This is a genomic window from Xanthomonas campestris pv. asclepiadis (assembly GCF_020784175.1).
In the GTDB taxonomy this organism is placed as follows: domain Bacteria; phylum Pseudomonadota; class Gammaproteobacteria; order Xanthomonadales; family Xanthomonadaceae; genus Xanthomonas; species Xanthomonas campestris_D.
Map to the genome: position 1 here is coordinate 1 of NZ_JAJGQM010000010.1, position 57,671 is coordinate 57,671.

Below are 57,671 nucleotides of genomic sequence, written 5' to 3' on the forward strand. Positions count from 1 at the left end.
AAGCCATGCGAGAGTAGGTCATCGCCAGGGGCTTTACCCGAAACCCTCCATCCAACAGGATGGGGGGTTTCTTTTTGCTCGCTATTTGGGTGCGATTGGCCAAAGCAGACAGCAGAAACCCACGAGCCACAAGCCACAAGCCAATGTGATGATGATGGCCCATGTCGGTCGCGGATCAAGGCAGGCAGTGCCGGTAGCCGGCTAGTGCGGCGGCGGATCGATCTTGGTTGCACTCCAACGCAGGCGCCGAGCCCTGCGACTATCAGGGCCTTGCGACGCATCAAGATCGAGGTGACTCGCTGACTGGGCTATTCTTCGCCGCGAAGCTGCTCATCGATACTGCGACTGCGTTCGACAAGCGTGTGCTTGACCACATCACTTATCGCCGTTGCATGAGGCATTAGCAGGGCACAAGCCAACAAAAACCCCGCGTGAGCGGGGTTTTTGTTGGTCCAATCGACTGCACTATGACGTTTGCATTGTGGCGAGGATCAGTCGCCCAAGGTCAGGAGGGAGGCATTGCCGCCCGCGGCGGTCGTGTTGACGGTGACGACCTTCTCGGTGGCGAAGCGCAGCAGGTAATGCGGGCCGCCGGCTTTCGGGCCGGTGCCGGACAGGCCTTGGCCGCCAAAGGGTTGTACGCCGACGACTGCACCGATCTGATTGCGGTTGACGTAAACGTTACCGACCGCAACGCGTGCGGTGATGCGATCGATGGTCTCGTTGATGCGCGAGTGCACGCCCAGGGTCAGGCCATAGCCAGTGGCGTTGATCTGGTCGATGACGGCGTCGAGTTGGTCGGCTTTCCAACGAATGACGTGCAGCACAGGTCCGAAAATTTCGCGCTGCAGCTGCGCCAGCGAGGTCAGCTCGTACGCACGTGGGGCGAAAAAACTCCCGTTAGCGGCGGCCGGATCCAGGGTGGTGGAGCCGATCAGGCGGGCTTCGCGATCCATGCGCGCCGCATGATCGTCGAGGATCTTGAGTGCATCTGCGTCGATGACGGGACCAACGTCGGTGGACAGGAGCGCAGGATCGCCGATCTTCAATTCCCCCATGGCGCCGGCCAGCATGGTCATGACCTTGTCGGCGATGTCGTCCTGCACGAACAGCACGCGGGCCGCCGAGCAGCGTTGGCCGGCGGACATGAAGGCGCTGGAGATCGCGTCCTTGACGACGGCTTCCGGCAACGAGGACGAGTCGGCGATGAAGGCGTTCTGGCCACCGGTTTCGGCAATCAGCACACCGATTGCGGCGTCGCGCGCAGCCAGGGTCCGGTTGATGACGCGTGCGGTCTCGGTGGAGCCGGTGAAGGCAACGCCCGCCACGCGCGGGTCATTGGTCAGCGCGGCGCCGACGGTGGCGCCGTCGCCAGGCAGGAACTGCACGACCGCCTCGGGGATGCCTGCTTCGTGCAAGAGCTTCACTGCGGCGTAGCCGATCAGGTTGGTCTGCTCTGCGGGCTTGGCAATGACGCTGTTGCCGGCGGCCAATGCGGCGGCGACCTGGCCGAGGAAGATGGCGAGCGGGAAGTTCCAGGGACTGATACAGACGAATACGCCGCGACCATGCAACTGCAGCTCGTTGGATTCGCCAGTCGGCCCGGGCAGGCGCTCGGGCGCACCGAACTGGGCGCGTGCCTGGCTGGCGTAGTAACGCAAGAAGTCGACCGCCTCGCGCACTTCGGCCACCGCGTCGGGCAAGGTCTTGCCGGCCTCCTTGACGCAGATGGCCATGAACTCGGGCATGCGCGCTTCGAGCAGGTCGGCGGCATGCTCCAGGATGGTGGCGCGGCTGGCGGCAGGCGTGCGGTTCCAGGCCGGCTGCGCGGCAGCAGCGGTTGCCAACGACGTCTGCACGGTTGCCGGATCTGCCGGCTGCCACTGCCCGACCGTTTCGCGACGGTCCGCCGGGTTGAGCACCGCCTGGGTGGGCGTGCTGATCACCGCGCCGGGCACCAGGGGGGCAGCCTTCCAAGGCTTGATTGCGGCGTTGAGTTGCTCGGCCAGCTGCCGCAAATCGTTGTCGTTGGCGAGGTTGGCGCCCATGGAGTTCTTCCTGTGTTGGTTCTGGCTGCGCAACAGATCGGTCGGCAGCGGAATCTTGGGATGCGGAATGGAGCCGAACGAGGACACTGCTTCGACCGGATCACGGATCAGGTCTTCGATGGCGACGTCCTCGTCGGTGATGCGATTGACGAAGCTGGAATTGGCGCCGTTTTCGAGCAGGCGTCGCACCAGGTACGGCAGTAGATCTTCGTGCGAGCCGACCGGTGCGTACACGCGGCAGGGCAGCCCCAGGCGATCGGCCGGAATCACTTCGGCATACAGGTCATCGCCCATGCCATGCAGTTTCTGGTGTTCGTAATGCTTGCTCGTGGCGATCGCGCGTACCGCCGCGATGGTCTGTGCGTTGTGCGTGGCAAACATCGGATACAGCGCATCGCTATGCGCGAACATGCGACGCGCACAGGCCAGATACGACACGTCGGTGTTCTGCTTGCGGGTAAAGACCGGATAGCCGGGATGACCTTCGATCTGTGCGCGCTTGATCTCCGCGTCCCAGTACGCGCCCTTGACCAGACGCACCGGAATCCGACGGCCGACGCGACGTGCCAGGTCGGCCAGGAAATCGATCGTATACGGCGTGCGCTTCTGGTAGGCCTGCACCGCCAGGCCATAGCCTTCCCATCCATCCAGCGACGGGTCGGAGAACGTGGCCTCGATGATGTCCAGCGACAGTTCCAGACGGTCGGCTTCTTCGGCATCGACGGTGTAGCCGATGCCGTAGGACTTGGCCAGTTGCGCCAGCTCGAGCACGACTGGTACCAGCTCGGCCATCACGCGCGCACGCTTGGCATGTTCGTAGCGCGGATACAGTGCGGACAATTTGATGGAGATGCTGGGCGCTGCGAATACATCGGTGCCGACGAAACTGCCGCTGCGGCCGATCGCATGGATGGCATCGCGGTACGCCTGCAGATAACGCTGCGCATCTTTCATGGTCAATGCGCCTTCGCCGAGCATGTCGAACGAATAGCGGTAATCGGCCTTGTCTCCCTTGCGCGAGCGCGAGAGTGCTTCGCCGATGGTGCGGCCCATGACGAACTGGTGGCCCATGATCTTCATCGCCTGGCGCACGGCCAGGCGAATCACCGGCTCGCCGACGCGGCCGATCAGGCGCTTGAACGCGCCCGGCACGTCGGCGCGGGTGAGGTCGTTGAGTTGCACCAGCTTGCCGGTGAGCATCAGGCCCCAGGTCGATGCGTTGACGAGCACCGAGTCGCTGCCGCCGACGTGCTTTTTCCAGTCCGCATCGCCGAGCTTGTCGCGGATCAGCTTGTCTGCGGTGTCCTGGTCGGGAATGCGCAACAGCGCTTCGGCCACGCACATCAGCAGGACGCCTTCTTCGCTGCCCAGGTCGTACTGGCGCATGAAGGCTTCGATCGCGCCCTGGTCCTGCGCACGTGCGCGCACGCGGGTGACCAGGTCGGCGGCCACCGCCTGCACCTTGGCCTGTTCGGCGGCTGGCAGACGCGCCTGGTCGAGTAACTCGCGGACGTGCTCGGTTTCGTCCTTGAGCCAGGCGGCGGTGATCGCCGCACGCAATGCGCCGGGTGCGGCAGGCAGCTCGGGCGCCAGCAGCGGGCGCGCAACTGAGGGAGAGGCAAGCGGGTCGAGCTGAGCGTTCATGCGAAGGGTGCCTGGGAATCCGTGCTCATTCTAGAGAGCCGCAGCCCCTGAGCACTTGTGTGGAAGCGGCAACTTTTCCGCCGTTTTGTGCACGTGGCCGGTGCAGGCCCGAAACAGACTCGATCCTTGCCGGCCGCAGCCGCGGGCATCGGCACATGCACCGGGAAGTGGTTGATTTACGCGTGTTTTTAGCTGCACTGCAGCAATCGAATGATTGCCGGAAACGCTTGCCGCATGCGTTCGTGCGGGTCTACCATCGGGCAATTCCCGCAGTGCGCTGCGTGTTGCCAATGATCGAAGTACTGCCGTTGATGTCCGAAGGGGTCGGGACGCAGTTGCGGTTGCGGCCTCCGCGGGCATTGTCGGCCAGGCAGTTCGTGCAGCTGTTCGCAGTCTTGGCGGGAACGATGTGGGTATTTGCGGGCCTGGGGTGGTGGACCGGCAATGCATTCGCGCCGGTGTTCGCCCTGTTGCACAGTGGTGTGGTGGCGCTGGCGCTACGGCAGTTGTGGCGAAGTGGCGAGCGCGAAGAAGCGATCCGGGTAGGGGAGACCGTTGTCGAGGTGTTTCCATCCGGACATGCGCCACCAGCGTTTCAGGCACATCCGCATTGGGTGCGGTTATGCATGGAACGCGACGACAGGGTGGTGCTGGTCAGCAGCGGCAAGCAGATCGAGATCGGAAGTTTTCTCGGGCCGGCCGAACGTGTGGAACTGGCAACTACGCTGAAACGCTTGCTCGTGGCCGCCAATGGCCGTCACCGATGACGTAAGGGTCTAGGCAATGACGCAACGCAGCAGCTGGAAGGCGACGTATTCGAAATTGGCTTTGGCGATGCTGGCGCTGTCGAGCGCTTCAGTCGCCTGGGCGCAATCGGCCGACCCGAAGGAATGGCAGCTCAACATGGGCCGCGGGGTCACCCAGACCGCGCGCATGGCCTACGAGGCGCACATGGTGGCGCTGTGGGTCTGCGTGGTGATCGGCGCGCTGGTGTTCGGTGCCATGGGCTATGCGATCTTCAAGTTCCGCAAGTCCAAGGGCGCGGTGGCTGCGCAGTTCAGTCACAACACCACGGCCGAGGTGTTGTGGACGGTGATTCCGGTGCTGGTGCTGATTGCGATGGCTTGGCCGGCGACGGCCAAGCTGATCGCGATGTACGACACCCGCGAGTCGGAAATGACCGTCAAGGTCACCGGCTACCAGTGGATGTGGAAATACGAGTATCTGGGCCAGGGCGTGGAGTTCACCAGCCGGCTGGCGCGCGAGTCCGACCGCATCCGCCAGAGTGGCGAGCGTCCGACCGCTGCCTCGCAACCGCATTACCTGTTGGATGTGGACAACCGCCTGGTGCTGCCGGTCGGGACCAAGATCCGTTTCGTGATCACCGCCGACGACGTGATCCATGCGTGGTGGGTGCCGGCCCTGGGCTGGAAGCAGGACGCCATCCCCGGCATCGTCAACGAGGCATGGACCAACATCGAGCAGCCCGGCGTGTATCGGGGCCAGTGCGCCGAGTTGTGCGGCAAGGACCATGGCTTCATGCCGATCGTGGTGGAAGCGCTGCCCAAGGCCGAATTCCAGCGCTGGCTCGCAGCGCGTCGCAGTGCCGGCGCAGCGCCTGCCGCAGCGCCCGGCACGCCGGCACCGGCGTCCATACCTGCAGCAGCGCCTGCCGGCGAGGCCGCTCCAGCCGCTGCGCCTGCTCCGGCCGCCGCGCCGACTGCCGCTCTTTAATCGCCCGCAACCGCATCGCTTCGTAGAGGTCGTTCCGTCATGGCGCATACCGCAGTCGATCACCACGGACACCACCAGCCCGGTTTCGTCGAGCGCTGGTTTTTCTCGACCAATCACAAGGACATCGGCACGCTGTACCTGCTGTTTTCCTTCGTGATGTTCATCGTCGGCGCGGCGATGAGCGTGGTGATCCGCGCTGAACTGATGCAGCCCGGGCTGCAGTTCGTCAAGCCGGAATTCTTCAACCAGATGACCACCGTGCATGCACTGGTGATGATCTTCGGCGGTGTGATGCCGGCCTTCGTCGGCTTGGCCAACTGGATGATTCCGCTGCAGATCGGCGCGCCGGACATGGCGTTGCCGCGCATGAACAACTGGTCGTTCTGGTTGCTGCCGGTGGCCTTCACCCTGCTGCTGCTGACGTTGTTCCTGCCGGGCGGCGCGCCGGCCGGTGGCTGGACGCTGTATCCGCCGCTATCGCTGCAGGGCGGCTACAACGTGGCTTTCAGCGTGTTTGCGATCCATGTCGCCGGCGTCAGTTCGATCATGGGTGCGATCAACATCATCGCCACCGTGCTCAACATGCGCGCGCCCGGCATCGACCTGCTGAAGATGCCGATCTTCTGCTGGGCCTGGCTGATCACCGCCTTCCTGCTGATCGCGGTGATGCCGGTGCTGGCCGGTGCGGTGACCATGCTGCTGACCGACAAGTTCTTCGGCACCAGCTTCTTTAACGCGGCCGGCGGCGGCGACCCGGTGATGTACCAGCACATCTTCTGGTTCTTCGGGCACCCGGAGGTCTACATCATGATCCTGCCGGCGTTCGGCGTGGTCAGCGAGATCATTCCGACCTTCAGCCGCAAGCCGCTGTTCGGCTATCAGGCGATGGTGTATGCGATCGCGGCGATCGCGTTCCTGAGCTTCATCGTGTGGGCGCACCACATGTTCACCGTGGGCATGCCGCTCGGTGGCGAAATATACTTCATGTTCGCCACGATGCTGATCTCCATCCCGACCGGGGTGAAGGTGTTCAACTGGGTCAGCACGATGTGGAAGGGCTCGCTGACGTTCGAATCGCCGATGCTGTGGGCGGTGGCCTTCGTGATCCTTTTCAGCATCGGTGGGTTTTCAGGCCTGATGCTGGCGATCGTGCCGGCAGACTTCCAGTACCACGACACCTATTTTGTGGTCGCGCATTTCCATTATGTGCTGGTCACCGGTGCGGTCTTCGCGCTGATTGCGGCGGTGTATTACTGGTGGCCGAAGTGGACCGGGCGGATGTACAACGAGGCCTGGGCCAAGTTCCATTTCTGGTGGACGATGGTGTTCGTCAACCTGCTGTTCTTCCCGCAGCATTTCCTCGGCCTGGCCGGCATGCCGCGGCGTATTCCCGATTACAACGTGGTATTTGCCGACTGGAACCTGATCAGCTCGATCGGCGCGTTCGGCATGTTCGCCACGCCGTTCCTGATGGCCGGCATCCTGCTGGCCTCGTTGCGCAGTGGCGCCAAGGCTGACGCACGTGCCTGGGAAGGCGCCAGGGGATTGGAGTGGACGGTGCCGTCGCCGGCACCGGCGCATACCTTCACCGTGCCGCCGGTGATCAAGCCTGGAGATCTTGCGCATGAAGACATCGGTCACTGAGTCCGCGCCGGCAGCGGTGACACGCCTGCTCTCGGCTGCCGAACGGCAGGCGCAACAGCGTCGCGCGGTGCGCCGTACGGCGATCACCGTCGGCATCATCGCGTTGCTGATCTACGCGGGTTTCATCATGTCGGGAATCGTGGGGCGGTGAACGCGCGGGCGCCCGCACCTGCACCGACTGCCGGCTTGTTCAAGCTGCTTGGCGTGGTGCTGGGCGTGTTTGTGCTGACCTTTTCGCTGGTGCCGCTGTATCGCATCGCGTGTGAAAAAGTCTTCGGCATCCGCATGGAGCGCGCACCCGGCAGCACGCGTGCCAATGCTGCGGCGACTGCAGGGCCTGGCAAACGCACGGTACGGGTGGAGTTCGATGCCGGGGTCAATTCCAAACTGCCGTGGACCTTCCATCCCGAGCAGATGACGATGGATGTGGTGCCGGGCGAACTCAACGAGGCGCTGTACTTTGCGCGCAACGATAGCGCGCGTGCGGTGGTCGGCAGTGCGGTGCCATCGGTTGCACCGGCGCGTGCGTCCGGATACTTCAACAAGACCGAATGTTTCTGTTTTACCGCGCAGACCTTGCAGGCCGGCGAAACGCGCGACATGCCGCTGCGTTTCATCGTCGACCCTGCGTTGCCGCCGGAAGTCACCACGATCACCTTGTCCTACACGTTCTATCGCAACGACACCCTGACCTCGGAGTTGCAAGGCGGTGGCGCATCCAGCGCGCCGCGCGCCGCGCCGTAATCCCTCATCCACACGCAGCACCGACACGGAAGCAACGCCATGGCCGACCACAGTCCCAACGCCGATGCGTATTTCGTCCCGAGCCAGAGCAAGTGGCCCTTTGTCGGGTCGATTGCGATGTTCGTGATGATGATCGGCGTGGCCAGCTGGCTCAACGATGCGGCATGGGGACGCTGGACGTTTTTCGTCGGCATGGCGATGCTGCTGGCGACCTTGTTCATGTGGTTTGGCGATGTCATCCGCGAATCCAATGCCGGGCACTACAACCGCCAGGTGGACGGCTCCTTCCGCATGGGGATGGTGTGGTTCATCTTTTCCGAGGTGATGTTCTTCGGCGCCTTCTTCGGTGCGCTGTTCTACACGCGCGTGCTGACGCTGCCCTGGCTGGGCGGCGAAGGCGATGGCGTGATGACCAACGAACTGTTGTGGAACGGCTACTCCGCTGCGTGGCCGACCAATGGCCCCGGCACGATCGGTGGGCAATTCCAGACCATTCCGGCCTGGGGCCTGCCGCTGATCAATACGCTGATCCTGCTCAGCTCCGGCGTGACCCTGACCATCGCCCACCACGCACTCAAGGGCGGTCGTCGCGGCGCGCTATTGCTGTGGCTGGGGCTGACCGTGCTGCTGGGCTGCGTGTTCCTGTTTCTGCAGGCGGAGGAATACATCCACGCCTACACCGAGCTCAATCTGACGCTGGGATCTGGCATCTACGGCTCGACCTTCTTCATGCTCACCGGCTTCCACGGCATGCACGTGCTGCTGGGCACGATCATGCTGGCGGTGATGTGGCTGCGTGTCGCGCGTGGGCACTTCACCCGCGACAACCACTTCGCCTTCGAAGCGGCCGCGTGGTACTGGCACTTCGTCGACGTGGTGTGGCTGGCGCTGTTCCTGTTCGTGTATGTACTTTGAGGGCGGGGAGTGGGGAGTCGGGATTGGGGATTGGCAAGAGCGATCCGCGTTTGCTGTTACCAATCCCCAATGCCGACTCCCCAATCCCGTCGGCCGCATCAGCGGCCGAGCCCATGCGGCTTGATCCAGCCGGTATAGATGCCCAGGATCACCACGGCGATCAGTGCGACTGAGAGGCCGATGCGCCAGGTCAGTGCGTTGACGGTACGCTTGGTTTCGCCACGGTCGGTGAGCAGGTAGTACAGGCCTGCGCCCAGGTTCCACAGGATCACGATCAGGAAGGCGACAATCAGCAACGTCTTGAGCGAATCGTTCACAACAGCCCCGGTGGTCGTCGGCGTGGTAGCGGCATTGCACGCCTTTTTGCGTCGCTTGTCATGATGCGCAAGCACACGGCGGTGCTGGGATGGTGCCTGGCCGTGCTGGTCAGCGCGGGTTTTGTGGCGCTTGGACAGTGGCAGCTGCAGCGCATGCACGACAAACAGGCGTTGCTGGAACGCGCGGCGCAGGTGCGGCAGACGCCGTTGACCCTGGTGCAGGCCCTGGCCACGCCGCATGCGCTGGCCTGGGTGAGCGGGGACGTGTGGTTCCTGCCGCAGCAGGTGCTGCTGGACAACCAACTGCATGCGGGGCGCGCCGGTGTGCGGATCTATCAACTTGCCGCGCCGCAAGGCAGCCCGGTCACGCTGCTGGTCGATCTGGGCTGGCTGCCGTTGCCGGCCAATCGGCAGTTGCCGACGATCACGCCGCTGCAAGGGACCCATGCACTGCGGGGGTTGCTGGGTGCGCCGCCCTCGGCCGGGCTTGCGATGGGGCCGGCGTTGTCGGCTGCCGATGCGCCGCAGACCTGGCTGGCTACGCGTCTGGAGACCACCGCCCTGCGCAGTGCGCTTGGCAGGCGCGACATTTCGTCGCAGGTCCTGCGCCTGGATCCGGCCCTGCCGGTCGGTTACGCACGCGACCTGGAGATGCTGCCGAATACGCTGCCACCCGCGCGGCACTTGGGTTATGCGGTGCAATGGTTCGGTCTGGCCGCAGCCGTGCTGGTCACCGCGACGCTGCTGACGTGGCGTGCGCGTCGCCGCCGTCGACGCGGGCACTGACGCCTGCGGCATGAGAAAATCGCCGGCATGACCTCCTCCCCATCGGCCACGCCGCATTCGGTCAAACGCGGCCGCAGGATGCTGATTGCCCTGGCGGTGCTGTTCTTCGGCTCGATGTTGCTGGCCGGCGTGCTGCGCTTCTCCGGATGGCAGCCGGCATCGATGCGCAATCACGGCGAATTGCTCAAGCCGCCCGCCGACCTGCGCGGGTTGGTGCCGGTGCGCGCGGACGGGCAGCCGTATGCATGGACGCCTGCCGAACGCGTGTGGCGGGTTGCGCTCGCACCGCCTGCCAGTTGCACGCAGCAGTGCGTGACGCTGGCGGCCGAACTGGACAAGGTGTGGCAGCTGCTCGGGCATCGCGCCGACAAGGTGGAGGTGTTGTGGATCGGCACCCCGCCGGCCGGGTTGCCGCCGATGCCGGCCCTGCGTGTGCTGCGCGACGACGCGCGGCTGCGGCAGGGCCTGCCGCGTGCCGACGATGCCGCCGGCGTGCCGGTGTATGTGATCGACCCGAATGGCTTCGTGATCCTGCGGTATGCCCCGGGGTTCGACCCGGCCGGCCTGCGTGCCGATCTGGTCAAGCTGCTGAAACTGATGTGAGCCCGTTTCGATGAATCTGTTTGCGCCACCGGCATTGTTCCGCCACTTCCATCGCATGGCCTGGCTGGCTGCGTTGTTCACTGCGAGCACGATCCTGTTCGGGTCGTTCGTGCGGCTGTCCGATGCCGGCATGAGCTGCCCGGACTGGCCGACCTGCTACGGCCGCGTCACCTGGCCGCAGACCAGTGACGAAGCCAATACGCATGTGGCCAGCAAGATCCGGCCGCTGGAATCGCACAAGGCCTGGCGCGAGCAGGTGCACCGCTTCCTGGCCGGCGCGCTCGGGGTGGAGGTGCTGGTGCTGTCGTTGCTGGCGGTGCGCCGCCGCCGCATGGGCATCGCCCAGGTGGTTTCTGCCGCGGTGCTGGTGGCGTTGTCGATTCCGCTGTACATGTCCGGCTGGCACACCCTGGCGTTCGGCGTGGCGATCGCGGGCGAGGCGATCCTGCTGCTGGCGGCGCTGCGCTGGAGCAATATCGATCTGGCACGTGCGGCGGTGCTGACGCTGGCGGTGGTGATTTTCCAGGCGCTGCTGGGCATGTGGACGGTGACGTTGCTGCTCAAGCCCATCGTGGTGATGGGCCATCTGCTCGGCGGCATGCTGATGTTTTCGCTGCTGGTGTGGATGGCCTGGCGCGCGACCCACTTGCCGATCACGCTGGCGGACGCATCGCGGCTCAAGTGGCTGTTGCGCGCGGGCGTGGCGGTGCTGGGCCTGCAGATCGCGCTTGGCGGCTGGGTCAGTGCCAATTACGCGGCGCTGGCCTGTGGCGGCGGCAGCTGGTCGGCCGACAATTTCCCGCGTTGCGTCAGCCAGTGGTGGCCGCCGCACGACTTCCGCGAAGGCTTCACGCTGTGGCGCGGGATCGGTGTGGATTACGAAGGCGGTGTGCTCGATGGTGCTGCGCGTATCGCCATCCAGATGGCGCACCGGTTGTGGGCAATTGCGACGGCGCTGTATCTGTGGTGGCTGGCCTGGCGTCTGTCGCGCTCGCCGGGCATGCGCGTGTGGGCCGGTGCGCTGGCGGTGCTGGTGGCGGTGCAGGTGACGCTGGGCATGCTCAACGTCAAGTTGGCCCTGCCGCTGGAAGTGTCGGTGCTGCATAACGGCGGCGCGGTCGCACTGTTGTTCGTGCTGGTCTCGCTGCTGGCGCGGCTGCGCGCGCCGGAGTGAGCATGGCTGTCAGCGCGCGCGATTACTGGGACCTGACCAAACCCAAGGTGGTGGCACTGATCGTGTTCACCGCGTTGGTGGGCATGTTCCTGGCCATCCCTGATATGCCGACTTGGGTGCAGGTACGCACCGGTGCGTTGGGCTTTCTGGGCATCTGGCTGGCGGCATCGGCCGCGGCGGCGATCAACCAGTTGCTGGATGCCAAGATCGACGCGCAGATGGCACGCACCTCATGGCGGCCACTGGTGGTGGGCAAGGTACGGCCGTGGCAGGTGCTGCTGTTTGCCAGCGTGCTGATCGTGATCTCCATGACCCTTCTGGTGGTCTGGGTGAATGTGATCACCGCGGTGCTGACGTTTGCGTCGCTGATCGGTTACGCGGTGATCTACACCGTGTACCTGAAGCGGGCGACCTCGCAGAACATCGTGATCGGCGGCCTGGCCGGCGCCACGCCGCCGATGCTGGGCTGGGCCGCAGTGACCGGCTTGCCGACCAGCGCCGACTGGATCAATGCCTCGCTGCTGGTGCTGATCATCTTCATCTGGACGCCGCCGCATTTCTGGGCGCTGGCGATCTTCCGGCGTGCCGATTACGCCAAGGCGGCGATCCCGATGTTGCCGGTCACCCACGGTGTGCCGCATACGCGCAAGCAGATCCTGGTCTACACGGTGCTGCTGGCGATCGTGACCTTGCTGCCGGTGGCGGTGGGCATGAGCGGGCTGTTCTACCTGGGTGGCGCGGTGGTGCTCAACGTGGTGTTCCTCTGGTACGCCTGGCGCATGCTCGACCCGCCGGACGAGCTGTTCTCGATGAAGATGTTCGGTTACTCCATCGTGTATCTGATGGCGCTGTTCGCGTTCCTGATGGTGGATCACCTGCTGTTGCCGTGGGTGCGCTAGCGGCAGCGCAGTGAAGCCCGCCACCGCCAACAGCCATCGGTAGACCTGCCAGGCCGTTGTCGGAGTGAGCTGGCCGGCGGCTGGAACCGGCCCATCTCGCTGGTACCCGCCGGGTGCGCGCGTGGTCGGGCATCCGGCGGCCAACCGCCAAACCGCCGCTGCGATGGTGTCAGCGTGGCCACACTCGCGGTGCGGATGGCTGCGCCGGCATGCCGGCTCAGCTCAACCAGTTGGCGCATTCGCTGGTGTTCTTGCTGCCGCAGCTGCTCTGCATCTTCTGCTGCAGGCGCGTCAGCACCGCATTGCCTTCCTGGCGATGCTGCCTGCTCCAGGTCTTCAAGGTGGCGCCCAGCGTGGCGAAGCGCTGCCGGGTGCGTTGGCGGTAGCCATCGGGTTGCCCGGCCAGCTCGCCGATCACCTGCGTGGCAGCGGCTTCGATGCCGGCGGTGTCGTCCGGGCTGAGCCTGACCAGGCCATCCACATACATCACGCCCCATTGCACGCGGGTGGCCGGTCCTTGCGCGCTTTCGTACGCCTTCCTGAGCCAGGACAGCGCGGTCTTCTTATCGCCGCGTTGTTCGGCCAGATCGGCCAGTTCGGGCATGTAGTAGTACGGCGTCTTGCTGCGCGTCAACTCGGCCAGCAGCAACTGTTCGGCGCCGCTGTTGTCGCCCACCTCGCCGAGCAACGCTGCGGCGGTGCTGATGGTGGACTGGCGCTCCTCATGGGTCCTGGCGGTGTCGGTTGCCCATTGCACGCGTTGCTGCACGGTGTCGACCACGGCCTTGGGCAGCGGCGGTTGCGGGCCTTTGGCCTCGGTTTCGGTGGGCTGGCCTTGCGCCAGGCGGGCCAGCTGGATCCGTGCGTACGCGGTGCCGAGCCGGTCGGCGATCGGCAGGGCGGTGTCGGCATAGACCTTGTCCAATGCCAGATTCAGCGCATTGGACAGGGTGGTGCGCTCGCCAGCATCGCCGCTGGCAGCGGCAACCAGCCGTGCGGGCATGTAGCTCAGCGTGCCGAGATTGGCGCGGACCTCTGCCGGATCGGCTAGCACCGCTTCCAGCAACGCGCGCGACGCCGCGCTGGCGGCGGGCGGCTCCTTGGCTGCGGTAATCGCTGCCAGGGCGAAGCTGCGCTGCAGGGCCGGCTGTGGCGCCGACCTCGACAGGCGCGTGAGCACATCGACGGCCTGCTCCGGCTTGACCAGCCGGTCGTCGGTGCCCCAGGCGTAGTTGCCGAGCACGGCCCAGTCGTCCGCGCTGAGTTGCTGCGGACTCTTCAATGCGGTGTCGAGCAGTTGCTTGACGGTGCTGGTGCTCTTGGCCGCCACGCGCAAGACATCGGCCAGACGCGCGTTGTCGGCATCGCCGGCCAGGCGGGTGATCTCGCTGCGATCCGGACGCAGCACGATGATGGTCGGGTAGCCCTTGATGCCGAAGCGCTCGCCCCAGGCCTGCGCGCCCTCCGAATCGCCGTCCAGATGCACCGCCACGAATAGCTGGGTGCGGGCGATGAAGGCCGGGTCCTTGAACAAGGTGGACTTCAGGCGATTGCAGGGCGGGCACCAGGCCGCCCCCCAGTACAACAGGATCGGCTTGCCGCTCTCCCTGGCCTCGGCGAAGGCGTCGTCGACATCGCCCTCGCGCCAGGCGATGCTGGACGCGGGGGCAGGCGTGGCCGTCGTCTTGGTCTGTGCCGGGGCTGATGGCGTGGCGGGCTTGTTGCAGGCAGTGAGTGTGGCCAGCACCGCCAGCAGCGCGATCAGGGACGGGGCAGGGCGTCGGAACGACAGCGTCATGGCAATCACCGATGGGGGACGGCAGAAGGTGGATCGAACACTCTAGCGAGCGGCACTGTGCCAGCGTCGGAGTGCGTCATAACCGTTGTATATCTGCTTACAACTGGCACCGACACCCAACGCGAACCGGTGTCGCGCCGGGCGTAGCGGCCTGGCGATGGCGGCGCAGGCAACGCGCCGGCGGCAAGCAGGCCTTTGCCTGACACGCAGCGCGGGCGGCGCCGGCTGTCATCGATCAGACCAGCGTTGTGCAATGGCCGTCAGGTTCAATGACCACCGGCATCGGCCTGCGTCTCGCCCGGTGCGGTGCGCGCATAACGCGCGGCCACGAAGGCGCAGACAATCAGCTGCAGCTGGTGATACAGCATGATCGGCAACACGATCGCGCCCAGGCCACCGCCGGCAAACATCACCTTGGCCATCGGCACGCCAGTGGCCAGGCTCTTCTTCGAGCCGCAGAAGACGATCGCGATCTCGTCGGCGCGGTTGAAGCGCAGGCGCCGCGCGATGAAGGTGATCGAGAGCATCGCCACCGCCAGCAACAGCGCGGCCGCACCGAGCACCGCGAGCAGGGCCGGCAACGGCGTCTTCTGCCACAGGCCTTCGTTTACCGACGCGCTGAAGGCGGTGTAGACCACCAGCAGGATGGTGCCCTGGTCGGTGTAACGCAGCACGGCGCGATGCCGTTCGACCCAGCCGCCGATCCACGGGCGCATGAAATGGCCAGCCAGGAACGGCACCAGCAACTGCAGCAGGATCTTGCCGATCGCTTCGGCCGGGTGCGCCATGGCGCCCTGACTGCCGACCAGGGCACCCATCAGCAACGGTGTGAAAAACACCCCCAGCAGGCTGGAAAGCGAGGCGGCGCACACGGCTGCCGGCACATTGCCGCGCGCCATCGAGGTGAAGGCGATCGACGATTGCACCGTGGACGGCAACGCGCACAGGAACAGCACGCCGATATAGAGCTCCGGTGTCAGCGCAAGATGCGCGAGCGGTTTGAACAACAGCCCGAGCAGCGGGAACAGCACGAAAGTGCAGGCCAAAATCAGCAGATGCAGGCGCCAATGCAGCGCGCCGGCCTTGACCGCCTCGCGCGATAGGCGCGCGCCATGCAGGAAGAACAGCGCGGCGATCGCCACGTCGGTGACATCGTCCATGATCGCGGCGGCGGTGCCCGAGACCGGCAGGAACGAGGCGAGCGTGACCGTGCACAGCAGCGCGAGGGTGAATGGATCGATGCGCAACCGCGCCAGCCAGTGTTTGATCATCGTGCGTATTGGGGGGAGAGACGTCTGCAGAGTGCCATTGTAGGGGCCAGTGTGCAGCGTGCGAGTCAGTTGCGCAGCGCAAGGCGGGGACGGATGCATTCTTGCCCTGGCTCTGGCCCGAGTGTGCGGTTGCGCCTGCCTGCAGCGGTGCAGACGGCGCCGCGTGGGGTGATGAGCGATTCGTGCGATGCGTCGAGATTCCGCTGCGCGAGCGCTTCTGGCACGCACATCCTTTGTTAGATTCCGGTTGCACATGTCGCGCGCATCCGTGCCCGAACGGTGCCCGCATGCCGCGTCCGTGTTCGATCGTGTTTCCACGCAAGGCCTAAGGAAAGGAGCCGGTCCATGCGCTACGACCAATATCAACAGACCTTTGCGCTTTCCGCCCTGGCCAACTGGGTAGGTGATCGCAGGGGCAGCCAGCCGGCGTTGCAGGCGGACTACCAGGCCACGTTGCTGCAGACGCTGGCATCGGCCGACACTCAGGACAGGATCGGCGACTGGCAACTGGTGTGGGGGCCGCAGGTCTGGCAGGCGGCCGATTCGTCGCTGTCGGGCAATGCCATGTACGTGGCCCATACCGACGCCATGCCGGGCATCGGCGAGGCGTATGTGGTCGCGCTGAGCGCCACCAACCCGGAGTCGCTCTACGACTGGTTCACCGAAGACTTCGATGTGTCCTCGGTGGTGGATTTTGCGACCTACACGCCGTTGCTCGGCACCGCGCCGGTTGCGGCGAAGAAACCCGTCAAGCCAGGTTCGGCGGTCATCTCGATGGGCGCCGCTACCGGTGTGTGGCATCTGCTCAACATGGTCAGCCCCTCCACCGCACTGGCGCCGAACACGACGCTGGCGGATTTCCTGCAAGGGCTGGATGGCAGCAAGGCGACGGTTATCTTTGCCGGGCATAGCCTGGGCGGTGCGCTGTCGCCGACCTTGGCGACCTGGTTGAAGACCAACGGCAAGCTGGACAATTTCAGCGCCGTGCACTGCTATCCCACCGCCGGCGCCACGCCGGGCAACGGCGGGTTCGCCGCGCTGTATGCACAGGCATTGCCCTCTCCAGCACCGGGCGCGGCGCCATATCAGATCTGGAATGCCGACTTGTGGAACACGCTCGATTGCGTGCCGCATGCGTGGACCGTGCCGATGCTCAGCCAGATCAAGACGCTGTACGGGAATGCGCCGATCAAGGAGATCGATGTGCTGGTCGATGTGGCCATCGCCAATGCGGTGGCGTCCACGGTGAGCTACCGGCAGATCGGCAACCAGCCGCTGACCGGGATGCTCACCGGCACCCCCACCACGGTCGTGCAATTCCTCGAGCAGATGGCCTACCAGCACACCACCGCCTATCAGGCGCTGATTGCTCCGGGGCTCACGCCCGTGCCTGGCACGCCGCAGACGCAGAGTGCCGACGGCGCGCCCGCGCGCGATGCGCTGGTCGAGCGGCTGACCGCGCATGCCGGCCAGGCCGCACTGGCCGATGCCGACAAAATCGAAGCGGTCAGCGCGGCGCTCGGCTCGATGGCCAGGACCTTGTTCAAGCAGCTCTGAGCGCGCGCCTGCATGCACCTGCCAAGGCTGGCCGGGTGGGTCGGCAACAGGTGGTCTGACAACGTGCGCCGGGTGTTCAGCGCACGCCTGGACGCAGACGCAGCAGTGCGCGCAGCCCGTGCAAGGTCGGCCTCGTCGAGTCCGTGTGCGCGTTGCTGTGTCTGCAGTTCTTCCTTGCGCTGTTGCAGCAGTTGCCGGTCCAGTTGGGCCATGGCGTCGTGCAGCATGCGCGCCTGGCCCGTACACGACAGCGTAAGCCGATCCCCTCGCGCTACCCGCACTACAACGCGGCGAGCGCCTTGAACAGCTCGCGCAGCTCGTATTTGTCGGTGTCGTCCAGGCCCTGCGCGCGCTGCTTGTCCTGCAGTTCGTCCAGGCGCTGACGCAGCAATTGCTTGTCCAGTTGCGCAACGACGTCATGCAGCTCCATCGCCCAGCTGTGTTCGTCGCCGGGCAGTGCCTGTGCGGCCAGTTTCTGCAGGGCGGCTTGTTCTTCGCGTTCGGCGAAGTGTTCCAGCAATGCGCCGGTGCTGATTTCCGGGCGTTGCCGCACCAGTGCCAGCAGTTCCATCAACAGGTCGATGCCGGGCAGGCGCAGGCCGGAAAAATCGTGGTCGCCCTCCAGGCTCATCGCCAGCGACGGCCGCTGCAGCAGGATCGCGATCGACGCGCGCACCAGGCTGCGCTTTTGCGTGGGCGCGCCCATGCGTGCAGGTGGTCGTGCCTGCGGTGCGGACGCCTGCGTCGCCTGACTGACGCCCACGCCGGTCAGGCGCGACAGCTCCTGCTTCATCAGATCGCCGAATGCGCCTTCGGGAATCTGCGCCAGCATCGGCTTTGCGCGTTCGGCAAGACGCGCCTTGCCATCGAGCGTGTGCAGGTTGATCTCGCGCGACATCTCGTCGAAGAAGAACTGCGACAGCGGCGTGGCCTGCTTCAGGCGCTGATCGAAGGCCTGCGCGCCTTCCTTGCGCACGATGGTGTCCGGGTCCTCGCCATCGGGCAGGAACAGGAAGAACGCCTGGCGGCCGTCCTTCATGCGTGGCAGCACCGATTCCAGCGCACGCCAGCCGGCCTTGCGGCCGGCGTTGTCGCCGTCGAAACAGAAGTACACATCCGGCGCGTTACGGAACAGCAACTCGGCATGTTCTGGAGTGGTCGCCGTGCCCAGCGTGGCCACCGCCTGCGTGACGCCAAACTGGAACAGCGAGACCACGTCCATGTAGCCTTCCACCACGATCAGCCGCTCGATCTTCTGATTGGCCTGGCGCACCTGCCACAGGCCGTACAACTCGCGGCCCTTGTGGAATAGCGCGGTTTCCGGCGAATTGAGGTATTTCGGTCCCGGGTCGCGGCCATCTGCCGGCGCGCCCATGATGCGTCCGCCGAACGCGATCACGCGGCCGCGGCGGTCGAAGATCGGGAACATCACCCGGTCGCGGAACTTGTCGTAGACATGGCCGCGATCGTTCTTGGAAAACAGCCCGGCGCGTTCGAGCACGCTCATGCGGCGGGCATCGGTGCCCAGCGTGTCCTTCAGTGCGCTGTAGCCATCGGGCGCGTAACCGATCTGGAAACGCGCGCGGTTGTCGGCATCCACGCCGCGGCCGTCCAGATAGTCGCGGGCGCGTTCGCTGCCCTCGAGCTGGCGCTGGAAGAACTTGGTCGCCGCCTCCAGCGCCGAATACAGCTCGCGGCTGTCGTCCTGCTGTTGCGGGCTGCGCTGCTGGGTCTCGCGCGGGATGTCCATGCCGGCGCGCTTGGCCAACTCGTCGACCGCATCGAGGAATTCCAGGCGGTCGTAATTCATCAGAAAGCTGATCGCGGTGCCGTGCGCGCCGCAGCCGAAGCAGTGATAGAACTGTTTGGTCGGCGAGACCGTGAACGAGGCCGAGCGCTCGTCATGGAACGGACAGCGCGCCGAGTATTCCTTGCCCTGACGCTTGAGCGGCACCCGGCCGCCCACCACCTCGACGATGTCGGTACGTGCAAGCAGTTCGTCGATGAATGCGTCGGGGATGCGGGCCATCCCGCTAGGATATCCCAGCCACCGGCGCTGGCCGCTGTCAGTGAGCGACGGCCCTCGACGACGCGGTGCGTGCCGCCCGGGCATGCGCGGTACCAGGCGCACCAGACACGATCAACTGCGTGGCGGTGCCGGCGGCGGCTGCAGCGTGGCGTCTGGTTCGGCGGCGACCGGCGGCAGGTTGTCCGTATCCACGCCGGCCTCGCGCAGCTTGCGATGCGAGCGCACGCGCTCGTCGATTACCGCGGTCAGCAGGGCGCCGACAAAGAACACCACTGAGGCGTAGTACATCCACACCAGCAGGATCACCAGGGTACCCATCGAGCCGTATGCGCTGCCAGGCGCGGCCTTTGCGATGTACAGGCCGATGCCGTAGCGACCCAGTGCGAACAACAGCGCGGTGATCACGCCGCCGACAAAGGCCTGCCGCCAGTTGACGGTGCGATCGGGCAGATAGCGATACAGAAAGGCGAAGGCGAGCGAATACAGTGCCAGGGTGGTGATGTAGCCGATCGCCGGCAGTACCGACGGCAAGCGTGCGAACACCACCTGCAACGCGGTGGTGGCAATCATCGACACGATCAGCAAAAAGCCCAGTGCCAGAATCACGCCGAAGGAAAACACGCGCTTCTTCAGCCACGCCATCAGCCCTTCCAAGCGCTGCTTGTCGGTGCGAAAGATCAGGTTCAGGGCGTTCTGCAATTGCGCGAACACCGCCGTGGCGCCGATGAACAGCAGCAACGTGCTCCACAGTCCGGCCAACGAGCCCACGCCGGGTTGATCGGTGGCGTTGCGGATCACCGTATCGGCCACTTCCGCCGCGCTGCCGCCGGCCAGTTGCGCGATCTGCTGCACCAGCGCTTCCTGCGCAGGCGGATACAGCGAGGCGGTCAGCCACAGCAGCAGCACCAGCAGCGGTGCCAGCGACAGCAAGGCGTAGAACGACAGCGACGCGGCCTGCGTCATCACGTCGATCTCGAGAAAGCGATTGAGCAGTGCCATCGGCAGGCTGCGCTGCAGGCGGCTCAGATGTTTCTGCAGGTGTTCGGTTGAGAGCTTCGTCACCGGCGGGGGAATCCTTGGGCATACCGTTGTGTGCGCAGGCGTCGTGAGGTGAAGCCGGCATGCGGAATGCTTCACCCGGACCTGTGCTGGCGAAGGTGTTCTAACAGGGCGTGTTCAAAGATCGGGTGAAAGCGGGCGCTGGATGTTGCGCCTTTGCTGCGGTTGAGACGGCACTGCAAGCAGCGGCACGTATGCGGCTCGCCGCAGCGCCCTGGCCATCAGGCACAGGGCGCTACGCAGGCGAAGACTCAACCTGCCAGATGCTGCTTGACCAGCGTCGAGACCAGGCCCATGTCGGCCTGACCAGCCAGCTTGGGCTTGAGTGCGCCCATCAGCTTGCCGATGTCGGCCGGGCAGCTGGCACCGGTCTGCGCGATGGCTGCCTGGATGGCGGCGACGATCTCGGCTTCGCCCATCTTGGCCGGCAGGTAACGCTCGATCACTACGATCTCCTCGCGCTCGATCTGCGCCAGGTCGTCGCGTGCAGCGGCTTCGTACTGGGTGACCGAGTCCTTGCGCTGCTTGACCATCTTGTCGAGTACGGCGATCACGGCGGCATCGTCCATCTCGACGCGCTCGTCCACTTCCTTCTGCTTGATCGCGGCATTGATCAGCCGGATCACGCCCAGGCTGTGCTTGTCGCCGGACTTCATGGCGGCTTTCATGTCATCGGTGAGCTGTTGCTTGAGGGGCATGGTGTAACTCCTGGGAGTGCGTGTTGCTGATGTGCCGATGCGCCATGACGGGCGCAATGCATCGGCAGGAAGTCGGGCCGGGCAGGCGCGGATGGCGGCAGCGATGCCGGTCGGCTCTGCAGCTGCGCAGAACGCAGCGGTCGCCTGGCAGCGGACCAATACAAAAAGCCGGCGACGCTTGCGCGTGCCGGCTCTTGGGTTCCACTCCGATGGGCCGCGCCTTCAGCGCATGCCCGTCGGCAAGGAACCGCGTTCGATCAGTACAAGCGCTGGCGCTTGGTGACGTCGCGCGAGGAACGACGCAACTGACGCTTCACAGCAGCGGCAGCCTTACGCTTGCGCTCCTGGGTCGGCTTTTCATAGAACTCGCGCTTGCGGGTTTCGGCCAGCACGCCGGCCTTTTCGCAGGTGCGCTTGAAACGGCGGAGCGCAAATTCGAAGGGCTCGTTCTCGCGGACTTTAACGCTGGGCATGGGTTCTCCAGATAATGGGATTTCCGTCCGGGAGCCCCGGGCGGGTGCGAGCGGACTCGCGTGACGGAATTTCCGGGTTGCCCCGGCGAGCCGCGCATTATAACGACTTGCCAACGACCTGCAAGCCCCCTGCAGCATCTGCGTGAGCAAGCCTGATAAAGCCTGCGCTTGCGGGTGATCCGGTGGCGATGACACGGCCGCGCAGCAGATCGCCCCTGGTCGATCTGCGCAGGGCAAAAGCTGCGAAAATAGCCCGCATGTCACTGCCTGCCGAGTTGCCGTGAAAGTTCTTGGGATCGAATCATCATGCGATGAGACCGGCGTGGCGGTCTACGACACCGCGCTGTCCGGGGTGCCGGCGCTGCGGGCCCACGCGGTCTACAGCCAGATCGCGCTGCATGCCGAATACGGCGGGGTGGTGCCGGAGCTGGCCAGTCGCGACCATGTGCGCAAGCTGCTGCCGCTGATCCGCCAGACCCTGGACGAGGCCGGATTGCGTATCGACGAACTCGACGGGGTGGCCTATACCGCCGGCCCGGGCCTGGTCGGCGCACTCCTTGTCGGCGCGGGCGTGGCGCGATCGCTGGCCTGGGCGCTGGATGTGCCGGCGATCGGCGTGCATCACATGGAAGGCCATCTGCTGGCGCCATTGATGGAAGACGACCCGCCGCAGCCACCGTTCGTGGCGCTGCTGGTCTCCGGCGGACACACCCAGCTGGTGTCGGTGAAGGCCCTGGGCCAGTACGCCGTGCTCGGCGAGACCCTGGACGATGCGGCCGGCGAGGCCTTCGACAAGACCGCCAAGATGATGGGCCTGCCGTATCCGGGCGGACCGCAGCTGGCCGCCCTGGCAGAAACCGGCACCCCTGGGCGCTACAAGTTCGCGCGGCCGATGACCGACCGGCCCGGGCTGGATTTCAGTTTCAGCGGGCTCAAGACCCAGGTGCTGCTGGCCTGGCGCGCCAGCGACCAGTCCGACACCACGCGGGCGGATATCGCGCGCGGGTTCGAGGATGCGGTGGTGGAGACGCTGGCGATCAAATGCCTGCGCGCGCTGGATGCGGCCGATTGCAACACCCTGGTGGTGGCCGGCGGTGTCGGTGCCAACAAGCGCCTGCGTGCACGCCTGCAGGACGCGGCGCAGCGGCGCGGTGGCCGGGTGTGCTTTCCGCGGCCGGCCTTGTGCACCGATAACGGCGCGATGATCGCCTTCGCCGGCGCACTGCGGCTGCAAGCCGGCGAACGCGCCGACGCGGCGGTGCATGTGACGCCGCGTTGGGATATGGCCGCGCTGCCGCCGCTGGCGGCGGCGCGGGATTCGGGAGTGGGGATTGGAGATTCGTAGAAGCTAGTCCCTCTACCTGCTGTCTGTCGCGCTCTTGCCAATCCCCCAATCCCGAATCCCCAATCACGGCTCCCAATGGACAAAGTTTTTATCGAAGGCCTGGAAATCGATGCGCTGATCGGCATCTACGACTGGGAGCGGCGCATCCGCCAGACGCTGCGGTTCGATCTGGAAATGGGCTTCGACAACCGCATTCCGGCCGCCAGCGACGATATCGCCGATACCTTGAACTACAAGGCGGTGAGCAAGCGCTTGATCGAATTCGTGCAGGCCTCGGACTTCGGGCTGGTCGAGACCCTGGCCGAGCGCTGCGCGGCGATCGTGCTGGACGAATTCGGCGTGCACTGGCTGCGGTTGAAGCTGAGCAAGCCAGGTGCGGTGCGCGGCGCGCAGGCGGTGGGGGTGATCATCGAGCGCGAGCGGGCCCGCTGACGGCCACGAGTGCTGCATCGGGCGGCGACTTCGAGCCATGGCCGAGCCCCGGCGATCCAACTGGCACCGGACCGCCGATCCACCACCACGCGACCGATCCACAACACCAACGCGCGGTTCAACCGGGCCCTACAAATCCCGAATCCCGAATTCCAAATCCCGACACTTGCCCCCTCGCGGTCGCGTCAGGCTAGAATTGACGGCCATGTAAACGTTTTCTCAAGGATCTCATGGCTGCTGATCGTATCGAAACCCTGATTGCCCAGATGACCGTCGAAGAGAAGGTCGGACAGTTGGGTGTGTTCGCCGACATGGTGCGGCCGTTCGCACCGGACGTGAATCCCGAAGCCAACGTGCTCAACGCCGACGAGGTGCTGCAGCAGGTGCGCGCGGGCCGGGTCGGCTCGCTGTTCAATGGCGTCGGCGCCGCGCTGGGCGCACAGATCCAGAAGGTGGCGGTGGAAGAAAGCCGCCTGGGCATCCCGGTGATCCTGGCGGCGGATGTGATCCACGGCATGCGCACGGTGTTCCCGATTCCGCTGGGCGAAGCGGCCAGCTTCGAACCCGACCTGGCCGAGCGCACCGCGCGCGCCACTGCGATCGAAGCGACCGCCGCCGGCCTGCACTGGACCTACGCACCGGCCGTGGACATCGCGCGCGACCAGCGCTGGGGCCGTGGCGCGGAAGGCGCTGGCGAAGACGTGGTGCTGGGCGCGGCGTTTGCCGCCGCGCGCGTGCGCGGCTTCCAGGGTGGCAATCTGAAGGCCGACGACTGCCTGCTGGCCACGCCCAAGCACTTCGCCGCCTACGGCGCGGTGGCCGCGGGCATGGAATACAACACCGTGGACATCGCGCCGCAGACCCTGCGCGATGTCCACCTGCCGCCGTTCAAGGCCGCCTTCGATGCCGGTGCATTGAGCGTGATGTCCTCGTTCAACGACATCAACGGCGTGCCGGCCAGCGCCAACCACGAATTGCTGACCGAGATCCTGCGCGGTGAATGGCAGTTCCCCGGTGTGGTGATTTCCGATTACACCGCCGACATGGAACTGATTGCGCACGGCTATGCGGCCGATGAGCGCGATGCGACCAAGAAGGCGTTCCTGGCCGGCCTGGATCTGAGCATGCAGAGCGGCTTCTATGCCGCGCATCTGCCGTCGCTGGTGGAAAGCGGCGAGGTGCCGATGGCCACGCTGGATGCCAGCGTGCGGCGCATGCTGCAGCTGAAGGAAGCGATCGGGCTGTTCGACAACCCGTACCGCTCGCTGGATCCGGCACGCGAAGCCGATACCACGCATCTGCCTGCACACGATGCGCTGTCGCGCGATGCGGCGCGGCGTTCGATCGTGTTGCTGAAGAACGACGGCGACGTGTTGCCGCTGAAGAAAAGCGGCCAGCGCATCGCGCTGATCGGGCCGTTTGTGCAGGACCGCGAGAACATCGAGGGTTGCTGGACGCTGTTCGGCGACAAGGACCGCTATGTGACCCTGGAGCAGGGCGTGCGTGCGGTGGTCGGCAGCGAGCATTTGACGGTGGTGCCGGGCTGCGGCCTGGAAGAGGCGCTGCCGGGCGGTATTTCCGCCGCCATCGATGCGGCGCAGGCTGCCGACGTGGTGGTGCTGGCGCTGGGCGAGCCGCAGCGCTTCAGTGGCGAGGCGCAGTCGCGCACCGAGATCGTGTTGCCGCCGGCGCAGCAGGCATTGGCCGAAGCCATCGCCGCCACCGGCACGCCGATGGTGGTGCTGCTGCGCAATGGCCGCGCGCTGGCCCTGAGCGGTGCGGTGCGCGATGCCGATGCGATTGCAGTGACCTGGTACCTGGGCACGCAGACCGGTACCGGCGTGGCCGACGTGTTGTTCGGCGACTACAACCCGTCCGCGCGTCTGCCGATCAGCTTTCCGCAGGTGACCGGGCAACAGCCGTATTTCTACAACCATCTGCGCACCGGTCGCCCGGAACTGCCGACACTGTCCGAGTACAAGGCGCGCTGGCGCGAGATGCCCAACGAGCCGTTGTACCCGTTCGGCCATGGCCTGAGTTACACCACCTTTGCCTATGCGCAGCCGCAGTTGAGTAGCGCGCAGCTCGGCTGGGAGCAGACGCTGACCATCACTACACGCGTCACCAATACCGGCCGCGTGGCCGGCGAGGAAGTAGTGCAGCTGTATGTGCACGATCGCGTGGCCAGCCGGGTGCGCCCGGTCCGCGAACTCAAGGGCTTCCGCAAGGTGTTGTTGCAGCCTGGCGAAAGCGCGGACGTGACCTTCACCCTGGCGCGCGACGCGCTGGCCTTCACCAATCACAGGAACGTGTTTGGTGCCGAGCCGGGCATGTTCGATGTATGGGTGTGCGCGTCGGCCAAGAGTGGCGAGGCGGTGACGTTCGAGTTGCTGGACGCCTGAGTACACGCAGGCGCGGTGTGGCGCACTCGCAGGATGGGCAGCGGCGTGCGGCGGCAGCGGCTGCTCCAGATTGAACGATGACGGACGTGACCGAAGGGCACACCGTCATCGTCACAAAGGATGTAGGTGCGTCGCTTGCCTGTGGTGCCACGGGTTCGCGGAGTTGTACAGGTATCGCGACAGGCGCCGCGCCTGGTTGAAGGCGGCTTCGCGCTGAAAATCGTGGCCACCGCCAGCACGCGGTTGACGTGTGGCGGTGGCACGATCCCCTGGACGCACTTCCGCGCAATTACGCGTCGTTCTCGACCGCCGCCTTGCTCTTGGGCGTCAGTTTCAGCAGGCGCCCGGTGCTGCCGCTGGCTTCGTCTTCCAGCAACCACAGCGCGCCATCCGGCCCCTGCTCCACTTCGCGGATGCGCGCGCCCATGTCGTAGCGGGCCAGCTCGCGTGGCTGATCGCCAAGGGACACCTGCACCAGCGCCATCGACGACAAGCCGCCGATAAAGCCGTTGCCGCGCCATGCCGGGAACTGCTTGCCGCTGTAGATCACAAAGCCGGCTGGCGAGATCACCGGGGTCCAGCTGATCTTGGGCGCGGCAAATTCCGGGCGGGTGTTGTGATCCGGGATCGGGGTGCCGTCGTAGTTATCGCCGTTGGAGACGATCGGGTAGCCGTAGTTGGCGCCGCGCTGGATCAGGTTCAATTCATCGCCGCCAAGCGGGCCCATCTCGTGCTCCCATAGGCGCCCCTTGCCGTCGAAGGCCAGGCCGAGAATATTGCGGTGACCTAGCGACCACACCTGCGCGGCAACGCCGCCCTGCGCAGCGAACGGGTTGTCGGCCGGCACGCTGCCGTCATCGTTGAGACGGATCAGCTTGCCAAGATTGGCTTGCATGTCCTGGGCGGGAGTGAACTTCTGGCGTTCGCTGGAGCTGATCCACAGCTTGCCATCCGGGCCAAAGGCGAGTCGGTGGCCGAAGTGGCCGTTGCCGGTGACCTTGGGATCCTGGCGCCAGATCACCGTCAAGTCCGACAGCGTGCCGCCGCCGCTGGCATCCAGCGTGAGCTTGGCGCGTGCCACTGCTGCGCCGCGGGTATCGCCCTGCCCAGGCTCGGCGTAACTGACATAGACCAGGCCATTCTTGGCAAAGCGCGGATGCGCCAGTACATCGCCAAAGCCACCCTGGCCACCGTAGGCCACTGCCGGAATGCCGGTGATGGCGCTTTTGCGCTTGGTCTTGGGGTCCAGCCGCATCAACGCACCGCGTTTTTCGCTGACCAGCAGACTGCCATCGGGCAGAAAGGTCATCGCCCAGGGTTCGTCGAAATCGGCAACGGTGGTGGCCTGGAACGGCCACTGCGCCTTGGGAATGGCCGCGGCCGGCGCGACCGCAGGCGCAGCACATGCGGCAGTGGTGGTGAATAACGTGGCCGAGCAGGCCAGGGCAAGTAGACGTCGGACAGACATGTGGTCCTCCAGGGGATGAGGCGCGGTCACGCTGCAGCCCTCCCGCAACGTGTCCCGCGTCGGGTTTTCAAGTACCTTACACGACGCCTTCAAGGCCGCCTTGTCGTAGATCACTTTCTCTGTGAGACGTATGCGTCCCACTTTACTGCCCACCATGAAAAGGAGTTTCCATGGCTGCCACGCAAAAAACCTCGCCTGCTTTTATCGCCGCATCCTGGGCTGCGTTACTACTGGGCAGCGCTGCCTACCTGATCGGGTTGTGGAATGCGCAGATGATGCTCAACGAAAAAGGCTACTACTTCACGCTGCTGTTATTTGGCCTGTTCGCATCGGTGTCGTTGCAAAAGAGCGTGCGTGACCGTGCGGATGGCATTCCGGTAACGGGACTGTACTACGCGATCTGCTGGTTCTCGCTGATCATCGCGCTTTTGCTGTTGGCAATCGGCTTGATCAACGCAACGCTGTTGTTGAGCGAAAAAGGCTTCTATGCGATGGCCTATGCCTTGAGTCTGTTTGGCGCAGTTGCGGTACAGAAAAATACCCGTGATGCGATGGATGTCGACAACGCGTCGCATCCGGTGCGCGCGGTACCGCCGCCACTGGACTGACACTGACACACATGCGGATACAACAACGCCACCTCGACGGTGGCGTTGTTGTCTTCAGGGCTTGGACTTGTTGTCGCCGGTGACGAAGTCTGCCGCATTTTCCCAGGCACGCTTGACCGCGTGACGCGCCTTGCTCCAACTCAGGCCGTCGGTGCCGCGGTTGGCCTCCCATTCGCGGTGCAACTCGGCTTCCACCTGATCATAGGCACGTGCGTTTTCGCGGATACGTGCCTCGTGTCCTGCGAGATAAGCGCCTTCGTAATCCTCGTAGCGGTCACCTTCGGTGTAATACGATTCTTCGGTGAAGCGCTCGCGCCAATAATTGGATACGTTCTGGCTGCGGTCTTCGTCCGGCGCGCGGCCCGGAATCTGATACGGCACGTTCATGCTCGTCTCCGTGGTGAATGTGCGACCTAACCTAGGCGGGAAGGTGTTAAATCCGTTGCCAGGGCGGGTGAGGAGGGCATCAAGACATGCTGCGACTGGCAGCGCTGTCTGGCGCGCCGCGCTGCAGTTGCCGCACGCTGCGCCCCTGACAACGTCAGCCCGCCTTTGCGCGTATCACGTCGCTACCGATGCGGCCTCATACGGCAACGGTGTGGCGCCGGCTGCACTCAGGCTGGCCTCGGCATGCTGCAGCGATGGCTCGTCGGCGTCGATGATGACCAGCACGCGCCCTGCCTGGATTTCGTCCTCGAACTGGCGGCGGACCGGATCGGGCACGGTGGCGCCGATCAGTGCAGACGACCAGGTGCCAACCAGCGCGCCTGCCAGCGCCATGACGCCCGCCCCGGCAATGGTGAGCCCGATTGGAGGCACGGCGATGGCAACCAGCCCGGCAACCAGACCCGCAGCACCACCCGTCGCCGCGCCGCGCGCTGCAGCAGGGAGAAAATCCGTCTTGGCGTCCTTGCGCTCATCGGGAATGCCTTCCAGTTCAATATCCGAGCGGGCAATCAATGACAGCGCATCGTTGTCGATGCCGGCGCTGCGTGCGGCCTGCATGACGCGTTGCGCACTCTCGATATCGGGCGTGCTGTAGACACGGCGCAGTTTCATCGCAAGCTCCCATGCAGGTGAGAGCTGCAGCCTTGGACGGGCACGGTTAGTCGTGCGTGATCGCTGTGCGAGCGTCCTGCGAAAACCGCTACGCAGACTTGCGCGGGAACAGGTAAATCAACCATCCCACCAGCAATGCCACACCGGCGGCCGCCAAGTTCTGCCAGCTGGCGCTGGCGAGCAGGCCCAGCGACAGCAGCAGCGCTGCAATGGGAATGGCCGGCCCGCCGGGCAGGCGCAAGGTATCGGTGCGTTGCCGGTAGCGACGCGCCAGCACGATCACTGCTGCGGCCGTGCCGATATAGGCAAACAGCCGGGTGACCATCGACAGCAATGCCAGCTGCGTAAACGAGCCCGACACCGCCAGTGCCAGCGACAGCACCCCCTGGGTCAGCACCGCCGCTGCCGGGGTGTGGAAGCGTGGATGCACACGTGCCAGGAATGCGGGGCCGTAGCCATCCTGTGCCAGCGCGAACAGAAAACGCGGCCCGAGCATGACCGTGTTGCTGGTGGTGCCGAGGATGGAAATGGTGGCGCCCACGGTGAGGATCAGTGCCAGCGCTTCGCCGCCGAAACGGCTTGCGGCATCGGCCAAGGGCATGGGCGAGTCGGCGAGATTGGGCAGCGTGCCTTGTGCGACGACCTGGACCGCCGCATAGATCAAGGTGACGGTGACGATCATGGTGATCAGCGCAAACGGCACGTCGCGACGCGGGTTGCGGTATTCGCCAGCGGCCGCAGGGATGTTTTCGAAGCCGGCATAGGCGAACAGCAGCAGCAAGGCCGCTTCGCCGAGATTGCCCAGATCGCGCAGGTCCGGTGTGGTGCCGGCAAAGGCCCACGACCAGTCCACGTAGAACACGCCGATTGCCACGAACAGCAGCAACGGCACCAGCTTGCCGATCACCAGCGCGATGCCGGTACGCGCAGCCGATTTCACGCCGATCACGTTGATGGCAGTGAGCACACCCAGGGAACCAACGACCACCAGCAAGCGCGCCCAGTGATCGGTCGCCACGGTTGGCCAGAACCGCGCCACCGCATCGGCCAGGCCGTTGCTCAATGCCGCTGCCGAACTGATGCGGGTGAGCCAGATCATCCAGCCGATCTGAAAGCCGACAAACGGGCCGAACGCCTCACGCGTGTATAGATAACTGCCGCCCGGGGTGTCGAAATAGCTCGCCGCCTGCGCGTAGCACAACACCAGCAACGCCACCGCCAGACCCGCCAGCATCACCGCCCACAGGCTCATTGGCCCCAGCAGTGCAGCGGTGGCTGCCGGCAGCAGGTAGATGCCGCTGCCGATGACATCGTTGATCGACAAGCCGACGATCTGCCAGCGGCTGACCACGCGAACCAGGCCAGTGGAATCGGGTGCGGGAGCCGGGGTGCTCATCGTCCAGCCCCCTTCAATTCGGGCAACTGCCACCGGGCCTGCAGACGTGCGTATTCGGCACGTGGCAACAGCACGAACAGTGGTTTGTCGTCGGGCTTCAACCAAGCCAGCAGGCGTTGCATATCGGCCGGTGCCATCGCGGTGCAGCCGGCGGTGAACTGGCCCGGCGTGCGCCACAGGTGCGCGAAGATGCAGCTGCCGCGTCCGGGAACCGCATCGGGATTGTGGGCGATCACAAAACCCTCGCTGTAACGTGCATCGCCGGGATGTTGCAGGTCCAGGCGCATCGGTTCGGTCGACCCGGCCACTGCTTCCTTACCGACCTGCGCGGCGTCGACAATGCGGTTGTACAGCGGCGAATTCGGCACATCCATGCAGTAGTGGGTGGCGCGCATCGCCTGGTACGGCATGGCGCTGTCGATGTCTTTGGCGTAACCGAAGGCCGGGCCGATCGCGAACACGCCGGCCGGGCTGCGGCCGTCGCCTTCGCGCTTCTGCGGGCCTTGCGTCTGTGCGGGATGCAGGCCATCGCCCCAGGCGCTGCCATGCCGCCCGAGCGCGACCGCGAAGCCCGGTGCGGCCGGTTGCCAGTGGCCGTCCACACGGGCGAATGTCTGCAGGCGTGCCTGGGTACTGTCCCAATCCGGCGTGGTCACCACGATCAATGCGCGCGCTTGATTCAGGGCATCGATTGGACTGGCAGCGACGGCAAGGCTGCTGCAGCTTGCCAGTGCCAACAGCGCAACGGATCGAAACAAGGTGGCAAGGCGCATGCAGGCTCCGGGAGAATGGGTCTGGCAGGGTGAGCTGCGTTGAGTCGATCGGCTGTTGGCGGCGACCGTGCGGTGCCTCGACACTGCATTGCTGACCAACACCTTATCGCTACTGTACCCAGCAACGCAGCTGTGTAGTGCATGCGTGCGCGATGTTCCTGTGCGTGCTTGGCGGGCCTTGGAGCGGCTGAGACCATTCGAGAGTGTGGGTATGCATGGTTTCAGTAGAGCAACCGACGAACTCTCTGGTGCGGTGCCCTCGCCGTTTGCGGGACCGTGTGGCGGCATGGATGCCGCCACCGAGCCTCAAGGGACGGATTCACGGCGTGTCCCGAGAGCGGCGAGGGCACTGCGCGCTCGACAGACCGACCGACGCGGCTTGGGAATATCCAAATGGCGCGTTAGCCCGGCAACAGCTCCAGCCCGTGGATGCGGCGGATGCCCAGGCCTGGCGAGTCGTCGATATGGATCTGGGCATCGTCGAAATGCACGCCGCCCTCGGTGGGATCGAACTGCCCGAGTGCGGGCGCATCCAGGTCCGCCAGGGTGATGCTGTCGGCCTTGGCCACCGCCAGATGCACTGCCGCGGCTACGCTGATGCTGGATTCGATCATGCAGCCGATCATGCACGGCACGCCGTACAAGGCCGCGATATCGGCAATGCGGATCGCGCTGGACAACCCGCCGGTCTTCATCAGTTTGATGTTGACGATATCGGCGGCGCGGCGCTGGATGAGATCGATCACCTGGACAGGTGAGAACACGCTTTCGTCGGCCATCACCGGTGTGTCGATCCGTGTGGTGACAAACGCCAGTCCGTCGATGTCCGCGGCCTTGACGGGCTGTTCCACCAGTTCCATCACGATGCCCGCGTGTTCCAGCGTGCGCATGGTGCGCACCGCCTGCTTGGGCGTCCAGCCCTGGTTGGCATCCAGGCGCAGCGATGCGCGACCAGCGACAGCGGCATATATCGCCCTGATCCGCTCGACGTCCGAGCCGCTGTCCTTGCCGACCTTGATCTTCAGCGACTGATAGCCGCGTGCGAGCGCCGATTGCGCCTGCGCCACCATCACGTCGATGCTATCGACGCTGATGGTGATGTCGGTGGTGATGCGCGGCGTGCCACCGCCAAGCGCCCGGTAGAGCGGGGTGCCGAAGGCCTGCGCCCACAGATCGTAGAGCGCGATCTCCACCGCCGCCTTGGCGCTGGTATTGCGCTCCAGCGCATGTTGCACCAGTGCGCATAGCCGGTTGAGATCGGCCACGTCCTGGCCGATCAACACCGGGCCGATGCAATGGCTGATGGCGGCGATAATGGAGCCGTGGGTATCGCCGGTGATTGGAGCGGTGGCCGGCGCAGCGCCATAGCCGATGTGGCCGCTATCGGTCTGCAGCAGTACCACCACGTCCTCGATCGCCTGCACGGTGCGTACTGCAGTCTTGAACGGGGTCTTCAATGGCACGCGCAGCATGCCGAGGCGAAAGCCGGTGATCTTCATGGGGAGCCAATCGGTGCGATGCGTTGGATGCGGGTGATGTGATCGACGAACGGCGTGCCGTCGCTGGCGAGCAAGGGCAGCAGCGGCGTCACCGACACGCCGTTCAAACGCGCGCGCTGCACGTTGCCGGCCGCGTCGCGGTAATAGGCTCCAGCAACATCATGGATCACCCATGGCAGACCGCGCTCGTGTCCGATTACCAGCATCACATGACCGGGGATGTAGATCAGATCGCCGACCTGCAGCTGTGCAAGTTGCTGCAGGCGCTGCGCCAGTGTTGCCTGCGTCTGAAACGGAACGCCGAGCAGTGCCGGACTGCGTGCCTGGTCGCCGGTATTGCGCGGCAATGCGATGCCCAGGCTGCGATACACATCCAGCACGAAACCACTGCAGTCGCGCGCATCGTAATCGTTGCCCCAGCCATAGCGTTCGCCGAGGAATTTGAACGCCTGCCGCAGTAACGCTGCGGGCGTGGCCGGCAGCGGACCGATGCGCACGTCGGCGCCTCGCGGAATCAGTGCCGGCACCAACTGCAAACGCCCGTCGCTGCCGCGCAGCGGCAACTGCACGACATAGGCAGCCTGCGGCAGCTGCCCGTTGACCGGCTGTTGCGGCGCCCAGTCGCCGAGCAGCGGCACGCTGGTACCCATGTCCAATGTCAGTGCGGAGATGGCCGGCACGTCCGGGGTGTAGGCGCTCTGCACGCGTGCGCCGGTGACCATCAGTCGCGGGCGGCGTTGTGCGTAGTCCAGCACCTCGCTCCGTGTGCCCAGGGCAATCCGGTCGGCGGCGATCCAGGCCGCGTAGTTGGCCGCCAGCACAAAGTGCCATGCGCCATCGGCGCTGGTATGCAGCACCGCCACCGGGGTGCCGGGATAGAGCGCCGATTCCTGGAAGCGGTCGATATCGTGGTCGTCGGTGGTGGTGAACACGCGCTGCGCGGTGGGGAATGTACGCAGTGCCGCACGCCGCACCACCAGGGCAAACCGTGGCGTGACCTGTGCGGGCAGCGCCTCCAGCGCCAGGGCGTGGCGCAGCGTCGCAAGGCGCGAGGTATCGATGCTGCGACCATCGCTGTCGTACAGCGCACGCGTGGGTGTGGCCGATAGTGATTCGATGCGCGCACGTATCTCGGCGGCCGGTAGTACCTCGGCCAGCTGCGACAGGTCGTGCATGGAGCCATCGTCACGCAGCAAGCGCGCATTGAAGCTGGCGATCTGCGCGGCCGTCATGCGCAGCGTTTGCGCGTTGCGACTGCGCTGGATCCAGTCATCGGCCGCCAACTGTGCATCGCTGGCCGCAAATGGTGCCGTTTGCGGCATTGGGGTGGCAGGGGTTGCCGCATCGGCACCGCAGGGCGGGCCGATGACCAGCAGCAACAACGTCAGCAGGCAGCGCGACAATGGCATGAAGAAGACTCTTGAGGGGTGCAGCGACTGACGAGAAATCTGTGCGAGGAACCACGACCGCAAGCGCCGTGTGGAGGTGCGACAGCTGCGCCGGCTTGTAGTGTACGCATGCGCACCTATCCCCGGTGCGTGTCGCATGGTGCAGAGGGCTAAGCCGGTTCGGAAGTACCTGCGCCCGTGCAGTCTGCCTGCCGTCGGCCGCAGTGGCGTGACGCACGCCATCGCCCGCCCGGCAGATAATGGGCGTGTCGCATGTATGGCCCATCGGGGGCGCAGGCACAGCGCACGCCCCTTGTCGTTTCGCCAGGAGAATTTGATGTCATCTGCTTCCACGCCATCGCCATTGCCCTGGCTACGCGCCGCGCTGTGTCTGGTGGTGCTGTCATTGGGTGCGTGTGCGCATGCGCCGCAGCGCAATCCACTGGCCCGGTGGGTGCCCTCGTCCAATTACGACGCGCGGCGGCCGATCCTGATCGTATTGCACTTCACCGACCAGCAATCGGTGCCGCAGAGCCTGGGCACGCTGCGCGGGCGCAATAGCGGCGGTCGGGTCAGTGCGCACTATCTGATTGGCGAAGATGGCACACGCTATCAACTGGTCAGCGACGACCAGCGCGCCTGGCACGGCGGTGCCGGGCGCTGGGGCACCATCACCGACATCAACTCCGCCTCGATCGGCATCGAGCTGGACAACGACGGCAGCGAGCCGTTCGCGCCCGCCCAGATCGACAGCCTGCTGGTGTTGCTGGACGACCTGTGTACCCGCCTGCGCATCCCGCGCACCCAGATCGTCGGCCACGAAGACGTGGCCCCGACCCGCAAGAACGACCCCGGCCCATTGTTTCCGTGGAAGCGCCTGGCCGACGCCGGCTTCGGCCGCTGGCCTGCCGCCGACGCCCCCGCCGCGCCGGCAGGCTTCGATCCCTGGCAGGCGCTGGCCCTGCTCGGCTACAGCCTCGACGATCCCGCTGCGACGCTGCAGGCATTTCATCATCACTACCGCGGCAGCGACGCCCGCACGCTGGATGCCGAGGATGTGCGCATCCTGCATGCGTTGACCCGACCAGCGCGGCAATTGCAGCTTCCGTCGGTGCCCATCGAACCGGATGCGCCGTAGCAATCCAGTCTGATCGTTTTCCGTCGCCCTTACGAACGCTGTGTGGACTGGATCCCGACCACATTCTTGGTAGCATCCGCTCGCCCAAACTCTTGAAGGACGTCGTGTGATGAGGCTAGGAAAGACTGCCCTGTGGGCCGCTACGATCCTGATAGTCGGCGGCTGCACCAAGACACCCGACGCAACGCCCGGAGACGTGCAGACACCGCCCTCGCAGAGCGCTCCTGCTGCTGCACTAGCGGCGGCGAGTCCTGCAATGGTCGATGCCGAGGTGCCAGCGCCCGGGCATGTGCTTGCCGATATCTATGGGATGAAGGGCGATGGATCGGAGTCGTACACCATCGACAACGGCGCCTTGGCCAGCTTCTGGTACGGCTACCGCTTCGACCTTGGCGGCAAGCAGTACTACACAGGCTTCGCCAACGCGGGCCCCGGCAAGTACGGCAAATCCGAGGAAGAGGACTCTCCGGACCCTACCGTCGGCGTCAGCGTCAGCCAAGCGACCTATGTGCTGGACGATGCCGGTGGCAAACCGGCATGGGTGCTGTTCTATGCGCAGCAATGGGCCGGCGATTTCGGCGGCAACGAGAAGGCCGACACGCTGGACCAGACGCGCAAGCCGCAGCGCACCGAGACCAAGGATGGCCACCTGCTGCTGGCGCTGCCGACCACGCGCTTCGCCAACGGCATCAGTAGCTTGGGTTTTGCGCTGTTTTCCTTCGATCCGAACAAGAATGACATGGGCGACTACAAGGGCTGGGTTTACCTGGGCACCGTGGCCACCGGCGAAGACAACAGCGCGGCCTGCGACGATGAGGGCAACATGAAGTGCGCGTCCAGCACCGGCACGCTGAGCTTCGAACCCGGCAGTGGATCGATGCCGGCCCTGAGTGTGGCCATGAGTGGCACCGCCATTGCAGGCCCCGGCAAGGTCCGCAGCCTCGGCGCCGCCGACGTGGTCACCTATACCTACGACGCCGCCAAGCACCAGTACACGCCGCCGCTGGATCGCTGAGCCTGCCCGCGTGCCGGTCTGTTGTGGTCCGGCACGGAACGCGGACTTGCCGGCAGAGCCGGCTGGTTTCGGGCGCAGGAACTGGATAAGATTCGTCCACGGGGCCTGATGATCAGGCGAGTCATTCGCGAGCGGCAATGGATGCTGCACTCGCCCGAAATGCCGGAGTGGATCGCCGGCTTGCGGCTTGCCATGCGCGAATCGCCATCACCGCCCCTGCCTTGGGGCCGGATCGCAACTCACCGTTTTCTGTCCGAAGCCGCGTCTGCGACAGCTGCGTCTCTGCGGGTCGGGCTATGTCCGCTATGCGTAGCAGGGCGGCTTGCCGGATAACGCGGCATGGCGTGTCGGGATTGCGGTTGTGTTTCCGGCTTCTTCAATACATACAGGATGTTCTGCACATGTCCAACGACACTAAAGTTGCCGTCACTGTGGCACCGCCCTACCCGGGCAGCGTGCTGTACCTGATTTACGGCATGGATGGGGACGGCGCGCTCTCGTACGAGATCGATAACGGTGCTGTTGCCAGTTTCTGGCACGGCCAGCACTTCGATCTGGACGGCAAGCACTACTACACCGGTTTCGCCTACGCCACGCCCAACAAGTACGGCAATGACGAAGCCGAGACCTTTCCGGATCCGGGCGAAGGCGTGTCGATCAGGCAGGCCACGTTTCTGCTGACCGCGCCGGACAGCGAGCGGCCGTGGATGCTGTTCCACGCGCAACAGTACGTAGGCCGCTTCGGCGGCGACGAGCGCGCCGACGCGGTCGACGAAACGCGCAAGGCGCAGCGGCATATCCTGGACAACGGTCACTTGCTGTTGGCAGTGCCGACCTCCAGTTTCGGCAATGGCGTCACCAGCTTCGGCTTTGCGCTATTTACCTTCGATCCGGACAAGAACGACCTGGGCGACTACCAGGGCTGGGTCTACCGGGGAACGCTTGCAGCCGGCGAAGACAACGAGCTCAGTAGCGACGAAGAGGGTAGCGTTCCGCACGTCTCCAGCCGCGGCACGCTGAGCTTCCAGCCGGTGCCCGGCGAGCGGATGCCGGCCATGCACGTGACGTTGCAGGGCACGGTTATTTCCGGCCCTGGCCAGGTGCGCATGCTCGATGCATCCGATGCGGTGATTTACGTATACGACCAGGCGAGCGGGCAGTACCTGCCGAAAGAAGTGAAGTGAATCGGTCGGTGCGCCGCTCCACGGAGCGACGCCTCGGCAGCAGCAAGAACCCGCGACTTGCAACACCGAACAGTCTTGTTGACCGCACACCAATTAGCTCATGGACGAGCTCGGTTGACCTTGTCGGCGCCCAGCGCCGTATATCAACCTCAAGGAGTAACACGAGATGGCACGCGACTACACGAAGGCCGAGAACCTCGACATCATCGAGCGTGAGGCCAGGGAACGCCATATTCCAGTCGACGATTTCATGCGTTTCGCCTATGTCGAAACCGGCGGCAGGTTCGACGAGCAGGCCAGCCGTGGCCCGAACAGCGCCAAGGGCTTGTTCCAGTTCACTCCTGGTACCGCCGCAGCCTACGGCATCAGCGGCCGTGAACTGGATGCGGTGGCCAATACCGATGCCGCGGCGCGGTTATATCAGGACAATGCGAGGTCACTGACCCGCCAGCACGATAAAGACAATCGTCCGTACCTGTCCGGCAAACCGCAGCCCGATGGGCTGGATATGTACATGGCGCACCAGCAGGGCGCTGCCGGCTATCGGTCGATCCAGAAGGCGGTTGCCGACGGCAGCTTCGCGCGCGGAGACACGCGCGCGAACATCATCAACAATGTGCCGCGCGAAAAGGATGCGGCCGGTGCCAAACAGTTTGAGGCTTACACCGGCAGCTCGCTGGCCGAGTTCAAGAAGATGTCCGATCAGGACATGGCCAAGACCTTTCTGAAGTACTGGGACACCAAGTTCGACCATATCGCCATCCCGGAAAAGGGCATCAAGCCGGTTGCCGAGGGCCAGTCCCAACAGCCGGTGGCGCCGGCCCGCGTGCAGTCGCATCCGGCTGCAGCGGCCGGGCAGGATGGTCAAGACGCAATCAAGCTCACCGCCGCGTATGAGATGGGCGTCAAGTACGACGATGTGAAGTACGCGATCAATATCAAGGGCCACAGGCTCTACCATCCCGGCGTGGACGGCAAGCACCTGGAACAGGGCTACATCGACTGCTCCGGCTGGGTCTCTGAGTTGCAGAACGCCACCATGCGGGAAATCAATCAAAAGGCCGGCCGCGACGTCTTCGGCCGCCAGGACATGCTGGTGCAAGGAATGACTGGCTCCGGTGGCATCGTCAAGAAAGCATTCGACAATTCCGGCGTGCTGCTACAAGGCCAGGACGTGTTCAAGCCCGGTGCGCTGAAGGAAGGCATGGTCATTGGCGTGGATGCCAGCCGGAATTCGGGGCACGACCACTGGAAGGGCATCGATCACATCCTGATGGTGGTGCGCGACCCCAAGAGCGGCGAGCTGCAGGTCAGCCAGTCCAGCGGCACAAAGGGTGTCAATACGATGCCTTTGGACAAGTATCTGGCCGACAACCAGAACGCCAGGTTGTTTGCGTCCGATCCATTCGCCAAGGCGCGCGACCTGCTGCAGGACAGGCAACAGACACAGTCGCAGAATCAGGACCATCCAACGCGTACATCGTTGCGACCGGGTGAGCAAGGTGCGGATGTAAAGGCAATGCAGCAGGCCCTGATCGAACTCGGGATAAAGGACAACAGCGGCAAGTTGCTGTCCGGTACCGGCTATTACGGCGACAAGACCAAGGAAGTGGTGGCAAACCTGCAGCGTGAGAAGGGCATGGATCCGACGGGCATTGCCGATAAGGCCACGCTCGAAGCACTCGGCAAGCAACAGGGCCAGGCCAAGAATAGTGGCGAGGCCAAGCTCCCCGCTTCCGCCGCTGTCGAAGCGCAACGTCCAGTAGATCCGTTGCTCAAGCAGGCAGTGGAACATCTTCAGAAGCATGGGCCGAACGGCGGCTTCAATAGTCGCGACGAAATGCAGCGTGCCGCTGGCCAAATCGCATTCGAAGCCAAGGTCAGTGGGATGTCACGTATCGACGAGTTGGTGCCAAGCACCAATGGCAAGGGGTTGATTGCGGTGGAGCGCAATCCCAACAACCCGCTCGATGTGAATCGTGCCTACGTGGACAAGCAGCAGGCCGCATCGGTGCCGCTGGAGCAGAGTCAGCAACAGCTCACAGCCGAGACGCAGCGGCAGAATCAGGAGGATCAGCAGCGCACGCAGGCCGCGCAGACGCAGTCGGGTCCTGCACGCTAGGCACCTCTCATCAGGTTGCGAATCTGCGCGACAGCAATCGCTAGTCCGGCATTCGACCGGACTGGCGATCGCGCAGGAGGGGGGATAGTGCGTCGATGTGTAGATGGCGAGCGCCGCGATCCGGTCTGTCCGTCCCGAGCCGTTGTTCGTCAAGCGAGCCACGTGCTTTGCCTGTTCTAGCGCTTCTGTGCAGGCAGCCTGCTTGTGGTGGCTTATGCTTGGTGCATGACGCAAGCACGATCCCCGGTAAATCTCGTATCGCACCACGTCGCATGCACACTGCAGCGCATCGGGTGGCAGGTGTCTGCGCTGGTTCTTCTGTGCGCAGGCCTTAACGTGCAAGCGGCTCCCATCCTCTCGCCGGCAACAACCGCCGCACAAGCCGGTCTGGTCAATGTGCAGGGCCTTGCGCCGGAGATTGCGGTGGACATGCGTTATGCGGGCAGCAACAACTTCACCGGGCGCGTGGTGCCGGGGTATGAGGCGCCCACGTGCTATCTGTTGCGTCCGGCGGCGGAGGCGCTGGCGCGGGTGGCGCGGTCGCTCAAGGCCCAGGGATATCGACTGCAGGTGTTCGATTGCTACCGGCCGGTGCGGGCGGTGCAGGCATTCGTGGCCTGGGCTGCGGATCTGCAGGACCAGTCGACCAAGGCGCAGTACTACCCGCGCGTGGACAAACGCGCGCTGCTGGGCGACTACATCGCCGAGACTTCGGGGCATAGCCGCGGCGCAACGCTGGATCTGGGGCTGCTGGACTGCCGGCACGGCCCATGCCAGCCGGTGGAGATGGGCACCGACTTCGATTTCTTCGATGCGCGTGCGCATACCGATGCGCGCGACATCAGCCCGACACAGCGTGCACACCGCCAGCAGTTGTTGCGTGCAATGGCGGCTGAAGGATTTGCCAACTATCCGATGGAATGGTGGCACTTCACGTTTCGCCCCGAGCCGATGCCGGAGACCGCGTTCGATGTGCCGGTCAACTGAGCAGCCGCGCCGCAGGCGGTGACGCGGCTACCGCACTGTCCATGTTGTTCATCACCCCAAGCCGCTGCAAGGAATTGCCATGTCCGACCCGGAACGCTTTGTCGATATCGCCTGCCCGTATTGCGGGGAGTGGATCACCCTGACGCTGGACCTGACCGGCGGCGACCAGCATTACATCGAAGATTGCCAGGTGTGCTGCAAGCCGATCTCGGTCAGCGTGCAATGGGACGAAGAAGGCGAGGCGCAGGTGAGTGCGCGTGGGCAGGACGATGCATGAGCGCGGCGTATCGCAGGATCGGGCAATACGACCCTCCGGCCAAGCCTCGTTCGCGTCACCGCTCGCGCCTGCGGCTCCGGCCGGGATCCATCGCCCGCAACCGCTAGACTGATGCGCCTGCTGCCTGGATCGTCACGATGAATCTGCCCTTGCACTTCGGCCTGCTCGGTTCGCTGGAGGCTGGCCTGATCGCGTTGGTGCTGGGCGTGCTGGTCTTCGCTGCGGTCGAGCACATTGGCCGGCGTCTTCACTTCACCCACGGGCACACGCTGGGCATCGCCTGTCTGCTCGCGGTCGCCATTGGCGGCGGCTACGACATCTGGAATCTCGTCTATACCAGTATCGTGCGGCTGGAGTCGCCGCTCTACGCGCGCCTGGCACTGGCCAGGATCCACGATCCCAACGAACTGGGGTCGCGCGTGGTGCTGGAAGTGGCCGGGGCGATCGCCGGTGTGGTGGTGGGTTGGAAACTGTTCAGTTCCGGGAGCTGGGATGACGAGACGCCGAATGCCTGAATCCACAAGCTGAAATGCGGCATGGTTCGCATATTTCCACGCATTGAATGAGGTGCTTCTGTTTGGCTCACCGATGTCTAACAGATGGCTAGGCGCAAAAATCCGGCAGGTGGTTAAGAGGATGTTTTGCACGAAATTGCAGCGGGTTTTACGTTCATTCGGGCCGGGTAAGGTGGGGTCATGTGCGGCGTCACCGCGCATTCCCAAGCCAAGGAGACCACCCTAATGAAGAATCGCAACCGCACCTCGCTGCTCGCCGCCACCGCCGCCCTTGCCGCCGCCCTGGCGCTGCCGGCCATGGCGCAGAGTACGCAGCAGGATGCCGCCGCGACGTCGGCCCAGTCGGGAAGTTCTGCCACCACCGCAGCACAGCCTGCACAGTCCGGCGGCGGCCAGACCTGGGCGAGCGTCGACACCGACAGCGACGGCGCCATCAGCACGCAGGAGGCACAGGTCAACGCCGGGCTCGCGCAGATCTTTAACGACGCCGATTCCGACAAGAACGGCAAGCTGACCCCGGACGAATACAAGGCGTTTGTCGCCAAGCAGCAGGGCGGCGCAGCGGGAAGTAGTTCGCAAGGCAACTGAGGTAGACAGGTCGCAAGGTAGTGAGTTCGTTTGCTGAGATGTTTTTTCGATATCAGGAGGCAGCTTTCGCAGTAGCAGTCGTTTGAGCAGTCGTTCTTTTCGATGTGCGGCATCGTCCTTGGATGCCCGGTATCAACAAGCAAATGCATGACCAAGTAACAGGATGGACACGCGGGAGCGATCTGCCAGGGTCGCTCCCGTTTTCTTTACGTGCGCCGCGCTAGATTTGCGGGCTCGTCTCTTCGGCACATTCTCATGCTGCTGCGTACCGCCGTACTGGTCGGCCTGTCGAGTCCACTGTGGGCACTCGCGGCGCCGCCAGAGTTGCCGCCCGCCAACCCGCCGCGCGCAGGGTCCTCGACCGCAGGGGCGGCAGCACCAGCAATGGCCCCGTTGCCGATCGACCCACCACCGCCTGCCACCACACCCTTGCTACCGGCCGATGCTGCAGCGCCATCGGCTGCCAAAGGCGGCGCGGAGGCCGCGCTGGCGCCTCAGGCCGGCACGCTGGCGCCACGTACGTTTCGTAGCCTGGACAGCGACGCCGACGGTTCGTTGACCGTGGCCGAAGCCGGCGCCGACCCTGTCCTGCGCGAGAATTTTGCCGGTTTCGACAGCAATGGCGACGGGAGCCTGTCGCGTGACGAATTCGCCAGCTACCAGCCCGGTCCGGGCGATGCCGCAGGGGATTGATCGCAGCAGCGCTCCAGTGCGCTGCTAAACTGGCGCGATGACCTCTTTTGCACAGCGCGATGGCCAGGCGATCCAACTGGTCGGCTTCGACGGCGACGATACCCTCTGGAAAAGCGAGGACTATTACCGCACTGCCGAAGCGGATTTCGAAGCGATCCTGGCCGATTACCTGGATCTGGGCGACAGCCGCATGCAGCAGCATCTGTTGGCGGTGGAGCGGCGCAATCTCAAGGTGTTCGGCTACGGCGCCAAGGGCATGACGCTGTCGATGATCGAGACGGCGATCGAACTGACGCAGGCCCGCATCAATGCACGCGACATCCAGCGCATCGTCGAGATCGGCCGCGCCACGTTGCAGCACCCGGTGGAGGTGATTGCCGGCGTGCGCGAGGCGGTCAGCGCGATTGCCGCCGACTATGCGGTGGTGCTGATCACCAAGGGCGACCTGTTCCATCAGGAGCAGAAGATCGAACAATCTGGTCTGGCCGATCTGTTTCCGCGCGTGGAGGTGGTGTCCAAAAAGGATCCCCAGACCTATGCGCGCGTGCTGGGCGAGTTCGACCTGCCGGCGCAGCGCTTTGTGATGATCGGCAATTCCTTGCGCTCTGACGTGGAGCCGGTGCTGGCCATCGGCGGCTGGGGGATCTACACCCCGTACGCGGTGACCTGGGCGCACGAGCAGGAGCATGGGGTGGCCGCCGACGAGCCGCGCATGCGCGAAGTGCCCGACGCCGCCGGCTGGCCGGCGGCGGTGCATGCACTGGATGCATTGGCCAGGCAGCACGCGCTAAGCTGAGCACCACGGCACGCGTCTGCGTATGGGGAGCGGCCGCGGCCGCTTGGGATACCTGCTCCGTGTCGACTCGCCTTAGGTCGTCGCACCGCCGTGGTAATGGCTGGATTTTCCACGTCGGCTGCAGGAGCCAGCGCGGGCGTTACTGAGGCGCTGGTTTGCAGATGCTATGAATCAACATGCGGGCACATCGCAGTGCCCGCCAACAGGACGTTCCGGCCACCAGGCGTGCGTGGCCGATCTTGGAGGGATTGCCCATGAACATGTTGTCCGTCATCCATCGTGCAGTGCTGGCCGTCGCGCTGGGGCTACTTGTGGGCGCCACGCCGCTTGCGGCGGCCGAGCTGGAAGAAGAAATCATCAACCCGAGCGAGGTGATCTTTCGCGACGGGCAACCGTACTACGACGATGCGGGCGACTATGTGCGTCTTCGCATGCGCAAGGTGGGCGGGGAGATCGTGTATTTCCGCACCGTGCGCTTCGACCGGGAGCAAGGCTATGTGGATGCGCACGGCGAGAGCATCGCGACATTGCAGTCCCGCCCGACTGCGGGCGATCGCGGTTCTGCGTTTTCGGCCGATCGATATTCCGATGCCCGCTATGGCGGTGCCTATAGCGGTTATGGCTATGGCCGTGAGCTGCAGTTTGGTGCATCGCGCAACCGTCCGTATGGGCAGATCTACTACGGCAACGGCCTGTACGGGCCGGACCCGTACAGCAGCCCGCACAACCGCGATGCGCGCCAGCGTTACATCGGTCCCGGTTACGTGGGCTCCTGCGACCTGGGCGGCTGCCGCGAAGTGCATTCCATCGGCTTTTACGATCTGCGCTGACACGCGTGTGGCCTGACACCGGCGCGGGCATGCGGCATCATCGGAGCATGCCTGTCTTACGCTCACCTCGGTTGCGATCGCTGCCATTGCTGGCTGCCCTTCTGGTTCCGGCGCTGGCAATGGCACAGGGCGTGCCGGCGCCGGCTGCCGGCATCCCTGCGCAGGAGGTCGCTCCGGCGGTGATGCCCGGCACCGGCGATACGTGGGTGGACCAGCATCTTGCCGATATGGGCAGCTATGCGCAGCGCTATCCCGACAGTTTTATCGATGAGGTTGCCCGCTATACCGAGACCCCGCGCGGCTATGTGCAGGCGCTGTTGCAGGTACATGGCTGGCACGCCGGCGACATCTATTTCGCCTGTTTCTGGGCGCAGACGTTGCAGTTGTCCTGCCGCGACACTGTGCGCGCCTACAGCCGCGACCATCATGACGGCTGGGAAGGCGTGATCACGCGCCTGTCGGTCACGCCGGAGACCGTGCATATGCGCGCGCTGCGGCACGCCATCGTTGCCAGTTATGACCGCTGGGAACGTCCGATCACCCTGGACGCGCTGCTGCGCCGCCAGCTCGGCGATCACGCGCAACGGCTGGAAGCCGCGCGTCAGGCCAGCGAGGCGGCCGAGGCGGCGGCGCAAGCAGGCCTTTAGAGCAGCTGGCAAAAGGACCGGGTAGCCGCCAGGCGGGCGCGGACGGCGTTTGGATCGATATGGACCACGCCGTACGCTGCGGTTTTGCACGTGCTGGCCGCACCCAACTGACGCTGCTCACTACGTTTTGCGGGCGGTTTCGGTGCGTTTTTTATGCCGGTTGGGAACCTGCGTAGCGGCAGGGCGTGTCGTGACCGGCCGGCTCCGCGGCTGTCTGCGCGGCAACGCGCTTGCCGGCATGCTGCCGTGCAGCTGGTCGCCGCGGGGCGCGGTCGGCGAGAATGCCGCAACGCCGGCGTTGGCCGGCACTGCCAAGACCAGCCCATGCGCGATACCGTGTTTGTCTCCCCCGATCACATCCGCAGCCTGTTCGCACAGGCGATGTCGGACATGTATCGCGCCGAGGTGCCGTTGTACGGCGACCTGATGACGCTGGTGGCGCAGGTCAACGCCGATACCCTGAGCGCCGATCCGGCCCTGGCCGCGCGCCTGCAGCGCAATGACGAGCGCGCGCGGCTGGATCTGGAACGGCATGGCGCCATCCGGGTCGGCACGGCGCAGGAACTGGCCACGCTGCGGCGGCTGTTTGCAGTGATGGGCATGCATCCGGTGGGGTATTACGATTTGTCGGTGGCCGGGGTGCCGGTGCATTCCACCGCGTTCCGCCCGATCGACGAGGCGGCGCTGTCGGCCAATCCATTCCGCGTGTTCACTTCCTTGCTGCGGCTGGAATTGATCGAAGACGCCGCGCTGCGTGCGCAGGCGGCGCAGATCCTCGAACAGCGGCAGATCTTCACCGCCGCTGCGCTGGAGCTGATCGAGCAGCATGAGCGCCACGGCGGGCTGGAAGCGGCGCAGGCGCAGCAGTTCGTGGCCGAAGCGCTGGAAACCTTCCGCTGGCATGGCGATGCCACGGTCTCGCTGCCGACCTACCGCGCGTTGAGCGAGGCGCACAAGCTGATTGCCGACGTGGTGAGTTTCCACGGGCCGCATATCAACCACCTGACGCCACGCACGCTGGATATCGATGCGGCGCAGGCGCAGATGCAGCGCGCCGGTATCGATGCCAAGGCGGTGATCGAGGGGCCGCCGCGTCGGCGTGTGCCGATCCTGCTGCGCCAGACCAGCTTCAAGGCCCTGGAGGAGCCGGTGCGCTTCGTCGGCGACAGTGGGCAGGCCGAGCACGGCACGCATACCGCACGCTTCGGCGAGATCGAACAGCGCGGACTCGCACTGACGCCCAAGGGCCGCGCGCTGTACGACGCGCTCTTGGCGCAGGCCCGCGACAGCGATGGCGCGGGCAGCACCGGCGCCGATTACGCCACGCGGCTGCAGACCGCGTTCGTGGCGTTTCCCGACGACGAAGCCGTGCTGCGTCAGGAAGGCCTGGGCTACTTCCGCTATGCGCTGACCGAGGCCGGACGTGCCGACCCCGCCCAGGTGGCGGCAATGCCGGCAGAAACCGCGATTGCGCTCGGTCTGCTCAGTGCCGATCCGATCATCTATGAAGACTTCCTGCCGGTGAGTGCGGCCGGCATCTTCCAGTCCAATCTCGGCGGCGCCGAACAACGCGCCTACGCCGCCCATTCGAGCAAGCGCAGCTTCGAACAGGCGCTGGGCGCGCAGGTACACGATGAGTGCGCGTTGTACGCGCAGCTGGAACGGGCATCGCTGCAGGCGTTGCTGGTGTAGCGGTCCTTCCGCGGCGCTTGCGTGTGCAGGCCTGCGATCTGCCGGCCCTGTCGCGCGTGGCGTGGCGTGATCGCGCGATCCATGTTGCAAGAATGTGCGCAGCTGCAGATTCGGACGGTGCGCACTCTCGACGTCAGGCCAAGAAAGCAGACGAGTTTCCGCTTAGCAGCGGCGTCTGGATGCGGTCAGGCGGTGGGCTCAGGCCAAAAGCTCGGTGAGTCGAGGGCGCGGTGCCCTTACCGCTTGCGGGACACGCCGCAAGTACGTCCATGTAGGCTCGGTGGCGGCATCCATGCCGCCACACGGTCCCGCAACCGGCAAGGACACCGCACCAGAAAGTCGGTCGGTTGTCGGGTCAAAAAATGCCATCGCTACGCCTGCCTTGGGAACGCTGAGACGGTTGCCGTTGACGTGTTGAAACCTCGCGTATGCTCTGCTCGTCTTGGGAGGCTGAGTGGGCGCGCCGTTACCGAACAATGCGCGTCGTGCATTGCTCGCACCATGCACACGACCATCTCGATGGGTCCTTACCCGCCCACCGTCGCGGGACCTTGAGCGGCAAAGATGCCGCGCCAGAGCCTACAAGGACGTACTTGCGGCGCGTCCTGCGATGGTGGGCGGGCAAGGGCCCCGCAGCCAACCCACAGATCAGCCGCTCTAAGACTGATCCATCAGCACTGCCCAATCACACCAAGACATCCAAGAATCGACTCTTGGCATCGTTCAAGTTCAGTCAACGCCGAGCACGTCGAGGGCGCGATGCCCTCACCGCTTGCGGGACAGGCCGCAAGTACGTCCATGTAGGCTCGGTGGCGGCATCCATGCCGCCACACGGTCCCGCAACCGGCGAGGGCATCGCACCTGCCAACGTGGTCGTGTACTGATGGGAACCAGAAAGCCTGCGACATCCATATGGCGGTGAGCTCAGTAAAAAATAGCCCGATCTGAAAAAAGACCGCACGCGTCTGGCGGAGTGCGGTCTTTTGACCAGGCTCAGTGCGCCGACGCAGCCGGGCGCCGCGCTGCCGCGCGCTCGGCCCGCCGTGCCCGCGCACGTGCGCGGCGCGCCTTCCAGCGTTCGCTCAGGCAGGAGAAGATCACGTACAGCGCCGGGGTGCTGAGCAGGGTCAGGCTCTGCGAGAAGATCAGCCCGCCGATCATCGCAATGCCCAGCGGGCGGCGCAGTTCCGAGCCTTCGCCCAGGCCCACCGCCAGCGGGACCGCGGCCAGGATCGCCACCATCGTGGTCATCATGATCGGGCGGAAGCGCACGATCGAGGCCTCGCGTGCGGCCGCGCGCGCATCCATGCCGTGTACGCGCTGCGCCACCAGCGCGAAGTCGATCATCATGATCGCGTTCTTCTTGACGATGCCGATCAGCAGCACCAACGCGATCATCGAGATCACCGACAACTCGGTGTTGGTGAGGAACAACGCCAGCAGCGCGCCGACGCCGGCGGCCGGCAGCGTGGACAGGATGGTCACCGGGTGGATCAGGCTCTCGTACAGCATGCCCAGCACGATGTAGACGGTGAGCACCGCGGCCAGCAGCAACACGCCCATCGAATTGGGGCTGAGTTGCACGTTGAAGCTGTCGTCGCCGCTGAGGCGGATGCCGTCGGGCATGCGCAAGCCCTCCACGGTGGACTTGATGATCAGATCCGCCTCGCCGGTGCTCACGCCCGGTGCGAGGTTGTAGCTCAGATCCATCGTGGTGTACTGGTTTTCGTGGATGATCTGCGGCGGTGCCAGCTCGGGCACCTGGGTGGCGACGGAGGTGATCGGCACCATCAGGCCGGCGCGGTTGGGTACGAAGACCTGGTCCAGCGCCTTGGGCGTTGCCGTCTGCGAGGGCAGCGCATTGACCACCACGCTGTACTGGTTGAGGTCCGAATAGATGGTGGAAATGGAGCGCTGGCCGAACGCGCCATACAGCGCGCCATCGATGGCACCGACCGAAATGCCCAGGCGCGCGGCCTTGGCGCGGTCGATCACGATGTTCTGGCGCAGGCCCGAGGTGTCCACGTCGGTGCCGACATCGCGCAGGCGCGGATTCTTCTTCAACGCGGCCTGCAGTTTAGGCAACCATTCCTGCAGCTGGGCCAGGTCGTTGCCCTGCAGCGAGACACGGTACTGCGCGCCCTGGCTGGTGCCGCCACCGCCGTCGCTGGGCAGGTCCTGGATCGCGCGCAGACGCAGATCCAGATCCGGGTAACGGTCGGCCTTGGCGCTCAGGCGCGCGACCACTTGCGCGGTGGTGTCGCGGCGGCCTTCGTCGCGCTTCTTCAATTCGATGTTGAACGACGCACTGGAGCCCTGGCGGCCGGAGCCCAGCCGTGCACCGACGGTCTTCACCGCCGGGTCGGCCATCAACATGTCGGTGATGCGGCGCTGGCGGCTGACCATGTCGGCAAACGACACCGTGGCGCTGGAATTGGCGCGGCCCCAGATCAGGCCGGTGTCCTGCGCCGGGAACGAGCCCTTCTTGACCGCGCCGCCGAGGAAGACGGTGGCGGCGATCAACAGCAACGGCGTCAGCGACAGCAGCAAGGCGTGCCGCAGCGAGAAATCCAGCGCCACCGTGTACACCGCCAGCATGCGCTCGTGCATGCGGTCCAGCCAGGCACCGAAACGGCCGGGTGTTTCCGGCTCGCTATGCGCCGACAGGAAGCGGCTGCACAGCGCCGGCGTCAGGGTCAGCGACACCAGCATCGACACCACGATCGCCGCCACGAGGGTCACGGTGAACTCGCGGAAGAATGCGCCGACCATGCCGCTGGCAAACAGCATCGGAATGAACACCGCCACCAGCGAGGCAGTGATCGACACGATGGTGAAACCGATCTCGCGTGCACCGGCCAGTGCGGCATCCAGACGCGACATGCCTTCGTCCAGATGCCGCATGATGTTTTCGATCACCACGATCGCATCGTCGACCACAAAGCCAATGGCGATCACCAGCGCCAGCAGGCTGAGGTTGTTCAAGGTGAAGCCCAGCATGTACATCACCAGCGCCGAGCCGGCCAGCGACAGCGGCACGGTGACCGCCGCGATCAGCGTCGGCGCCAGGCGGCGCAGGAACAGTGCCATGGTCAGGATCACCATCACCAGGCTGATCATCAGCGTGGCCTGCACCTCGTGCAGCGAGGCGCGGATGGTCGGGGTGCGGTCGAAGTAGGGCGTCAGCGTGGTGCCGGGCTGCAGGTAGGCGCGCAGCTCGGGAATCTGCGCCTTTACCTGGTCCACGGTTTCGACGATGTTGGCGCCGGCGCGGGTGAAGGCATACATCACCACCGCCGGCTTGCCGTCGAACCAGGCCGCCTGATAGGCATCCTGCTGGCCGTCGTAGACGGTGGCCACATCGCCCAGCCGCACGATGCGCCCGTTGGACTGGGTGGAGATTGCCAGCTGCGCGAAGTCGGCGGCCTTGGACACCGAATCGTTGGCCACGACCGCCATGGTGGTGTTGCCGTCGGACAAAAACCCGGTCGGCGAGGTGACGTTGGCCGCGCGCACCGCATTGCGCAGGTCGTCCGGGGTCAGGCCCAGCGCGTTGAGCGCACGCAGGTCCACGTCCACGCGGACCGCCGGCGTGGAGGCGCCTGCGATGTCGACCGAACTGATGCCGGTGATCTGGCGCAGCCGTTGCGCCAGCAGCGAGTCGGCAACGTTGTAGAGCTCATCGGCCGATTGCGTGTCCGAGGTCAACGCGATGGCGATGACCGGGTCGTCGTTCGGATTGGCTTTCGAATAGATCGGCGTGCCGAGCCCGGACGGCAGGTCCGACTGCGATGAATTGATCGCGGTCTGCACGTCCTGCGCGGCCGAATCGATGTTGCGATTGCTCTGGAACACCAGCACCACCAGGCTGCTGCTCTCCGAACTGGAGGAGCGCATGCGGTCGATGCCGGGTAGCTGGCCCAGATGCCGCTCCAGTGGGGCGGTGACGGTGGAGGCCATGGTGCTGGCATCGGCGCCGGACTGCGTGGCGTGCACGAAGATCACCGGAATCTGGATGTTCGGCAACGCCGCTACGCCCAGCCGCAGGTAGCACATCAATCCGATCACGAACAAACCGATCGCCAGCAGCGCGGTACCGATCGGGCGCTTGATGAAGGGCGCGGAGATGTTCATGGGCGTGGGGCCGGGAGTCGGGAGTCGGGAATCGGGAATCGGGAAAGGCCAGAACCAAAGCCGAAACCAAAGCGACTGCCACGCGTGCGTGCGAGCGGACGATGCCGCGGGCCAGCAGACCGGTCAGCGATACCGCTACCGGTCATCATGCCGGGCGCTCCGAGGTGGAGGCCGGGGGCACCCCGTCGCGGCGGGCGGCACGGCGCGCGCGCCAGTCGCGTAGCCGCTCGCCGGCACGTTCCATATACAGGTAGATCACCGGCGTGGTGTACAGCGTCACCAGCTGCGACAGCAGCAGGCCGCCGACGATGGCGATGCCGAGCGGACGGCGCAGCTCCGAGCCAATGCCGGTGCCCAGGGCCAGCGGCAGCGCGCCCAGCATCGCCGCGGCGGTGGTCATCATGATCGGGCGAAAGCGCAGCAGGCAGGCGCGGCGGATCGCTTCGTGCGCGTTGGCGCCTTCGCGGCGGGCGTCGATGGCGAAGTCGATCATCATGATCGCGTTCTTCTTGACGATGCCGATCAGCAGCACGATGCCGACGATGCCGTCCACCGACAGGCTCAACCCGCACATCATCAGGGCCAGCAGCGCGCCGACGCCGGCCGGCGGCAGCGTGGAGATGATCGTCAGCGGATGGATGTAGCTCTCGTACAGCACGCCCAGCACGATGTAGATCACCACGATCGAGGCCAGCAGCAGCCACACGATATCGGTCTGGCTGCCGGTGAATTCGGCCGCCTTGCCGACGAACTGCGCGTGCACCTGGGTCGGGATCTTTAGGTCCTGGCGCGCCTGCTCGATCGCCGCCACTGCCTGCGACAACGAATGTCCCGGTGCCAGATTGAACGAGATGGTGACCGCCGGCAGCTGCTGCTGGTGGCTGACCACCAGCGGCGTGTTGGTGACCTTGGCCTCGGCCAGTGCGGCCAGCGGAATGATGCTGCCGGCACCGACCACGATGCCGGTGTTCTGCGCGCCCACGCCGGTGGCGGTGGACGAATTGGACGAGGTCAGCTGGCCGAAGCTGGTCGCATTGGTGCCGGTCAGCGCGCCGCTGCCGTTGCTGGCCACTGCCAGCTGATTCATCAATGCGGTGCTGCTGCGGAATTGCGGCGCCACTTCCAGCACCACCCGGTACTGATTGAGCTCGGTGAAGATGGTGGAGATCTGGCGTTGCCCGAAGGCGTCGTACAGCGTGTCGTCGATGGTCTGCATCGGCACGCCGAGCATGCTGGCCTTGTCGCGGTCGATGGTCAGTTCCAGCGCACGGCCCTGGTTGGCCAGGTTGTTGTCCACGTCGGCCAGCTCGGGCAGCTTGCGCATCGCCTCGGTCATGCGCCCTGCCCAGGTGGCCAGCTCGCTGCTGTCCACGTCCGACATCGAGTACTGGTATTCGGTGGCGGCCACGCGGGTGTCCAGGGTGACGTCCTGCACCGGCTTGAGGAACAGCGCCACGCCCGGAATGCCGGCCACCGCCTGTTGCAGGCGCGGCAGCACCTCGTCCAGGCCCTCGCGGTCGCCGCGCGTCTTCAGCACGATCGCCAGCTGGCCCTGGTTGATGGTCGGGTTCATGGTGCCGGCGCCGATGAAGGCGGCCACGCCGGTCACCGCCGGGTCCTTCTGCAGCGCCGCGGCCACCGCCTGGGTGCGCTGCTCCATCTGCGGGAACGCCACGTTCTGGTCAGCCTGCACCACGCCGGTGATCAGGCCGGTGTCCTGCTCGGGCAGCAAGCCCTTGGGGATCGCCACGTACAGCACCACGGTCAGCGCCACCGCGCCGATCGCCACCGCCAGGGTCAGCGGCTGATGCGCCAGCACCCAGTCCAGGCTGCGCTCGTAGGCGCCCACGGTGCGCGTCCACAGGTTGGTCTTGCCGGCGGCGGCGGCGCGTTCGTGCGCATCCTCGCCTTCGGGCAGGGCGTCGGGCTTGAGCAGATAGGCGCACATCATCGGCGTCAGCGTCAGCGACACCAGCATCGAGATCACCACCGCAATCGACAGCACCCACGCAAACTCATGGAACAGGCGCCCGGTCACGCCTGGCATCAGCAGCAATGGCAGGAACACCGCCACCAGCGACACGGTCAGCGACAGCACGGTGAAGCCGATCTGCTTGGCGCCGATTTCGGCTGCTTCCTGCCCGCTCTTGCCCTGTTCGATGTAGCGCACGATGTTTTCGATCATCACGATCGCATCGTCGACCACGAATCCGGTCGCCACCACCAGCGCCATCAGCGACAGGTTGTCCAGCGACATGCCGGCAAAGGCCATCACCCCGAAGGTGCCGGCCAGCGACAGCGGCACCGCCACCGAGGGAATGATGGTGGCCCACAACCGGCGCAGGAACACGAAGATCACCGCCACCACCAGCGCGATGGTCAGCACCAGGGTGAACTTCACCTCGTGCACCGAGGCGCGGATGGTTTCGGTGCGGTCGGAGAACACCTCCAGGTGCACGTCGGCCGGCAGCACCGCCTGCAGCTGCGGCAGGATGCTGCGGATCTGCTCCACCGTCTGCACGATGTTGGCGCCGGGCTGGCGGCGGATTTCCAGCAGCACCGCCGGCTTGCCATCGGCCCAGGCGGCGAGCTGGTCGTTTTCCACGCCGTCGACCACGTTGGCTACATCGGCCAGCCGCACCGGGCGGCCGTTGCTGTAGCTGATGATGGTCTCGCGGTACTGCGCCGCGTCGGTGAGCTGGTCGTTGGTGCCGATGCTGTAGGACTGGGTCTTGCCGTTGAGCGAACCCTTCGGCGCGCTGACATTGGTCTGGGTCAGCGCGCTGCGCAGCGACTCCATGGTCAGGCCCATGTTCGACAGTTGCGCCGGGTTGACCTGGATGCGCACGGCCGGGCGCACATTGCCGGCGATCGACACCAGCCCCACGCCCGGTACCTGCGACAGGCGCTGGGCCAGGATCGCATCGGCATAGCGGTTGACCTCGCGCAGCGGCAGCGAGTCGGAGGTGAGCTTGAGGGTCAGGATCGCCGCGTCGGCCGGATTGACCCGGTTGTAGACGGGTTGATACGGCAGCGACGAGGGCAGGGTGGCCTGACGGATCGCCGCCTGCACGTCCTGCGCGGCGATGTCGATGTCGCGGTCCATCGAGAACTGCAGGATGATCGTGGACAGGCCTGCCGACGAATCGGAGGTCATCATCTGCAGCCCGGAGATCTGCCCGAACTGGCGCTCCAGCGGCGTGGTCACCAGCGAGGCCATGGTGGTCGCGTTGGCGCCGGGGTACTGGGTGGTGACCACCAGGCTGGGCGCGTCGATTTCCGGCAGCGCCGAGACCGGCAATTGCCGGTAGCCCAGGATGCCCAGCAGCAGGATGCCCGCCATCAACAACGAGGTGGCGATGGGACGGCGGATGAAGATGGTCGAAAAGCCCACGGGGGGTGTCCTTGCTGAAGACGTCAATCGATGCCGGCGCGTATGGCGCCGATGCGCACCGGCAACGGAAGTCCCGTCGCCGGTGCGCGCGAGTTAGCGCGGACCGCCGCCGCCGCGTCGGCCGCCGGCGCCGCCACGGCTCTTGTCCTGCGCGGCCTTGAGTTCGGCCTCGGTCGGCTCCGGCGGGGTCTCGCCCGGTTTGAGTGCGCTGACCTTGCTGCCCGGCTTGAGCCGGAACTGGCCTTCGGTCACCACACGCTCGCCCGGCTTGAGCCCCTTGGTGACCTGCACATGGCTGTCGTCCACTTCCACGCCCTGCACCACGGTACGCATCTGCGCGGTGTTGTCGCTGCCGACCACGTAGACGTAATCACCGTCCGGGCCGCGCTGCACGGCCTGGGTCGGCACCACGGTGCCGCCGGAGATGGTGCGCAGCTGCAGGCGCACGTTGACGAACTGGCCCGGCCACAGCGCGTTGTCGGTGTTGGCAAAGATCGCACGCGCACCGAAGGTGCCGCTGTCGGCGGCGATGCGGTTGTCGATCACCTCCAGCTTGCCGTCGCCGCTGATCACGTGCGCATCGCCGCGGTCCAGCGCCGCCACGTCCAGCGGGGCGGCCGCCTGGCCGCTGCGCACCGCCTGCAACTCGCGCTCGGGCAGGTTGAAGGACACGTAGATCGGCCGGATCTGGGTCAGGGTGACGATGGTGGAGCTGGCGCTGACGATATTGCCCACGTCCACGCCGCGGATGCCGGCGATGCCGTCGATCGGTGCGGTGACGCGGGTGAACTGCAGCTGCACCTGCGCCGAACGCATCTGTGCATCGTTGGCCGAGACCGCCGCCTCGTACTGCGCCACCTGGTTACGCTGGGTATCCAGGTCTGTGCGCGAGACGTACTGCTTGTAGGCCGGGTCGTTGGAGCGCTGGTAGTTCACCCGTGAGGTCGCCAGCAGTGCCTGGTTCTGGCGCTTGGCCGCCAGCGCCTGGTCGTAGCTGGCCTGCAGGGTGCGCGGGTCGATCTGCGCCAGCAGCTCGCCCTTCTTCACTTCCTGGCCTTCCTTGAAATTGAGGTTCATCAGCTGGCCGCCGACCTGCGGGCTGACCGTGACCGTATTGAGCGCGGTCACCGTGCCCAGTGCGCTGGCGTAGACCGGCACATCCTGGGTGGTGGCGGCCACGACCGTGACCGGTACCGGGCCGCTGTTCTCGGTGCCATTGCCGTCCGGCGCGTCCGCCCGCTTGCCGTGATTGCCCCCGCCGAACATCCGCATTGCGACGAACACCATGACGAGCACCGCTACGACCAGCAGTATGATCTTCCAAAAACGCGACATGCGACAACTCCTGAGGGCGGGCCGGGCGCTGGTGCGACCGTGGGGCGGCTGTGCGAAGCATATCGTTGCGATCGGGCAATTGAGCGTTACTGAAGTAACGGCCCGCCAGACGAAACGACCGCAGCGTTCACAGATGCAGTGCAGCGGCAACGCGTCAGGGCAGATGCGGTTGACCGCAGGACTGAATCGGCCCCCACTGCAGCCCACCGGGTGCGCGCCTGCACTACATTAAGCAACCACCTTTAGAGGATTCTCGATGCGCCACTCCCGTCTGCTGACCAGCGCGTTGCTGCTTGCCCTGCCCACCCTGGCCGCCGCCCAGGCTGCGCCCCGGCCCGAAGTCCAGGCCGCTGCCGCGCCGTTGCAGAGCAAGCTGGTGCAGTGGCGCCGGGACTTCCATCAGCACCCGGAACTGTCCAACCGCGAGGAGCGCACCGCCGCCACCGTGGCCGCGCAGCTGCGCAAGCTCGGCCTCAAGCCGCGCACCGGCATCGCCCATCACGGCGTGGTGGCCATCATCAAGGGCGGCAAGCCGGGTCCGAAGATCGCCTTGCGCGCCGACATGGATGCACTGCCGGTCAAGGAGCAGACCGGCCTGCCGTTTGCCTCCAAGGTCACCGCCGAGTACCGCGGCGAGCAGGTCGGGGTGATGCACGCCTGCGGCCACGACGCCCACACCGCGATCCTGCTCGGGGTGGCCGAGGCGCTGGTCGGCATGCGCGAGCAGCTGCCAGGCGACGTGATGCTGATCTTCCAGCCTTCCGAGGAAGGCGCGCCGGGCAACGAAGAGGGTGGCGCGTCGCTGATGCTCAAGGAAGGCCTGTTTGCCGACTTCAAGCCACAAGCGGTGTTCGGCCTGCATGTGTTCTCCAGCGTGCAGGCCGGCAAGATCGCGGTGCGCAGCGGCCCGCTGATGGCGGCCTCGGACCGGTTCGCGATCAAGATGATCGGCCGCCAGACGCACGGCTCGGCGCCATGGAACGGCATCGACCCGATCGTGGCCAGTGCCGACATGATCGGCGCCGCGCAGACCGTGATCAGCCGCCGTGCCAACCTGTCCAAGCAGCCGGCGGTGCTGAGCTTCGGCGCGATCAAGGGCGGCATCCGCTACAACATCATCCCCGACGACGTGGACATGGTCGGCACCATCCGCACCTTCGATGAAGCCATGCGCCAGCAGATCTTCGCAGATCTCAAGACGGTGGCCGAGCACACCGCCGCTGCCCACGGCGCCACCGTCCAGGCGCAGGTACCGGACCAGCCCGGCAACCCGGCCACCGTCAACGACCCGGCACTGACTGCGAAGATGCTGCCCAGCCTGCAGGCCGTGGTCGGCGCCGACAATGTCTACGAGCCGCCGTTGCAGATGGGCGCGGAAGATTTCTCGTTCTACGCCCAGCAGGTGCCGTCGATGTTCTTCTTCGTCGGCTCCACCGCCAAGGGCATCGACCCGGCGATTGCGCCCAGCAACCATTCGCCGCAGTTCCTGCTCGACGAATCATCGCTGGATGTGGGCTTGCGGGCGCTGTTGCAGGTGTCGCTGGATTACCTGCATCAGGGGGAGGCTGGCTGATTCGGGAATCGGGAATCGGGAATCGGGAATCGTGTGCAGCTGCGCGGTTTCTGCTGAGCGTTGGTGATCGTGTGGGGCGGCGGGCCGCTTGACGGCCCGCTGCTTTTGTCGCCAGCTCGCTCCAGCGTCCGCTATACACCTCACGGCCAGCCCGCTCGGCCTAAAATGGCGCGATGAATACCCCAGAAGATTCCACCCTCGGCCGTGAGGTCGCCTATCCCAGCGGCTACGATCCGTCGCTGCTGTTTCCGATTCCGCGCGCGGCCGGGCGCGAGGCGATCGGCCTGCGCGGCGCCTTGCCCTTCATCGGGCGTGACCGCTGGCATGCCTATGAACTGAGCTGGCTCGATGCGCAGGGCAAGCCGTGCGTGGCCACCGCCACCTTGCACGTGCCCTGCGACTCGCCGTCATTGATCGAATCCAAGTCGCTCAAGCTGTATCTCAATTCGCTCAATGCCACCCGCTTCAATAGCGCCGAAGCGGTGCGTACGCGCATCGCCACCGACCTGTCCACGCGCGCCGGTGCCGATGTGGCGGTGGACTTCGGTCTGCCGCCGATCGATGCGATCGGCGAGGGCGAATCGATCGACGCACTGGACGTCAGCATCGACGACTACGGCCCGCCCAATGCCGCGTATCTGTCGGCGCATGCGCAACCGGTCGCCGAAGAAGTGCTGACCTCTGCCCTGCTCAAGTCCAATTGCCCGGTCACCGGTCAACCGGATTGGGCCAGCGTCACGCTGCGCTACCGCGGCGCACCGATCGACCGCGAAGGCCTGCTGCGCTATCTGGTGAGTTTCCGCGACCACGCCGAGTTTCATGAGCAATGCGTGGAGCGTATCTTCCATGACGTGCTGCTCCGCTGCGCGCCCGAATGGTTGGTGGTGGAAGCGCGTTACACCCGCCGTGGCGGGCTGGACATCAACCCGTTGCGTAGTTCGCCCAGCGTGCCGACACCGCTGTCGATCTTCCGCGACCTGCGCCAGTA

The 57,671-nt window shown here is 65.3% G+C and carries 49 protein-coding genes (1 of these 49 running past the window's edge); 31 read left to right on the forward strand and 18 right to left on the reverse strand.

The window, feature by feature from the left end; all coding sequences use genetic code 11:
- Positions 1 to 205, forward strand: a 205-nt coding sequence (locus LL972_RS06900) for a hypothetical protein (protein ID WP_228326946.1), incomplete at its 5' end; no start/stop codon positions are given.
- 286 nt (positions 206 to 491) lie between these two features.
- Here LL972_RS06900 and putA read toward each other — a convergent pair.
- The gene (putA, locus tag LL972_RS06905; protein WP_228326947.1) at positions 492 to 3,692 is read right to left on the reverse strand and encodes a bifunctional proline dehydrogenase/L-glutamate gamma-semialdehyde dehydrogenase PutA; all 3,201 of its coding nucleotides are present in this window, start codon (positions 3,690 to 3,692) and stop codon (positions 492 to 494) included.
- Positions 3,693 to 3,982: 290 nt separating this feature from the next.
- Between putA and LL972_RS06910 the strand changes: the two genes are divergently transcribed.
- Genes LL972_RS06910 through LL972_RS06935 form a run of 6 tightly spaced genes read left to right on the forward strand, consistent with a single transcriptional unit; the run spans position 3,983 to position 8,729 of the window.
- Positions 3,983 to 4,459 (forward strand): DUF2244 domain-containing protein, encoded by a 477-nt coding sequence (locus LL972_RS06910; protein WP_228327026.1) that lies wholly within the window; start codon positions 3,983 to 3,985, stop codon positions 4,457 to 4,459.
- Positions 4,460 to 4,475: 16 nt separating this feature from the next.
- Positions 4,476 to 5,426, forward strand: coding sequence for a cytochrome c oxidase subunit II (gene coxB, locus LL972_RS06915; RefSeq protein WP_228326948.1), 951 nt, complete (start codon positions 4,476 to 4,478; stop codon positions 5,424 to 5,426).
- 39 nt (positions 5,427 to 5,465) lie between these two features.
- Positions 5,466 to 7,070, forward strand: coding sequence for a cytochrome c oxidase subunit I (ctaD, locus tag LL972_RS06920; RefSeq protein ID WP_228326949.1), 1,605 nt, complete (start codon positions 5,466 to 5,468; stop codon positions 7,068 to 7,070).
- Entirely contained in the window at positions 7,051 to 7,221 is a 171-nt protein-coding gene (locus LL972_RS06925) for a hypothetical protein (protein WP_228326950.1), read from the forward strand. Before ctaD ends, LL972_RS06925 begins: the two co-directional genes overlap by 20 nt.
- On the forward strand, positions 7,218 to 7,814 hold the full coding sequence (locus LL972_RS06930) for a cytochrome c oxidase assembly protein (protein ID WP_228326951.1): 597 nt from the start codon (positions 7,218 to 7,220) through the stop codon (positions 7,812 to 7,814). The genes LL972_RS06925 and LL972_RS06930 overlap by 4 nt, the downstream gene beginning before the upstream one ends.
- A 39-nt stretch (positions 7,815 to 7,853) precedes the next feature.
- Positions 7,854 to 8,729 (forward strand): cytochrome c oxidase subunit 3, encoded by an 876-nt coding sequence (locus LL972_RS06935; protein ID WP_104535425.1) that lies wholly within the window; start codon positions 7,854 to 7,856, stop codon positions 8,727 to 8,729.
- Positions 8,730 to 8,827: 98 nt separating this feature from the next.
- Here the strand turns inward: LL972_RS06935 and LL972_RS06940 are convergent, their stop codons facing one another.
- Positions 8,828 to 9,046, reverse strand: a complete 219-nt coding sequence (locus LL972_RS06940) for a twin transmembrane helix small protein (protein ID WP_006449736.1) — start codon at positions 9,044 to 9,046, stop codon at positions 8,828 to 8,830.
- Positions 9,047 to 9,106: 60 nt separating this feature from the next.
- Between LL972_RS06940 and LL972_RS06945 the strand changes: the two genes are divergently transcribed.
- From LL972_RS06945 to cyoE, 4 genes are read left to right on the forward strand one after another with little or no spacing between them, the layout of a single operon-like run.
- Positions 9,107 to 9,832, forward strand: coding sequence for an SURF1 family protein (locus tag LL972_RS06945; RefSeq protein WP_228326952.1), 726 nt, complete (start codon positions 9,107 to 9,109; stop codon positions 9,830 to 9,832).
- A 27-nt stretch (positions 9,833 to 9,859) separates the two neighbouring features.
- Positions 9,860 to 10,435, forward strand: a complete 576-nt coding sequence (locus tag LL972_RS06950; protein WP_228326953.1) for a hypothetical protein — start codon at positions 9,860 to 9,862, stop codon at positions 10,433 to 10,435.
- Between the two features lie 10 nt (positions 10,436 to 10,445).
- Positions 10,446 to 11,609, forward strand: a complete 1,164-nt coding sequence (locus LL972_RS06955; protein WP_039816000.1) for a COX15/CtaA family protein — start codon at positions 10,446 to 10,448, stop codon at positions 11,607 to 11,609.
- Positions 11,610 to 11,611: 2 nt separating this feature from the next.
- Positions 11,612 to 12,508 (forward strand): heme o synthase, encoded by an 897-nt coding sequence (gene cyoE / locus LL972_RS06960; RefSeq protein WP_228326954.1) that lies wholly within the window; start codon positions 11,612 to 11,614, stop codon positions 12,506 to 12,508.
- A 217-nt stretch (positions 12,509 to 12,725) separates the two neighbouring features.
- Here cyoE and LL972_RS06965 read toward each other — a convergent pair whose 3' ends face one another.
- Both LL972_RS06965 and LL972_RS06970 read right to left on the reverse strand, forming a co-directional pair.
- Positions 12,726 to 14,306, reverse strand: coding sequence for a thioredoxin family protein (locus LL972_RS06965; protein WP_228326955.1), 1,581 nt, complete (start codon positions 14,304 to 14,306; stop codon positions 12,726 to 12,728).
- Between the two features lie 266 nt (positions 14,307 to 14,572).
- Positions 14,573 to 15,577, reverse strand: a complete 1,005-nt coding sequence (locus LL972_RS06970) for a bile acid:sodium symporter family protein (RefSeq protein WP_228326956.1) — start codon at positions 15,575 to 15,577, stop codon at positions 14,573 to 14,575.
- 345 nt (positions 15,578 to 15,922) lie between these two features.
- On the opposite strand from LL972_RS06970, the gene LL972_RS06975 reads away from it, so the two are divergent.
- Positions 15,923 to 17,134, forward strand: coding sequence for a lipase family protein (locus tag LL972_RS06975; RefSeq protein WP_228326957.1), 1,212 nt, complete (start codon positions 15,923 to 15,925; stop codon positions 17,132 to 17,134).
- Positions 17,135 to 17,414: 280 nt separating this feature from the next.
- Here the strand turns inward: LL972_RS06975 and dnaG are convergent, their stop codons facing one another.
- The 4 genes from dnaG to rpsU form a co-directional block, all read right to left on the reverse strand.
- Positions 17,415 to 19,163 (reverse strand): DNA primase, encoded by a 1,749-nt coding sequence (dnaG, locus tag LL972_RS06980; RefSeq protein WP_228326958.1) that lies wholly within the window; start codon positions 19,161 to 19,163, stop codon positions 17,415 to 17,417.
- 111 nt (positions 19,164 to 19,274) lie between these two features.
- A complete protein-coding gene (locus LL972_RS06985) occupies positions 19,275 to 20,225 on the reverse strand; it encodes a YihY/virulence factor BrkB family protein (RefSeq protein ID WP_323134208.1) in 951 nt (316 codons plus the stop codon).
- Between the two features lie 248 nt (positions 20,226 to 20,473).
- Positions 20,474 to 20,920, reverse strand: a complete 447-nt coding sequence (locus LL972_RS06990) for a GatB/YqeY domain-containing protein (protein WP_228326960.1) — start codon at positions 20,918 to 20,920, stop codon at positions 20,474 to 20,476.
- Positions 20,921 to 21,177: 257 nt separating this feature from the next.
- Positions 21,178 to 21,393 carry a 30S ribosomal protein S21 gene (rpsU, locus tag LL972_RS06995; protein ID WP_002808376.1) on the reverse strand — a complete coding sequence of 72 codons (216 nt, stop codon included), beginning with the start codon at positions 21,391 to 21,393 and terminating at the stop codon, positions 21,178 to 21,180.
- 280 nt (positions 21,394 to 21,673) lie between these two features.
- Here rpsU and tsaD point away from each other — a divergent pair, with 280 nt between their 5' ends.
- The 3 genes from tsaD to LL972_RS07010 all read left to right on the forward strand — a co-directional run bounded on the left by tsaD (position 21,674) and on the right by LL972_RS07010 (position 25,572).
- Positions 21,674 to 22,738, forward strand: coding sequence for a tRNA (adenosine(37)-N6)-threonylcarbamoyltransferase complex transferase subunit TsaD (gene tsaD, locus LL972_RS07000; RefSeq protein WP_228326961.1), 1,065 nt, complete (start codon positions 21,674 to 21,676; stop codon positions 22,736 to 22,738).
- Positions 22,739 to 22,813: 75 nt separating this feature from the next.
- A complete protein-coding gene (folB, locus tag LL972_RS07005) occupies positions 22,814 to 23,170 on the forward strand; it encodes a dihydroneopterin aldolase (protein WP_024938857.1) in 357 nt (118 codons plus the stop codon).
- Between the two features lie 230 nt (positions 23,171 to 23,400).
- Entirely contained in the window at positions 23,401 to 25,572 is a 2,172-nt protein-coding gene (locus LL972_RS07010) for a glycoside hydrolase family 3 N-terminal domain-containing protein (protein ID WP_228326962.1), read from the forward strand.
- A gap of 289 nt (positions 25,573 to 25,861) precedes the next feature.
- Here LL972_RS07010 and LL972_RS07015 read toward each other — a convergent pair whose 3' ends face one another.
- Complete coding sequence (locus LL972_RS07015) at positions 25,862 to 27,040, reverse strand: PQQ-dependent sugar dehydrogenase (RefSeq protein ID WP_228326963.1); 1,179 nt, start codon at positions 27,038 to 27,040, stop codon at positions 25,862 to 25,864.
- A gap of 170 nt (positions 27,041 to 27,210) precedes the next feature.
- On the opposite strand from LL972_RS07015, the gene yiaA reads away from it, so the two are divergent.
- Positions 27,211 to 27,648 carry an inner membrane protein YiaA gene (yiaA, locus tag LL972_RS07020; RefSeq protein WP_323134209.1) on the forward strand — a complete coding sequence of 146 codons (438 nt, stop codon included), beginning with the start codon at positions 27,211 to 27,213 and terminating at the stop codon, positions 27,646 to 27,648.
- Between the two features lie 54 nt (positions 27,649 to 27,702).
- Here the strand turns inward: yiaA and LL972_RS07025 are convergent, their stop codons facing one another.
- The 6 genes from LL972_RS07025 to LL972_RS07050 all read right to left on the reverse strand — a co-directional run bounded on the left by LL972_RS07025 (position 27,703) and on the right by LL972_RS07050 (position 33,784).
- Positions 27,703 to 28,035 (reverse strand): hypothetical protein, encoded by a 333-nt coding sequence (locus LL972_RS07025; protein WP_228326964.1) that lies wholly within the window; start codon positions 28,033 to 28,035, stop codon positions 27,703 to 27,705.
- Between the two features lie 174 nt (positions 28,036 to 28,209).
- On the reverse strand, positions 28,210 to 28,707 hold the full coding sequence (locus LL972_RS07030; protein ID WP_228326965.1) for a hypothetical protein: 498 nt from the start codon (positions 28,705 to 28,707) through the stop codon (positions 28,210 to 28,212).
- Between the two features lie 88 nt (positions 28,708 to 28,795).
- Positions 28,796 to 30,103 carry an APC family permease gene (locus LL972_RS07035; protein ID WP_228326966.1) on the reverse strand — a complete coding sequence of 436 codons (1,308 nt, stop codon included), beginning with the start codon at positions 30,101 to 30,103 and terminating at the stop codon, positions 28,796 to 28,798.
- Positions 30,100 to 30,876, reverse strand: a complete 777-nt coding sequence (locus LL972_RS07040; protein WP_228326967.1) for a L,D-transpeptidase family protein — start codon at positions 30,874 to 30,876, stop codon at positions 30,100 to 30,102. Before LL972_RS07040 ends, LL972_RS07035 begins: the two co-directional genes overlap by 4 nt.
- 401 nt (positions 30,877 to 31,277) lie before the next feature.
- Positions 31,278 to 32,375 (reverse strand): dipeptide epimerase, encoded by a 1,098-nt coding sequence (locus tag LL972_RS07045; RefSeq protein ID WP_228326968.1) that lies wholly within the window; start codon positions 32,373 to 32,375, stop codon positions 31,278 to 31,280.
- Positions 32,372 to 33,784, reverse strand: a complete 1,413-nt coding sequence (locus tag LL972_RS07050; protein WP_228326969.1) for an SH3 domain-containing protein — start codon at positions 33,782 to 33,784, stop codon at positions 32,372 to 32,374. The genes LL972_RS07045 and LL972_RS07050 overlap by 4 nt, the downstream gene beginning before the upstream one ends.
- A gap of 316 nt (positions 33,785 to 34,100) precedes the next feature.
- On the opposite strand from LL972_RS07050, the gene LL972_RS07055 reads away from it, so the two are divergent.
- The 13 genes from LL972_RS07055 (at position 34,101) to hglS (ending at position 46,247) form a co-directional block, all read left to right on the forward strand.
- Positions 34,101 to 34,901, forward strand: a complete 801-nt coding sequence (locus LL972_RS07055; protein ID WP_228326970.1) for an N-acetylmuramoyl-L-alanine amidase — start codon at positions 34,101 to 34,103, stop codon at positions 34,899 to 34,901.
- A 109-nt stretch (positions 34,902 to 35,010) separates the two neighbouring features.
- Positions 35,011 to 35,916, forward strand: a complete 906-nt coding sequence (locus tag LL972_RS07060; RefSeq protein WP_228326971.1) for a hypothetical protein — start codon at positions 35,011 to 35,013, stop codon at positions 35,914 to 35,916.
- 401 nt (positions 35,917 to 36,317) lie between these two features.
- Positions 36,318 to 37,100 (forward strand): hypothetical protein, encoded by a 783-nt coding sequence (locus LL972_RS07065; protein WP_228326972.1) that lies wholly within the window; start codon positions 36,318 to 36,320, stop codon positions 37,098 to 37,100.
- Between the two features lie 166 nt (positions 37,101 to 37,266).
- Entirely contained in the window at positions 37,267 to 39,222 is a 1,956-nt protein-coding gene (locus LL972_RS07070; protein WP_228326973.1) for a peptidoglycan-binding protein, read from the forward strand.
- Between the two features lie 336 nt (positions 39,223 to 39,558).
- Positions 39,559 to 40,209 carry a M15 family metallopeptidase gene (locus LL972_RS07075; RefSeq protein ID WP_429002125.1) on the forward strand — a complete coding sequence of 217 codons (651 nt, stop codon included), beginning with the start codon at positions 39,559 to 39,561 and terminating at the stop codon, positions 40,207 to 40,209.
- Between the two features lie 79 nt (positions 40,210 to 40,288).
- Positions 40,289 to 40,486 (forward strand): CPXCG motif-containing cysteine-rich protein, encoded by a 198-nt coding sequence (locus tag LL972_RS07080; RefSeq protein WP_006449379.1) that lies wholly within the window; start codon positions 40,289 to 40,291, stop codon positions 40,484 to 40,486.
- Positions 40,487 to 40,623: 137 nt separating this feature from the next.
- Complete coding sequence (locus LL972_RS07085; protein WP_228326975.1) at positions 40,624 to 41,001, forward strand: hypothetical protein; 378 nt, start codon at positions 40,624 to 40,626, stop codon at positions 40,999 to 41,001.
- Between the two features lie 225 nt (positions 41,002 to 41,226).
- Positions 41,227 to 41,589, forward strand: coding sequence for an EF-hand domain-containing protein (locus tag LL972_RS07090; protein WP_228326976.1), 363 nt, complete (start codon positions 41,227 to 41,229; stop codon positions 41,587 to 41,589).
- 255 nt (positions 41,590 to 41,844) lie between these two features.
- Positions 41,845 to 42,282 (forward strand): EF-hand domain-containing protein, encoded by a 438-nt coding sequence (locus LL972_RS07095; RefSeq protein WP_429002126.1) that lies wholly within the window; start codon positions 41,845 to 41,847, stop codon positions 42,280 to 42,282.
- A 37-nt stretch (positions 42,283 to 42,319) separates the two neighbouring features.
- Positions 42,320 to 43,078: an HAD family hydrolase gene (locus LL972_RS07100; protein WP_228326977.1), complete on the forward strand. Its 759-nt coding sequence runs from the start codon at positions 42,320 to 42,322 to the stop codon at positions 43,076 to 43,078.
- 254 nt (positions 43,079 to 43,332) lie between these two features.
- On the forward strand, positions 43,333 to 43,908 hold the full coding sequence (locus tag LL972_RS07105) for a hypothetical protein (protein WP_228326978.1): 576 nt from the start codon (positions 43,333 to 43,335) through the stop codon (positions 43,906 to 43,908).
- A gap of 29 nt (positions 43,909 to 43,937) precedes the next feature.
- Complete coding sequence (locus LL972_RS07110; RefSeq protein ID WP_228326979.1) at positions 43,938 to 44,555, forward strand: hypothetical protein; 618 nt, start codon at positions 43,938 to 43,940, stop codon at positions 44,553 to 44,555.
- Positions 44,556 to 44,879: 324 nt separating this feature from the next.
- On the forward strand, positions 44,880 to 46,247 hold the full coding sequence (hglS, locus tag LL972_RS07115) for a 2-oxoadipate dioxygenase/decarboxylase HglS (RefSeq protein ID WP_228326980.1): 1,368 nt from the start codon (positions 44,880 to 44,882) through the stop codon (positions 46,245 to 46,247).
- 993 nt (positions 46,248 to 47,240) lie between these two features.
- On the opposite strand, the gene LL972_RS07120 is transcribed toward hglS, so the two are convergent.
- The 3 genes from LL972_RS07120 to LL972_RS07130 form a co-directional block, all read right to left on the reverse strand.
- Positions 47,241 to 50,381 carry an efflux RND transporter permease subunit gene (locus LL972_RS07120; RefSeq protein ID WP_228326981.1) on the reverse strand — a complete coding sequence of 1,047 codons (3,141 nt, stop codon included), beginning with the start codon at positions 50,379 to 50,381 and terminating at the stop codon, positions 47,241 to 47,243.
- 145 nt (positions 50,382 to 50,526) lie between these two features.
- Positions 50,527 to 53,775 (reverse strand): efflux RND transporter permease subunit, encoded by a 3,249-nt coding sequence (locus tag LL972_RS07125; protein ID WP_228326982.1) that lies wholly within the window; start codon positions 53,773 to 53,775, stop codon positions 50,527 to 50,529.
- Positions 53,776 to 53,868: 93 nt separating this feature from the next.
- Complete coding sequence (locus tag LL972_RS07130) at positions 53,869 to 55,110, reverse strand: efflux RND transporter periplasmic adaptor subunit (protein ID WP_228326983.1); 1,242 nt, start codon at positions 55,108 to 55,110, stop codon at positions 53,869 to 53,871.
- 256 nt (positions 55,111 to 55,366) lie between these two features.
- On the opposite strand from LL972_RS07130, the gene LL972_RS07135 reads away from it, so the two are divergent.
- Complete coding sequence (locus LL972_RS07135) at positions 55,367 to 56,683, forward strand: M20 family metallopeptidase (protein ID WP_228326984.1); 1,317 nt, start codon at positions 55,367 to 55,369, stop codon at positions 56,681 to 56,683.
- A 173-nt stretch (positions 56,684 to 56,856) separates the two neighbouring features.
- Positions 56,857 to 57,671: the 5' portion of an NADPH-dependent 7-cyano-7-deazaguanine reductase QueF gene (gene queF, locus LL972_RS07140; protein WP_228326985.1), read on the forward strand. The gene runs 1 nt beyond the window's last position; only the first 815 of its 816 coding nucleotides appear in the window; the start codon lies at positions 56,857 to 56,859; the stop codon is cut by the window's right edge — 2 of its three bases fall inside, at positions 57,670 to 57,671.

Excerpts from the sequence above, each read along its gene's own strand:
- putA (WP_228326947.1), bottom strand. The coding sequence starts at position 3,692 with ATGAACGCTCAGCTCGACCCGCTTGCCTCTCCCTCAGTTGCGCGCCCG.
- LL972_RS06910 (WP_228327026.1), top strand. The coding sequence starts at position 3,983 with ATGATCGAAGTACTGCCGTTGATGTCCGAAGGGGTCGGGACGCAGTTG.
- coxB (WP_228326948.1), top strand. The coding sequence starts at position 4,476 with ATGACGCAACGCAGCAGCTGGAAGGCGACGTATTCGAAATTGGCTTTG.
- ctaD (WP_228326949.1), top strand. The coding sequence starts at position 5,466 with ATGGCGCATACCGCAGTCGATCACCACGGACACCACCAGCCCGGTTTC.
- LL972_RS06925 (WP_228326950.1), top strand. The coding sequence starts at position 7,051 with ATGAAGACATCGGTCACTGAGTCCGCGCCGGCAGCGGTGACACGCCTG.
- LL972_RS06935 (WP_104535425.1), top strand. The coding sequence starts at position 7,854 with ATGGCCGACCACAGTCCCAACGCCGATGCGTATTTCGTCCCGAGCCAG.
- LL972_RS06945 (WP_228326952.1), top strand. The coding sequence starts at position 9,107 with ATGATGCGCAAGCACACGGCGGTGCTGGGATGGTGCCTGGCCGTGCTG.
- LL972_RS06950 (WP_228326953.1), top strand. The coding sequence starts at position 9,860 with ATGACCTCCTCCCCATCGGCCACGCCGCATTCGGTCAAACGCGGCCGC.
- LL972_RS06955 (WP_039816000.1), top strand. The coding sequence starts at position 10,446 with ATGAATCTGTTTGCGCCACCGGCATTGTTCCGCCACTTCCATCGCATG.
- cyoE (WP_228326954.1), top strand. The coding sequence starts at position 11,612 with ATGGCTGTCAGCGCGCGCGATTACTGGGACCTGACCAAACCCAAGGTG.
- LL972_RS06965 (WP_228326955.1), bottom strand. The coding sequence starts at position 14,306 with ATGACGCTGTCGTTCCGACGCCCTGCCCCGTCCCTGATCGCGCTGCTG.
- LL972_RS06970 (WP_228326956.1), bottom strand. The coding sequence starts at position 15,577 with ATGATCAAACACTGGCTGGCGCGGTTGCGCATCGATCCATTCACCCTC.
- LL972_RS06975 (WP_228326957.1), top strand. The coding sequence starts at position 15,923 with ATGCGCTACGACCAATATCAACAGACCTTTGCGCTTTCCGCCCTGGCC.
- dnaG (WP_228326958.1), bottom strand. The coding sequence starts at position 19,163 with ATGGCCCGCATCCCCGACGCATTCATCGACGAACTGCTTGCACGTACC.
- LL972_RS06990 (WP_228326960.1), bottom strand. The coding sequence starts at position 20,920 with ATGCCCCTCAAGCAACAGCTCACCGATGACATGAAAGCCGCCATGAAG.
- rpsU (WP_002808376.1), bottom strand. The coding sequence starts at position 21,393 with ATGCCCAGCGTTAAAGTCCGCGAGAACGAGCCCTTCGAATTTGCGCTC.
- folB (WP_024938857.1), top strand. The coding sequence starts at position 22,814 with ATGGACAAAGTTTTTATCGAAGGCCTGGAAATCGATGCGCTGATCGGC.
- LL972_RS07010 (WP_228326962.1), top strand. The coding sequence starts at position 23,401 with ATGGCTGCTGATCGTATCGAAACCCTGATTGCCCAGATGACCGTCGAA.
- LL972_RS07015 (WP_228326963.1), bottom strand. The coding sequence starts at position 27,040 with ATGTCTGTCCGACGTCTACTTGCCCTGGCCTGCTCGGCCACGTTATTC.
- yiaA (WP_323134209.1), top strand. The coding sequence starts at position 27,211 with ATGGCTGCCACGCAAAAAACCTCGCCTGCTTTTATCGCCGCATCCTGG.
- LL972_RS07025 (WP_228326964.1), bottom strand. The coding sequence starts at position 28,035 with ATGAACGTGCCGTATCAGATTCCGGGCCGCGCGCCGGACGAAGACCGC.
- LL972_RS07030 (WP_228326965.1), bottom strand. The coding sequence starts at position 28,707 with ATGAAACTGCGCCGTGTCTACAGCACGCCCGATATCGAGAGTGCGCAA.
- LL972_RS07035 (WP_228326966.1), bottom strand. The coding sequence starts at position 30,103 with ATGAGCACCCCGGCTCCCGCACCCGATTCCACTGGCCTGGTTCGCGTG.
- LL972_RS07040 (WP_228326967.1), bottom strand. The coding sequence starts at position 30,876 with ATGCGCCTTGCCACCTTGTTTCGATCCGTTGCGCTGTTGGCACTGGCA.
- LL972_RS07045 (WP_228326968.1), bottom strand. The coding sequence starts at position 32,375 with ATGAAGATCACCGGCTTTCGCCTCGGCATGCTGCGCGTGCCATTGAAG.
- LL972_RS07050 (WP_228326969.1), bottom strand. The coding sequence starts at position 33,784 with ATGCCATTGTCGCGCTGCCTGCTGACGTTGTTGCTGCTGGTCATCGGC.
- LL972_RS07055 (WP_228326970.1), top strand. The coding sequence starts at position 34,101 with ATGTCATCTGCTTCCACGCCATCGCCATTGCCCTGGCTACGCGCCGCG.
- LL972_RS07060 (WP_228326971.1), top strand. The coding sequence starts at position 35,011 with ATGAGGCTAGGAAAGACTGCCCTGTGGGCCGCTACGATCCTGATAGTC.
- LL972_RS07065 (WP_228326972.1), top strand. The coding sequence starts at position 36,318 with ATGTCCAACGACACTAAAGTTGCCGTCACTGTGGCACCGCCCTACCCG.
- LL972_RS07070 (WP_228326973.1), top strand. The coding sequence starts at position 37,267 with ATGGCACGCGACTACACGAAGGCCGAGAACCTCGACATCATCGAGCGT.
- LL972_RS07080 (WP_006449379.1), top strand. The coding sequence starts at position 40,289 with ATGTCCGACCCGGAACGCTTTGTCGATATCGCCTGCCCGTATTGCGGG.
- LL972_RS07085 (WP_228326975.1), top strand. The coding sequence starts at position 40,624 with ATGAATCTGCCCTTGCACTTCGGCCTGCTCGGTTCGCTGGAGGCTGGC.
- LL972_RS07090 (WP_228326976.1), top strand. The coding sequence starts at position 41,227 with ATGAAGAATCGCAACCGCACCTCGCTGCTCGCCGCCACCGCCGCCCTT.
- LL972_RS07095 (WP_429002126.1), top strand. The coding sequence starts at position 41,845 with ATGCTGCTGCGTACCGCCGTACTGGTCGGCCTGTCGAGTCCACTGTGG.
- LL972_RS07100 (WP_228326977.1), top strand. The coding sequence starts at position 42,320 with ATGACCTCTTTTGCACAGCGCGATGGCCAGGCGATCCAACTGGTCGGC.
- LL972_RS07105 (WP_228326978.1), top strand. The coding sequence starts at position 43,333 with ATGAACATGTTGTCCGTCATCCATCGTGCAGTGCTGGCCGTCGCGCTG.
- LL972_RS07110 (WP_228326979.1), top strand. The coding sequence starts at position 43,938 with ATGCGGCATCATCGGAGCATGCCTGTCTTACGCTCACCTCGGTTGCGA.
- hglS (WP_228326980.1), top strand. The coding sequence starts at position 44,880 with ATGCGCGATACCGTGTTTGTCTCCCCCGATCACATCCGCAGCCTGTTC.
- LL972_RS07120 (WP_228326981.1), bottom strand. The coding sequence starts at position 50,381 with ATGAACATCTCCGCGCCCTTCATCAAGCGCCCGATCGGTACCGCGCTG.
- LL972_RS07130 (WP_228326983.1), bottom strand. The coding sequence starts at position 55,110 with ATGTCGCGTTTTTGGAAGATCATACTGCTGGTCGTAGCGGTGCTCGTC.
- LL972_RS07135 (WP_228326984.1), top strand. The coding sequence starts at position 55,367 with ATGCGCCACTCCCGTCTGCTGACCAGCGCGTTGCTGCTTGCCCTGCCC.